The following is a 56587-nucleotide window of genomic DNA, read 5'->3' on the forward strand; positions in this document are numbered from 1 at the left end:
AAAGACCTTCCTCTCCGCCGTCGCCCTCGCCGCAACCGTCATCTTCTGGCTTTGACGATCAATGAGTCTGGACCCTAGCCCAGATATCCTTAGGGGGAAGGCTGCGAAACGCAGCCGTGGGGGCAGAAAGCCCCCCGTCCACACGACCCATCCCGATCCAGCTTTCACCAGATTGCGACATGGCCGCGCAGGCCATGGCAGCGCGGGCCGCTTTCGCCTAATATCCCCCCGAACAGGGGGAACCGCATGATCGTCGAGCTTGGTCACTTCGCGCTGGTGCTGGCACTTGCCGTGGCGCTGCTGCAATCCAGTCTGCCCATGATCGGGGCCTGGAAACGCTGGAACAGCTGGATGGCGGTGGCCGAACCGGCGGCGATCCTGCAATTGGCCTTGATTGCGCTGGCCTTTGGCGCGCTCACCTATGCCTTTGTAACATCTGACTTTTCGCTGCGCCTTGTCGTGCTGAACAGCCATACCGATAAGCCGATGCTGTACAAGGTTTCCGGCGTCTGGGGGAACCATGAAGGCTCGCTCCTGCTCTGGGTTCTGATCCTTGCGCTGTTTGGCGCCTGCGCGGCCTGGTTCGGCGGCAATCTGCCCGCCTCGCTGCGGGCGCGGGTTCTGGCGGTGCAGGGGATGATCGGGGTGGCTTTTCTGGCCTTCCTGCTCTTTACCTCAAACCCGTTTCTGCGGCTGGCCGAACCGCCCTTCAACGGCGATGACCTCAATCCGCTGCTGCAGGACCCCGGGCTCGCCTTCCATCCGCCCTTCCTCTACCTTGGCTATGTCGGGCTCAGCATGGCCTTCAGCTTTGCCGTGGCCGCGCTGATCGAAGGCCGGGTCGATGCCGCATGGGCCCGCTGGGTGCGGCCCTGGACGCTGGCCGCCTGGATCTTTCTGACCATAGGCATCGCGCTTGGATCCTGGTGGGCCTATTATGAACTGGGCTGGGGCGGTTTCTGGTTCTGGGACCCGGTGGAAAATGCCAGCTTCATGCCCTGGCTTCTGGCGGCGGCCTTGCTGCATTCGGCCATCGTGGTGGAAAAGCGCGAAAGCCTGAAGGCCTGGACCATCCTTCTTGCCGTCCTCGCCTTTGGGTTCAGCCTGATCGGCACCTTCATCGTGCGTTCGGGTGTCATCACCTCGGTCCATGCCTTCGCCAATGATCCCGAACGCGGGGTATTCATCCTGCTGATCCTGGCGGGGTTCATGGGCGGTGCGCTGACGCTGTTTGCGGCCCGTGCCAGCGCGATGGAGGCGAAGGGCGTCTTTTCCATGGTCAGCCGCGAAAGCGCGCTGGTGGCCAACAACCTGCTGTTGGCCGTGTCCTGCTTTGTGGTGTTCGTGGGCACGATCTGGCCTCTGGTGGCCGAAATGCTCTGGGATCGCAAGCTTAGCGTCGGGGCACCGTTCTTCGATGCGGCTTTCAGCCCCTTCATGGTGGCGCTGGCGGCGCTGCTGCCCATCGGCGCCATGATGCCGTGGAAGCGGGCGCAGATCGGGCGGACGATGCAACCGCTGTGGCCGGTTCTGGTTTTCGCCATGGCCTGTGGCGCCTTCACCTTTGCCGTGCAGACCGGCACCTCGGCGCTGGTGCCGGTGGGGGCGCTGCTGGGGGCCTGGGTCGTGGGCGGTGCGGCAGCCGATCTGTGGCAGCGGGCCGGGCGAGGGCCGCTTGGGGACAAGCTGGCCCGCCTGACCCGCCTGCCGCGCGCCGATTGGGGCAAGGCGACGGCCCATGCCGGAATGGGGGCCACGCTTTTTGCGGTGGCCGCGATGATGGGTTGGCAATCCGAGATCATCAAGGTGGTGCCTGTCGGCGGCAGCTTTGATCTGGCGGGCTATCAGGTCACGCTGAACCGTGTCGATCAGGTGCAGGGGCCGAACTACCTGTCCACCATGGCCGAAATGGCGGTGCGCCGCGACGGCGCCGAAGTCGCCGTGCTGTACCCCGAAAAGCGGGTCTATCCGGTGCAGGCCATGCCCACGACCGAAGCAGCGCTTGATTACGGGCTCTGGCGCGACATCTATCTGGTGATCGGTGATCCGCAGGAGGATGGCGGCTGGGCGGTGCGCGGCTATTGGAAGCCCTTTGCCAACTGGCTCTGGATCGGGTCTGCCCTTATGGCGCTTGGCGGGCTTTTGTCGCTGACCGACCGGCGCTATCGTGTGGCGGCGGGGGCACGTCGCGCCGCCGCCCAACCGGCGGAGTAACCTGATGCGCCACGCCTTCGCCCTGACGCTCTGCCTTGCGCTGCTGGCTGCCCCCGCCTGGGCAGTGAAGCCCGATGAAATCCTCGCCGACCCGGCGCTTGAGGCGCGGGCGCGCGATCTGTCGCGCGTTCTGCGCTGCCCGGTCTGCCAATCGGAAAACATCGACGATTCCAACGCCGATCTGGCGCGCGACCTGCGGCTTCTGGTGCGCGAACGGCTGGTGGCGGGCGACAGCGACGATGAGGTGATCGCGTTCGTCGTTGCCCGCTATGGCGAATATGTGCTGTTCGATCCGCCTGCCAGCGGCTCCACCCTGCTTCTGTGGCTGGCCGGACCTGCCATGCTGCTGGGCGGTGGGGCGATGGCGCTGCTTTGGCTGCGCAAACGCGCGCAGATTCAACCCGCGGCGCTTTCGGCGGAAGAAGAGGCCCGGCTGCAGGAAATCCTGCGCAAGTGACGTGGTGTTTCGCTTTCCCCGGTTCGGCGTCCCGTTAATCTGGCCGCCAAACCTGCGGAGGACCCCATGACCGAAGCCCCGATCCTGCTCAGCGAAGCGGATGGCATAGCCACGATCACCCTCAACCGCCCGGCGGTGATGAACGCCCTGACCAGCGCGCTGCGCCGCGATATGCTGGCCGCGATCCGCAAAGCCGAGACCAGCGCCCGCGTGATCGTCTTTACCGGCGCGGGGCGGGCCTTCTGTTCAGGGCAGGATCTGCAGGATGCCCAGGGTCTTGGCGCCGATGTGCCCTTTGAACAGATCCTGAACGAAGAATATGTGCCGCTGCTGAACGCGATCTATGACTGCAAGGTGCCCACCATTTCGGCGGTGAATGGTGCGGCGGCAGGGGCAGGGGCCAATCTGGCACTGGCCGCCGATGTGGTGATCGCCTGCGAAAGCGCCAGCTTCGTGCAGGCCTTCACCCGGATCGGCCTGATGCCCGATGCGGGCGGCACCTGGTGGCTGCCGCGTCAGGTGGGGGCCGCGCGTGCCATGGGGGCCTGCCTTTTTGCCGACAAGGTCACCGCACGTCAGGCCGCCGATTGGGGCATGATCTATGAATGTGTGGCGGATGCCGATTTCGCCACCCATGTCGCGGCCCGCGCGGCCCATCTGGCCCAAGGCCCGACCGCAGCCTACCGGGCGGTAAAGCAGTCCCTGCGCGCCTCAAGCGCCAATGATCTGCCCACGCAGCTGGCGCTGGAGGCGCGGCTGCAGGGCGATCTGGGCAAAAGCCATGATTTCCGCGAAGGCGTCATGGCCTTCTTGCAAAAACGCCCGGCCCGCTATACCGGCAACTGACGGCGAAACGGGGGCCACGCGGCCCCCTTTCTTTTGCGTCTCCGGTCAAACGCCCCGCGACAGCGCGGCAACACCGGTGCGTGCGATCTCTTTCAAACCCAGCGGGCGCATCAGTTCGGCAAAGGCGTCAATCTTTTCCGGCGTACCGGTCATTTCGAAGACAAAGCTTTCCAGCGTGCTGTCCACCACCTTGGCGCGGAAGATTTCGCACAGACGCAGCGCCTCGATCCGCTGATCGCCCTTGCCCGCCACCTTGATCAGCGCCAGTTCGCGCTGCACCGCCGGACCTTCCACCGTCAGATCATGCACTTCATGCACGGGCACGATCCGGCCCAGCTGTGCCTTGATCTGCTCGATCACCTGTGGTGTGCCGCGCGTCACGATGGTGATGCGCGACCGATGCCCGCTGTGATCGACCTCGGCAACCGTCAGGCTGTCGATATTGTAGCCCCGGCCGGAAAACAGCCCGATGACGCGCGCCAGCACGCCGCTTTCGTTATCGACCAGCACTGCCAGAGTATGGCTTTCGATCACCTCGGCATAGGGATCGCGCAGGTCATAGGCGGAATGGCTCGTCGAGCCTTTCTTGATGTTGAGCGCCGACATTGGGGCTCCTTTATCTTGGCAAAAATATCCTCGGGGGGTGCGGGGGGCAGACAGCCCCCCGCGCGACATCTCACACCAGCACTGCGCCGCCAGCCTTGATCACGCCCTGCGTCTCGGCTTCGCCCAAGAGCATCTCGTTATGCGGCTTGCCGCTCGGGATCATCGGGAAGCAGTTTTCGTGCTTTTCCACCAGGCAATCAAAGATCACCGGGCCGTCATAGCGGATCATCTCCATGATGGCGTCATCCAGATCCTTGGGGTCGCTGCATTTGATGCCCTTGCAGCCAAAGGCCTCGGCCAGCTTCACGAAATCGGGCAGGCTTTCGCTCCAGCTATGGCTGTAGCGTTCGCCATGCAGCAATTCCTGCCACTGCCGCACCATGCCAAGACGTTCATTGTTCAGGATGAACTGCTTGACCGGCGCGCGGAACTGCATCGCGGTGCCCATTTCCTGCATGTTCATCAGCCAGGACGCCTCGCCCGCCACGTTGATGACCAGCGCCTCCGGATGGGCGATCTGCACCCCGATGGATGCCGGCAGGCCATAGCCCATGGTGCCCAGGCCGCCCGAGGTCATCCAGCGGTTCGGGGACTCAAAGCCTAGGAACTGCGCCGCCCACATCTGATGCTGGCCCACTTCGGTGGTGATATAGCGATCCATGCCCTTGGTCAGGGCCTCCAGCCTTTGCAGGGCATATTGCGGCTTGATGGTCTTTTCGCTGTTCTTGTAGTCAAGGCAATTGACCGCCTGCCATTCCTTGATCTGGCTCCACCATTTGGCCAGACCTTCCTTGTTCACCTTGCGTCCGCGCGATTTCCAGATGCGCAGCAGGTCTTCCAGCACATGGCCCACATCGCCGATGATCGGCACCTCCACCCGGATCACCTTGTTGATCGAGGACGGGTCGATATCGATATGTGCCTTGACCGAATTCGGGCTGAAATCGGCCACGCGGCCGGTGATCCGGTCGTCGAACCGCGCGCCGATATTGATCATCAGATCGCAGCCATGCATGGCCAGATTGGCCTCATACAGGCCGTGCATCCCCAGCATCCCCAGCCAGGATTTGCCACTGGCCGGATAGGCGCCCAAGCCCATCAGGGTCGAGGTGATGGGGAAGCCCGTCGCATCCACCAGCTCGCGCAGCAGCTGGCTGGCACCGGGGCCGGAATTGATCACGCCGCCGCCCGTATAGAACACCGGGCGTTCGGCGGTTTCGATCATCTCCACCAGCCGGGTGATGGCGTCGATATCGCCCTTCACCTTGGGTTGGTAATGCGAAATCTGGGTCTTTTCCTTTGGCGTGTATTCGGCCTGGGCGAATTGCACATCCTTCGGAATGTCGATCAGCACCGGGCCGGGCCGCCCGCTGGTGGCCACATGAAAGGCCTGATGGATGGTTTCCGCCAGTTTCGCGGTATCCTTCACCAGCCAGTTATGCTTGGTGCAGGGGCGGGTGATGCCCACGGTATCGGCCTCTTGAAAGCCATCGGTGCCGATCATGAAGGTCGGCACCTGGCCCGAGAGCACCACGATCGGAATACTGTCCAGCAGCGCATCGGTCAGGCCGGTCACTGCATTGGTGGCACCGGGGCCAGAGGTCACCAGCGCCACGCCGGGCTTGCCGGTGGATCGCGCATAGCCTTCGGCCATGTGGATCGCGCCCTGTTCGTGGCGCACCAGAACATGACGGATGTCGTTTTGTTGAAAGATTTCGTCATAGATCGGAAGCACGGCACCGCCCGGATAGCCGAACACGACTTCCACCCCGTGATCCTTCAGCGCCTTCACGATCATCTTTGCGCCGGTCATCATGCCCGTATTCGCCCGTGTCATTTCTTCCGTCCTTACCCGCCGCGCAGGGCGGCCCTCTTTCGCAACAAAAAAGCCCCCGTCGGGTTTTCCGCGGGGGCGCATGGGGGAACCGTATGGTTTGCCGCTACCGGCCCATGCGCCTGATCCCTACGATGACAAGAAGCTGATCCATCCTCATCCCCGGGCTGTGCTTCACTGGGGCGGACATTATGGGGCCGGGCAGGGGGCGTCAATGCCAAAAAGCCGCCAAAAGTGTCGCATGGGTGAGAAAAGTTGAACTTTTATTGCGCGTCGGTGTTGTATTTGGAAACATCAAGAAAAATGATGCCCATTCCCGGTGAAGGGGCGACTCGGGTCGGGCCCTCTGTCACCGAACCTTCACAGCAGTTGCGTCGGATTGAAACATCTCTGTGGGACTAGGAATTTTGTGGGCCTGTTCTGCCCGCGCCAGCCAAAGGAGCCAGTGATGACCGACCGTTTCTCGTTCGATGAATTTGACGAAGCCCGCAATCCGCGCGCTGAAACCACCGATTTCGACCGCATCGTGGCGAAGGGCCTGTCGCGTCGCGGCTTTCTGACCGGGCTTGTGGCGCTTGGCTCCGCCGCTTCCGTCATGGGCACGCTGCGCGGCACCACGGCCCATGCCGCCACTGCGCGCTTTGCCTTTACCCCGATCCCGGTCGCTACCGATGGCACCGTGCATGTTCCGGAAGGCTATGAATGGAAGCCGGTGGCCCGTTGGGGCGATGCGCTCTTCTCCGATGCGCCCGCTTTCGATGCTGCCAAGGGCGTGCCGTCTGAGGGCGCCGACCGGGTGTTTGGCGAAAACACCGACGGGATGGAGCTGTTCAACATCGGTGGCCATCAGGTCATCGCAGTGAACCATGAATATGTGAACACCGATATCAACCTGCCGAAAGAACAGGAAGAAAAGGTGAAATCCGAGGCGGACGTGCGCTTGCTGCAGAACCTGCAGGGCGTGACGGTGATGGAAGTGGCCGAGGGCCCCGAGGGCTGGGCCATCGTGAAGGACAGCCCCTTCAACCGCCGCATCACCAACCTGACGCCGATGCGCCTCTCTGGCCCCGCTGCCGGGCACGAGCTTCTCCGCACCCCCGCCGATCCGACCGGCACCGAAGTGCTGGGCACCATGAACAATTGCGGCGCGGGCAAAACCCCTTGGGGCACCTATCTGACCTGCGAAGAAAACTTCAACGGCTACTTTGGCGCCACTGATCTGGAGGCCAAGCTGCCCGAGGCCTTCGCCCGTTACGGCATCGAGGCGGAATCGGTCTATGGCTACGAACAGTTCGACCCGCGTTTCGATCTGGTGAAGAACGTCAACGAACCCAACCGCTTCGGCTATGTGGTGGAAATCAACCCCGCCGATCCGGCGTCGAAGCCGGTGAAGCGTACCGCGCTTGGCCGCTTCAAGCATGAAAACGCCGCCTGCACGCTGACCCACGATGGCCGCGTGGTGGTGTATCTGGGCGATGACGAGCGTGGCGAATTCCTGTACAAGTTCGTCTCGGCTGGCACCTATGCCCCCGGCGCGCCCACCGATGCGCTGCTGGATGAAGGCCAGCTCTATGTCGCCAAATTCGCCGAGGATGGCACCGGCCAATGGCTGGCGCTCACCCCCGAAGCGACCGGCATGTCGGCGGCCGAAATCTGCATCCACACCCGTCAGGCCGGTTCCAAGGTCGGCGCCACCACCATGGACCGCCCGGAATGGGTTGCAGTGAACCCGCGCGCGGTGGAAGCCTATTGCGCGCTGACCAACAACAAGAACCGCGCGGTCAAGCCCAATGCGGGCGGCGATGAAACCCCGGCGGTCGGTCCGAACCCGCGCGCTGAAAACCACTATGGCCAGATCGTGCGCTGGTATCCGGCAGATGAAGACCATGGCGCAGACAGCTTCCGTTGGGATCTCTATGTCATGGCCGGCAATCCGGACGTGCACAAGGATGCCTATGCCGGTTCGTCCAACATCCATTCGGGCAACATGTTCAACTCGCCCGACGGCATGATGTTTGACTCGACCGGCATGCTCTGGATCCAGACCGATGGCGAAGACAGCAACGAGGGTGATTTCGCCGGGCAGGGCAACAACCAGATGCTGGTGGGCGATCCGGCCTCGGGTCAGATCGAGCGTTTCCTGACTGGCCCGCTGGGTTCGGAAGTGACCGGCATGACCTTCTCGGCCGATCGTCGCACGGTCTTTGTCGGCATTCAGCATCCGGGCGGCGATTTCCCCGACATGGCGGGCGGCCTGCCGCGCTCGACCCTGATCGCGATCCGCCGCAACGATGGGGCAACTCTTGCCTGATCTGGCGTGCATGTATCGAAAGGGCCGCCCTTTGGCGGCCCTTTTGCTATTCAGAAGCGCGGAGTTCCAGAAGAAGCGCGCGGGCGCGGGTCGGTTCTGCTTGCCAGCACGACGCGACTTCCCAGGCAAGATGGGCCCGTTTCTGATCGGCAGACATCGGGCTGGTCGCGACCAGATCAAAAAACGGCAGATCCTTGCGCGCCTCGTCCCAGTCAATCAGGGCAGGACCATCTGGCCCGAGGATGATGTTTGCTGCACAAAGATCGCCATGGATCGCGCAGTCCGTGCCCGCCAGCCCGCGCCAAGCCGACGCGCAGATTTCACCAACCTCGTTTGGCAATTGCGTCAGGTCGATATCTCCGCCGCGCAGCACCTGGGGCAATTCCCTGCATGAGGCGAAGCCCGGTCGCTGCGGCAGATCGCCAGTTGTGGCGTGAAAGGCTGAAATCCGTGGAGCCAGTGCCGCAAGTGCCGGGGCAGTGGCCGCGTGACCTTCGACCAGGGCTTCCAGCGTCCAGCCATTCGGGGCCGGTCCGGAGGGCGTTTCAATGAGATGCGGGACGATGAAACCCACTTGCCGCGCCGCGGCCTGAAGCGGAAACAACCAGCGCAGGGCGGCATCGCTGCGGCGGGTGGATTTGGCCACCATCGGCCTTCCGGCCAGATCGGCACGCCAGACTGCGTTGCGATGACCGCCCGATAGCGGGTGCAGCGGTGTCGCGCCGAAGGCCGAAAGGTCGGGGGCGGACGTCATTGCCGTTGCAGCAGATCCCAGCGATTGCCGAAAGGATCGCGCCAGACGGCGACGATGCCATAAGGCTCATGGCGCGGCGCTTCCTCGAATTCCACCCCGGCTGCCAGCATGGCGGCGTGGTCGCGTGCGAAATCATCGGTTTCCAGAAACAGCCAGACCCGGCCCGCCCCCTGGCCCCCGATGGCCGCGCGCTGCCGGTCATTTTCGGCGCGGGCCAGCACCAGCATCGGCCCGGTCGCTGTGGGGGCGACGGTGATCCAACGCTTGTGCCCTTGATCGACATCTTCGATCAGCTTGAACCCAAGTTTCCCGACATAGAAATCAAGACCGGCCTGATAATCCGGCACGATCAGTGACAGGGCGGCAATGCGCCTCACTCGCTGCTGCCGCGGGTTTCGGGCAGGGCGATCCGGGCCACCTGTTCGGCAATCGGGTCCACCGACAGAGGATGCAGTTCCGTGCGATGGTCCATCGGATCGCCAATGTCGATCCACTGGCCACCCTTGTAGATTTCCAGTGCTGTGAAACCGGACTTGTAGCCCATCTTGCGGCTGCCGGGCACCCAATATCCCAGATAGACATAGGGCAATCCCGCCTCGCGGGCGATTTCGACATGATCGAGGATCAGGAACGTGCCCAGGCTGTTGCCGATCAGATCCGGGTCATAAAAGCTGTAGACCATGCTCAGCCCGTCATCGAACACGTCGGTCAGGCAAACGGCCGACAGCGGCCGCCCCCGTTCGCCCGGCCCGGCGGGGCGGGTATATTCGATCACGCGGCTGCGGATCGGCGTTTCCTCGATCATCGCGGCGAATTCGAAAATATCCATATCGGCCATGCCGCCATCGGCATGGCGATGATCCAGATAGCGCCGGAACAGGGCATACTGGTCTTCGGTGGCCCAGGGGCTGGTGGCATTGCGGCGCAAATGGGCATTGCGGCGCAACACCCGGCGCTGCGTGCGCGATGGTGTGAAATCGGCCACCCTGATGCGCGCCGAAAGGCAGGCCGAACATTCCGCGCAAGACGGCCGATACAGCACATTCTGGCTGCGCCGGAACCCCTGCTTGGACAGCGTATCGTTCAGCTTTTGTGCATGTTCCCCTTGCAGCGCGGTGAACAGCTTACGCTCCATCCTGCCGTCCAGATAGGGGCAAGCCTGCGGAGCCGTCACATAGAATTGCGGCGCTATGGGAAGTGTGTGGCGCATGACGGGGGGCGCATGTCCGGCAGGTTGTTGCGTTTTCCAGTGTCACGCTAGCAAACAGGGCGCTTGTCGCCAAGCGCCCAGTTGCGAAAATTACATTCAGCCGTCGTGCTTTCGACATGCTTTCGCCGGGTTCAGCGTGGCCGGTTGATCGCCACCGTGCCCAGCACATGATCCGTCAGTCCCTGACCCCGGGCCGAGATCATCATCAGAAAGACCGAAGCCACCTGCACCAGCAGCGTTCCTACCGAAAGCGTATAGCCGAAGGTATGCAGCAGGGCATGGGCCAGATCGAAGGGCTCGCCGTTGCGGGTCAGAAAGGTGATGTTCATCAGCCGCATTCCCGGCGTGGCCGAACTGCCCCACAGCGTCAGCACCCGGTAGATGAAGCTGACGAACAAATACAGCACCGGCAGGAAGAACAGGGCGGTAAAGGCGGTGAAGGGCACGATCACGGCGGTGACCAGCGCGATCAGGATGAAATCCACCACCCAGGCAAGGGCCCGCTTCATCGGCACGCCTTCATAGAATTCGGCATGGCGCTCCGGGTCGGGCAAGCGGTGGTCGTCAAACGGGTGGTCGGGATGCATGGCGAAACTGTCCTTGCGCAGGAAGGAAGGGCCGCCTGCGTGGCGGCCCCGGTGTGATGATCAATAGCTGCCCGGGCGCGGTTCTTCCACCACGGGTTCGGCGGCGGCGCTGCGGGCGCGCTCATCCATGAAGCGGTCGAATTCCTGCTTGTCCTTGGCTTCGCGCAGGCGCTGCAGGAACCCCTCGAAGGCTTCCTGTTCTTCTTCCAGCCGCTTCAGCGTTTCGGTCTTGTAAGCGTCGAAGGCGCTGTTGCCGCTGCTGCGATAGGCAGTGCGGACATGCGAATGGGCGTGGCGACGGTTGCGGCAGAACATGGTGTTTTCCTCTCCATGGCGGCGGTGGCCGCTGAATTTGCGGTTGACGATCATGTAGGCCAGCAGGGCAAGACCCAGCGGCCAGACAAAGATGAAGCTCAGCACCATCGCGGCGATCCAGGCGGGGCGGCCCCGCTCGTCCATCCAGGCTTCGGCGCGGCGCAGGTAGTGGAAGGGGCCGCTCATCACGGCGGTGGGGGTGGCGGTATTCATGGCGGTCTCCCGGTTGCGGTTCATGTGAATGTCTTTCACATGAACGAAGATGCGCATGCGCCGCCCTGCAATCAAGGGGGTATGTGAAAGAATTTTACATGACGGGTCGGGAAGGGATTTTCAGTGCTGGACCGAGTTGGAGAGGGTGTTGATGATCACCACACCTGCCAAGATCAGCCCAAGTCCGGTAATTGCCCAGAAATCAAGGCTCTGGCGAAATGCAAACACCCCGATGGCGGCGATCAGCACGATGCCCATGCCCGACCAGACGGCATAGACGATGCCCACCGGCAGCACCCGCACAGTCAGCGACAGAAGGTAGAAGGCCCCGCCATAGCACAGCGCCATGCCCAGCGTGGGCAGCAACCGGGTGAACCCGTCCGTCCGTGCCAGAAGCGAGGTGCCTACAACTTCCAGCGCGACGGCAAGGCCCAGCAGGCTATAGGTCTGCAACATCGTGGCGCTCCGCATACAGGGGGGTGGCAGTCTGGCTGGGGGCCTGATGGGTCAGCGCGATCAGGCGGTCGCGCAGCTTTTCGGGCGGGGCGGCAAGCGGCGCCCCCTGGGCGCGGGCCAGCCAATGCCCATCGGCGGCCAGCCGCACCAGTTCCAGCATGAGACCCGCATCCGTATCCGCATGGCGGGCCAGGCGATCGGCCATCCAGCCAGTCCAGAGTTGTGCAAGCGCGCTATCCCCCAGGGCCGCCAGTGACAGGGTGGCCCAGGGCGACGCCGCACCTGCCGGGGCAAAGATGCAACTCACATAGGCCCGGGTGAAATGGCCATGCCCACCCGGATCGCATGACAGGGCCGTCTCGATTTCCTGATCGATCCTGTCGATCAGATCGCTGCTCAACGCCTCGATCAGGCCAGCGCGGGATCCGAAATGGTGGAAGATCGCACCCTTGGTCACGCCTGCGGCCGCGCAGATCGCAGGCAATGGCAAGGCGGCCAGCCCCTGTTGCAATACCAGCGCCGCCGCCGCATCCAGCAGGGCACGGCGGGTCTGATCCGGGGTCTTGGGGCGGCGATGGGCTTCGGTCACAGACAGACATTCCGACGGGTATGTTTCGGGACATACCGCAGGGAATGTTTGGCGTCAAGAAAGATACCCCTCGGTATCTTCGGGCGCTGTCAGGTGAAATCGGCCAGTTGTGCCCCGGTGATGCGTAGCAGATCGGCAGGCGCGATGGGGAAGATGTGGCGCGGTGTGCCAGCGGCTCCCCAGATCACGGGAAACGCCAGCAGATGCGGGTCAAAAAACTCGGGCGAGGGCGACAGATGCCCGACCGGGCTGACACCGCCAATGGCAAATCCCGTCACTGCCCGCACCTGTGCGGCATCCGCGCGGCCCAACGGCTCGCCCGCCAGCGCCGAGGCCTTGGCCGGATCAACCTGATTGCCACCCGCCGTCAGGAACAGGTAAAGCCGCCCGCTGCCTTCCCCGGCAAAAAGGATGGATTTCACGATCTGGTCCAGTGCGCAGCCTGCCGCATCGGCTGCCTGCTGCGCGGTGCGGGTTTCATTGGGCATTTCCACCGGCTGACAGTCGATCCCTGCGGCGCGTAGCGCCTGGATCACGCGGGCAAGGCTTTTCGACATCGGCAGGCTCCTTCACTCGGGCCGCATTAGCGCGGCAAGCGGCGCGGAAAATCAAGGGGCAACCGGTTGACGCCGGGGGGCGGCGCGGTCATGGTCAGCCCATGACCCAGATGCCCTTTGCCGCCCGCCTGACCCGATCACCCTTGCCCCATGATCAGGCCGCAGGGGCCGATGCCGTCGCCAGCTTCGCCGATCTGGCCCCCGAATTGCGCGGGCTGATCGAAGGCGCGGCAGGCTGTTCGCCCTATCTGAAAGACCTGATGCGCCGCGAGGGCGACTGGCTGCGCGCCGCATTGGCAGGCGCCCCGGAAACCGCGTTGGCCGGTGTGCTGGACCCGCTGGAGGAGGTGCCGCTCGATCATCTCGGCGTGGCCTTGCGGCAGGCCAAGCGCCGGGTGGCGCTGCTGACCGGGCTGGCCGATCTGGGCGGGGTCTGGCCGTTGGAGGCGGTGACCGGCGCGCTTTCGGCTTTGGCGGACCGGGCGGTGGATTTGTCGCTGAAGCGGCTGGTGGCCGAGGAAATCCGCAGGGGCAAGCTGCCGGGCCAGACCCCGGAAGATGCCGAGACGGCGGCGGGTCTGGTGGCACTGGCCATGGGCAAGGGCGGCGCGGGCGAGTTGAACTATTCGTCGGACATCGACCTTGTGGTGCTGTTCGATCAGGATCGCTATGGGGCCGACTGGCAAGAGGCGCGGGCGGCCTTCATCCGCGTCACCCGCAAGATGACGGCGCTGCTGTCTGACATCACATCCGAAGGTTATGTCTTTCGCACCGATCTGCGGCTGCGCCCCGATGCGGCGGTGACCCCGGTCTGCATCTCGATGTCGGCGGCCGAGGCCTATTACGAAGCGCAGGGCCGGACCTGGGAACGCGCGGCCTATATCAAGGCCCGCCCGGCCGGGGGTGACCTTGCGGCGGGGGATCGGTTTCTGCGGGCGCTGACGCCCTTCGTTTGGCGCAAGCATCTGGATTTCGCCGCCATTCAGGATGCCCATGACATGCGGTTGCGCATCCGTGATCACCGCCGCCTGCATGGCCCCATCGTGATCGAGGGGCACAACATGAAACTGGGCGTCGGCGGCATTCGCGAGATCGAATTCTTCACCCAGACCCGGCAATTGATTGCAGGCGGACGTGACCCCGATCTGCGCGACCGCACCACCGTGGGCGGGCTTGCCGCGCTGGCGGCCAAGGGCTGGGTGCCTCCCGATGTGGCCGAGGAACTGACCGCCCTCTATCGGGCGCACCGCGAAATCGAACATCGCCTGCAGATGGTCAGCGATGCCCAGACCCATGACATGCCCGCAACGCCCGAAGGCGTGGCCCGGATCGCCCATTTCTGCGGGGAAAGCGATGTTGCGGCCTTCCGTGCCGCGTTGAAAGACCGGCTGGAACGCACCGATGCCCGCTGCGAGGGGTTCTTTGCCCCCGGACAGGCCGAGGATGGCCCGGCGCTGACCGAGATGCAGCAGGGTGTGGTGGAAGGCTGGCGCAATTATCCGGCGCTGCGCTCGGAACGGGCGGTGCAGATCTTCCGCCGCCTGCGCCCCCAGCTGCTCAAATCCCTGCACAAGGCCGCGAACCCGGACGAGGCATTGCTGGCCTTTGACGGGTTCCTGAAGGGCCTGCCCGCCGGGGTGCAACTGTTTTCACTGTTCGAGGCCAATCCGGTGCTGATCGACCTGATCGTCGATATTGCCGGCACGACGCCCGCATTGGCCCGCCATCTGAGCCGTAATGCCGCCGTGCTGGATGCGGTGATCGGCGGCAGTTTCTGGGCCCCGTGGCCGGGAATGGCGGCCTTGCGCGACGGGCTGACAGCCGCCATGGCCGAACAAGGGGATTACGAGCGCAAGCTGGATGCCGCGCGGCGCTGGATGAAGGAATGGCATTTCCGCGTCGGCGTGCACCATCTGCGCGGGCTGGTCGATGCCTTCGAGGCCGGGAAAAGCTATGCTGATCTGGCCGAAGCTGTGGTGAGCGCCGTCTGGCCGGTGGTGCTGGCTGAATTTTCCCGCAAGCATGGCACGCCCCCTGGCAAGGGCGCGGTGGTGCTGGGCATGGGCAGCGTGGGGGCAGGGCGGCTGAATGCCGGGTCCGATCTGGATCTGATCGTGGTCTATGATCCCGATGGGACTGACAGTTCGGATGGCCCGCGCCCGCTGGCCACCAAGGCCTATTATGCCCGGCTGACCCAGGCCATGGTCACGGCGCTGACCGCGCAAATGGCCGAAGGGCGGCTCTATGAGGTGGACATGCGGCTGCGTCCTTCGGGGCGGCAGGGGGCAGTGGCCACATCGACCGAGAGCTTCCGCGCCTATCAGATGCATGAGGCCTGGACCTGGGAGCATCTGGCGCTGACCCGCGCGCGCGTTCTGGCCGGGGCCGCCGAGGTGGCCGAGACGGTGGAGGCCACGCGCCGCGCGGTTCTGGTCGCCAAGGCCAAAGGGCCAAGGGTCATTGCCGATGTGGCCGAGATGCGCGCGCGCCTGCAGGCGGCCAAACCCGCAACCGGCCATTGGGATGCCAAGAATGGCCCCGGGCGGCTGATGGATCTGGAACTGCTGGCCCAGACCGGCTGCCTATTGGCGGCGGGTGCGGTGCGGCGGGTGGAACAGCAACTCCAACTGTCTGAAAAATCGGGTTTCCTGTCGCAAACCGACGCGCAGGCGGCGACCCGCGCCTACAGGGTGATGTGGCGCCTGCATTGCGCGATCAAGCTTCTGTCCGACGGCGCCTTCGATCCGGACCGGCTGGGCGAGGGCGGTCGGGCCTTTCTGGTGCGCGAAACCGGCGCGGCTGATGCCGCTGATCTGGTGGCGCAACTGGCGGCGGCGGTGGCCGAAGCGGGGCAGATCGTGGAGCGGGTTCTTGCCCCGCTGGCAGATGCGCCGGACGATGATGTGAAGGCGGGGAGCGGTTGATGGAACTGGGTGAGGCAGACCCCAAGGGGCTGGTGCGCGAAAGCTACAATATCGACGGCATTTCCGATGCCGAATGCCGCAGCATCTTCATCGACTGGGCGCTCAGCCTGCGAATGGGGGTGGACAGCCGCCCCGCGCTGGCCGCGCTGATTGCTCATTACGGACCGGGATGCGACAGCCATCCCATGACGCTGGTGCTTCGGGCGGCACTGGACGCCCCGCCCGAACCCAAGCGCAGGGGTGGGCGGGCCGGGCGGATGACGGGCTGACCGCCGGGGTCAGCGGGGCAGGGCGGCGGCTTCAGCTGCAAGCTTTTCGATGCCAGCCCAATCGCCCGCCTGCATCAGCGCCTTGGGGGCAACCCAACTGCCGCCGACGCAAAGCACATTCTTCAGTTTCAGATACTCTGCCGCCTTGGTCAGGCTGATGCCGCCGGTCGGGCAAAAGCTGACCTGCGGCAGCGGCGCGCCGATGGCGGCAAGCGCGGGGGCACCGCCATTGGCCTCGGCTGGAAAGAATTTCTGTACCGTGTAGCCGCGCTCCAGCAGCGCCATGATCTCGGAACAGGTGGCCGCTCCCGCCAGCAGCGGCAGATCATGCTCTTCGCAGGCGTCGAGAAGCCGGTCGGTCGCGCCGGGTGATACACCGAATGTCGCGCCCGCCGCCTTGGCCGCCTTCACATCGGCGGGCGTCAGCAGCGTGCCCGCCCCCACCACACCGCCCGGCACCTCGGCCATGGCGCGGATCACATCCAACGCCACCGGCGTGCGCAGAGTGACCTCCAGCACCGGCAATCCGCCCTTTACCAGCGCCTGCGCCAGCGGTGCGGCATGGGCCAGATCGTCGATCACCAAGACGGGCACCACCGGGGCAAGGCGGCAGAGTTCGGCGGCTTTGGCTGAGGCTTCTTGCGGGGTCATGGTCAATCCTGTCTGCCCGGGGGCCGGGCGCGGGTGGAAAGGGCAGATGCCTCCGGCGGGGAAATTGGGGCCAGGATAAAGGCCCCATCGCCGGGAGGCACGAAGATCAGAACAGCACCGAAGCACCTTCGGTGGCATTGCCGACCGTGCGACGGAAGGTGTCGAACAATTCGCGGCCCGTGCCATGGGCATTGGCCGAAAGGTCAGCCGTGACCGGCGCGCGGCCGTCGAAATCCGGGGCCAGCACGGTCAGAGTTCCGGCAATCGCATCCAACCGGACCACATCGCCATCACGCAGCCGGGCCAGCGGGCCACCCATTGCGGCCTCGGGCGCGACATGGATCGCGGCGGGCACCTTGCCCGATGCCCCCGACATGCGGCCATCGGTGACCAGCGCCACCTTCAGCCCGCGATCCTGCAGCACCGACAGGGTTGGGGTCAGCGAATGGAGTTCCGGCATGCCATTGGCGCGCGGCCCCTGAAAGCGCACGACGACCACGGTATCGGCGGTGAATTCGCCTGTCTTGAAGGCGGCCTTCACAGATTCCTGATCGTGGAAGATGCGGGCCGGGGCTTCGATGATCTGGCGTTCGGGGGCCACGGCAGAGACCTTGATGACACCGCGCCCCAGATTGCCCGACAGTTGCTTCAACCCGCCCGAAGGGGCGAAAGGATCAGAGGCCGGGCGCAGGATGCGATCATTCAGCGTCTGGGCGCTGCCCGGTTCCCAGGTCAGCTTGCCGTCAATCAGCTTGGGTTCCTGCCGGTAAAGGTCCAGCCCGTCGCCCGCCACCGTCTTGGCATCGGGGTGCAGAAGACCCGCATCCAGCAGTTGGCCGATCATGTAGCCAAGTCCGCCGGCTGCGTGGAAATGGTTCACATCGGCCAGACCGTTCGGATAGACCTTGGCCATCAGCGGCACGACATCGGAGATCTCGGAGAAATCTTCCAGATCGAGCAGGATCCCCGCCGCCCGGGCCATGGCGGGGAGGTGCAGCACCAGATTGGTGGAACCACCCGTGGCCATCAGGCCCACAAGGCCGTTCACAAAGGCGCGTTCATCCAGAATTTCGCCCACGGGGCGGTAATCATTGCCCTGTGCCGTGATCTGGGCGGCGCGGGTCACGGCAGCGGTGGTCAGCGCCTCGCGCAGCGGGGTATCGGGATTCACGAAACTGGCACCCGGCAGGTGCAGGCCCATGAATTCCATCAGCATCTGGTTGGTATTGGCCGTGCCGTAGAACGTGCAGGTGCCGGGGCCGTGATAGCTGGCCATTTCAGCGGCCATCAACGCATCGCGCCCTACTTCGCCGGTGGCGAATTGCTGGCGCACCTTGGCCTTTTCGTCATTGGGCAGGCCCGAGGTCATCGGCCCTGCGGGCACAAAGACGCTGGGCAGATGCGCGAAAGTGGCGGCGGCGATGATGAGCCCGGGCACGATCTTGTCGCAAACGCCCAGGAACAATGCGGCGTCAAAGGTATTGTGCGACAGGCCCACCCCGGCGGCAAGCGCGATGACATCGCGGGAAAACAGCGAAAGCTCCATCCCGGCCTGGCCCTGGGTCACCCCGTCGCACATGGCAGGCACCCCGCCCGCGACCTGTGCCGTGGCCCCGGCGGCACGGGCAGCGGCGCGGATCAATTTGGGGTAATCCTCGTACGGCTGATGGGCCGAAAGCATGTCATTATAGGCAGTGATGATGCCAAGGTTCGGCACCCGACCTTCCGCCAGCGCCTGTTTGTCCGCCCCCATGGCCGCATAGGCATGGGCCTGATTGCCGCAGGCCAGGTGGCCCCGGGCCGGGGCCTTCTGCGCGGCTTCCGCCATGCGGGCCAGGTAATCGCCCCGCAGCCCGGCCGAACGGCTGCGGATACGGTCGGTCACGCGGGCGATCGTGGCGTTCAGGGTCATGGCTGGCTCCGGGCTGATACGTCTGGCAAGAATGTAGCAAAATCTGTTAGCGCTAACAACCCCGCAATCCGCCCTGTCTGATCTCTGTGGTCACAGCGTGCGATGGGGTGGAAGGGGGCAGGTTTGCCCCGACAATACCCCGGCTCTTCCCGATTGCCGACGCGGGTTCAACGCATTTCCGCCATGATCGGCGGCAATATGGTTGCCAGAAGGTTAATCACAATCTGACCGGGGCAACATCATGAAACGGGCGATTCGGGTACTTGTTCTTCTGGCGGTGGGTTTCGGCCTGACGGCCTGTGGCGGGGCGAATGTGGCGCGGCAGACCGCGCCCGAAGTGCTGTCGGTCGCGTCGAAGGGCGCGCCGGTGGCGCTGGTGCCGAAATACGATGTGGAACGGGTCGAGGTCAGCGTGCCGCGCGATCTGCGGGTATCCGAGGCCAATGTCTATTACCCGCTGGCCGATATCGTCTGGCGCGGTGAACCGATCGGCGACCGGCACCGCCAAGTGCAGACCATCCTGCAAGAAGGCATCGGGCGCGGCGTTCAGGGCATGACTTCGGGCCGTCCGGTTGCGCTGGAAATCCGGCTGGAGCGGTTCCATTCGCTGACGGAAAAGACCCGCTACACCTTTGGCGGCGTGCATTCGATCAAGTTTGTCCTGACGGTGCGGGATCTGGAAACCGGCATTGCGCTGGACGGGCCGCGCATGGTGGTGGCCGATGTGAAGGGGTCAGGCGGGTCCAAGGCGATTGCCGAGGAACAGATGGGCCGCACGATGCGCGTGGTCATCACCGAACGGCTGGAACAGGTGATCCGTCGCGAATTGTCGCAGCCGGTGGCCGTGCCGCAGGGCGCGCCGGTCTCGCAGGGGGCCGCTCCGGCAACGGGCACTTTCGCGCCGCTGTACTGATCCGCCTTTCGCGACAGTCACGAACCGGATAGAGGGGGGCATCACGCCCCCCATTTTCGTTGGATGCCATGACCGAACCTCGCAAGACCGTCCGCCTGAAACCCAAGGCCGAGGCCCGTGCCATCCGCCATGGCTTTCCTTGGGTCTATGCCGACGAGCTGGTGACGGATCGGCGCACGCAGGCGCTGGAACCCGGTGCGCTTTGCGTGCTGGAGGATGGCGAACGCCGCCCGCTGGGCCTTGTAACGGTGAACACCAAATCCAAGATCATCGCCCGTGTGCTGGATCGCGACCCCGAGGCGGTGATTGATCAGGCCTGGTTCGAGGCGCGCCTGGCGCGGGCCTTGGACATGCGGGCGCGGCTGTTCGATCAGCCCTTCTACCGGCTGGTCCATGCCGAGGCCGATGGCCTGCCCGGCGTGGTGATTGATCGCTTTGGCGATGCGGCGGTGATCCAGCCCAATGCGGCCTGGGCGGAAACCCATGTCGAGGCTCTGGCAGCGGCGTTGCGCGCGGTGACGGGGGTGAGCACGGTCATCAAGAACGGCACGGGCCGCTCGCGCGCGCTGGAGGGGCTGGCCGAGGAAACCGTGGTGATGGCGGGCGGAGTAGATGCGCCGATCCCGGTGCTGATGAACGGCGCCACCTATATGGCCGATCTGATGGGCGGGCAGAAAACCGGGCTGTTCTATGACCAGCGCCCCAACCACGCCTTTGCGGCGCGGCTGGCCCAAGGGGCCGCGGTGCTGGATGTGTTCACCCATGTCGGTGGCTTTGCGCTGGCGGCACTGGCGGGCGGTGCGGCCTCGGCCCTGGCGGTCGATGCCTCGGCCTCGGCCCTGGGCTTGGCGGCTGAGGGCGCCAAGGCGGGCGGCGTGGCGGAGCGATTCAGCACAAGGCAAGGCGATGCTTTCGAGGTGCTGGAGGCCCTGGGCACAGAAGGCGCGCGCTTTTATCTGGTGATTTGCGACCCGCCGGCCTTTGCGCCGTCGAAACCCGCGCTGGAGGCGGGGCTGCGCGCCTATGAGCGTATCGCCCGGCTGGCCGCGCCCTTGGTGGCGCCGGGGGGCTATCTGGTGCTGTGTTCCTGTAGCCATGCCGCCGATCTGTCGAGCTTCCGCAATGCCTGCGGGCGCGGCATCGGGCGCGGCGGCCGGCGCGGGCAGCTGATCCACACGGGCTTTGCCGGGCCGGACCATCCGCTGCTGCCGCAACTGGCGGAAAGCGGCTATCTGAAATCGCTGGTCTTCCGGCTGGATTGACGGCGGGGATGCGCGTCGTTCTGGATGCCTGTGTGCTGTTTCCCAGCGTCTTGCGGGACATCTTGCTGAAAATTGCGGCGCGTGGCCTGTATGAACCGGTCTGGTCAGACCGAATTCTGGGCGAATGGACGCGGGCGGTGGTGCGGCTGGGGCCGCAGGCGGTGATCGAGGCCGAAGGTGATGCCCTGCGGATGCGCGCGGCCTTTCCGCAGGCCTTGCACCGCGCCCGGCCTGAAATTGCATCGCGGCTGGTGCTGCCCGACCCGGATGATCTGCATGTGCTGGCGGTGGCCGTGGGCAGCGGGGCTGATGCGATCCTGACCTTCAATGCCAGCGATTTTCCCGGCCATGTACTGGCCGCCGAAGGCATTGCCCGGCGCGATCCGGATGGGTTTCTGTGGGAATTGTGGTCGCATCACCCCGACCTTGTGGCCGCTGCCGTGGCCGAGGTACAGGCCGAGGCCGAACGCCGCGCCGGGCAGCCGGTCAGCCTGAAAGCCATGCTGAAACGCATTCGGCTGGGGCGGTTGGCCCGCGCGCTTACGCCTGCGGGGTAAGCCAGCGCGCCTCGTTCGCCTCGATTGCCGCGATGCGGTCTTCGGTTTGCGGATGGCTGCGCATCCAGTCGGGCACGGCCTGACCGCGATTGCCGGTCAGCGCGCCCAGTTTGCGGAACAGCGATTTCTGCGGCCCGGTGCCGATCCCGGCCTTGATGAGCAGGGCCGAGGCATAGGCATCCGCCTCGAATTCATCACGGCGCGAGATGCGGGCCATCAGGGCCGTGGCGATGGCATTGGCGATAAAGATACCGAAGAAGGGGATGAACCGGCTGAGCAACGTGGTCAGCAGCACGAAAACCGCGTTCGCCCCGGTGAAATCGATCATCCGCCGCCGGGTATGGCCAAGTGCGACATGGCCCAGTTCATGCGCGATGACCGAGGCCAGTTCTTCGGCCGTCACATGGCCTGACCGATAGCGGTTCAGAAAGCCTTCGGTCAGGAAGATGCGCCCATCGGGGGCGGCCAGACCGTTCACCGGTTCCACCTCATAGACTTGCACCTTCAGCCCGGGCAGATCCAGCGCCTGTGCCAGCCGCGACGCCATTTCTGTCAGCGCCGGATCGGCAAGCGGGTGGGATTTCGCATCCAGTTCCCGCGCCGTGCGCCAGACCGAAAAGCGGTACATCGCGAAGGCATAGGCGATGGCAAGCAGGATGGGCAGAAACTTGATCATGCGGCAGATATGGCGTGGCGCCTGCCTCGGGGCAAGGTCATCGCAGCGCCTTGATGCCGCGGGCGATGCCTTCCAGCGTCATGGGCACCATGGCATCGCCGAAAATCTCGCGGATCAGGCGGATCGACTGAGTATATTGCCAATGTTCCTCGCGCACCGGATTGATCCACAGATGGTTCGGCCATTGCTGGCAGGCGCGTTGCAGCCAGATCTGGCCCGCTTCGGGGTTCCAATGTTCATTGGCCCCGCCGGGATGCAGGATTTCATAGGGGCTCATGGACGCATCGCCCACAAAGATCGCCTTGTAATCCGCGCCATAGCTGCGCAGCACGTCCCATGTCGGGGTTTGTTCGTTCCAGCGGCGGGCATTGTCAGTCCAGACACCTTCGTACAGGCAGTTGTGAAAGTAGAAATGCCGCAGATGCTTGAATTCCGATTTCGCGGCGCTGAACAGTTCTTCCAGCACCCGGATATAGGGGTCCATGCTGCCGCCCACATCCAGAAACAGCAGCACCTTCACCGCATTGCGGCGTTCGGGGCGGGTTTGCACATCCAGCCAGCCATGTTCGGCGGTGGCTCGGATCGTGCCGTCCAGATCCAGTTCCTCCGCCGCCCCATCGCGCGCCCAACGACGCAGGCGGCGCAGGGCTACCTTGATGTTGCGGGTGCCAAGTTCGACCTTGTCATCCAGATTGCGGAATTCGCGCTTGTCCCAGACCTTGACCGAGCGCTGATGGCGGCTGGTTTCCTGCCCGATGCGCACGCCTTCGGGGTTATAGCCATGGGCCCCGAAGGGGGATGTTCCCGCCGTGCCGATCCATTTGTTGCCACCCTGATGACGGCCCTTCTGCTCGGCCAGCCGCTGTTTCAGCGTCTCCATCAGCTTGTCAAAGCCGCCAAGCGCCTCGATCTGCGCCTTTTCTTCCGGGGTCAGATGTTTTTCGGCCAGTTTGGCCAGCCAGTCGCCTGGCAGATCGATCGCGTCCAGAACCTGATCCGGGGTGATCGACTCCAGCCCCTTGAAACTTTCGGCAAAGGCGCGATCGAACCGGTCCAGATGGCGTTCGTCCTTCACCATCGCCGTGCGCGCCAGATAGTAGAAGCCTTCCGCGTCATAGGTCACCAGCCCCGCCGCCATGCCCTCCAGAAAGGACAGATATTCCCGAAGGGATACCGGCACCCCGGTTTTTCTGAGCGTGTCGAAAAAGGGCAGGAACATCGCGCGGCAGGCCTAGAACTGGCGTTCGATCACGATGGTCGCGATCAGCCCGATCAGGGCAAAGGCAATGGCAAAGCTGCCACCCCACTGCAGCATGTCAAGCCGGTTGCCCCCGTGATGGCGGGCGCGCAAGGCGCCCAGAAGGGCGCCGAAGATGGCGGCGGTGATCACGATCATCTGTCTTCTCCTGCCTTGGCGGCAGGGGAGCCGCCCGACCGGGGCCGGGCCGCGCGCAGGCGCGGTGGGTCAGCCCCCCAATGCCAACCGCAGTTTCGAGGGCATCAGCGCCGCGATGTCGCGCAGCCGGGCCCGCGTCACCGCGTCCGAGCCGAAGCCATAGCGCGCCACGCCCTGCGTGTCGAGCCGCAGCGCAGCGGCAGCACGGGCATCGCCCTGCGCTTCAAGCACTTCGGCCTTGAGGAAGCTGAGCGTGGCCAGGAGAGAGGCATTCTGGGCCTGACGGGCCACGGGCAGGGCGCGTTCGGTAAAGGCCAATGCCTGGTCGGCACGACCCTGGCTCAGCGCCAGCGCGGCAAGTTGCATGTCCACATGGGCGGCATGGATGCGGGCCCCCGGCAGACGGCGATAGATACGGGCAGCTTCACCAAAGGCATTGGCGGCAGCAACCGGATCGGCCCCGATGTTCAGCCGACCCACGGCAAACCAAGAAAAGGCCAGCCGTGTATCGTTCCAGCCCTGGGCCGAGGCGATGGCCAGCGCCTGCTGCGCCGCAGCCTTGCGTGCCGATCCTGTGCCGCCGCCGCCAAGTGCGGTTTCCATGGCGCGAATCCAGGCCTGCGGGGTGCGGCCCCCATCATGGGTTGCGCCGCCCCCCGCGCCGCCCGGGTTCATGCGGGCCAGCAGGCCGGGCAGGGCGGCAGCCACCTCGTCGCGGGTCATGCCGTTGCGCAGGCCGGGCGAATAGTGCAGCCGCAGAACCAGCATGTCGAAGCCGGTCAAAACGGTGTGGAAATTGTCGTCATTGAACACGCTGTCCGACAGTTGGTACAGATCGTTCAGCGGACCGAGCGCCTGTGCCATTTCCTCATGCAGGCAATCGCGCACTTCCTGCGGGCTGGCATCGGCCGGGGCGAAGATCGCCACCCGGTCGCGACGGGTCAGGGTGGCCCAGTCAAGCTGCCCGGTGCCGCGTGCAGATTTGTATTCTTCCCACGAGGATACGCGCGGGGCCACGAAACAGGCCACGTTCGCATAGGTCTTGCGGATCGTGCTGCGCGGCACGAATTCCACGGTGATCTGCGCCGGCCCATCGGCCTGACGGATATCAATCCCCGCCTCGGAGCGGAAGCGGCTCAGCAGGCGGGTCAGGTCGCCCTGAGCCGTCGGGGGAACCTTGCCGGTCATCGCCACCCGGATCGGCCCTTCAAAGCGGGTCATCATCGGCAGCGGGCGGCCGCTTTCCATGCGGAATTCCAGATCAAGGAAATCCTGTGCGATTTCGGCATTGGACCGGCTGATCTGCAAGGGGGCGGTCGCGACGAGCCCCTGCGGCTGGCCCGAAGCCAGACCCCTCGGGACGCCCGGTTCGGTGGGCCTGTTCATGGCCACATCCGCAGTGGGTGCGGGCACATGCGCGCTGGGCGCGCAGGCCGTCAGCGCGCTGACGGCAAGAATCTTCGCAAGACGCATGGGTTGGCAGCCCCGAATAAGCGGTCTCTATGATGGGGAAAGGGCCCAGAGGGTCCGTTCCCGGGTGAGGTCGGAACCGGACCAGCCCCGCCGCCGCGCCCCCGCGCAGCCTGCCTGACCGGATGGTCCCGTCGGCGTCTCCCCCGTGCCCCACGATCCTGCCCATCCCCAGGCAATATCATCGGTCAGGCACGGGGGCCTTGCCGTGTTAGGTCATGCCCCGCGATCCGGTCCGGCCCCCACCGGTGCCGGATCGCGCGCCATGTCTGCCCGGAACATCCGGGCGGTTTACCTGCACCCCCCCGCAGACCCGCATCGGGTGGCAGGGGCACAAGGCCCGGGCTTTTCGGTCGCGCCTTCGGTGGTCCGGTCCCCATGCTGCCTTGCGGCGCATGAAGGTTGCTTCGTCCCCCGCAGTAGGGGCCGGATCAGCCGGACTTCCGTGTCAGTCGCTCGATCGCCTGGTCTTGTGATTCAATCGTTCCTCGACAGGCTCAAGGAACGTGACATCAGTGTCGTTTTGCAGGCCGGTCTGTGTCAACATTTGGAAATTGGTAACTTTCGGGCCCCACTACCCATGGAGGTGCCTTGCCACGATCACGCCAGATTTGGCCCAGGCTGATCGCGAAATATTTCATAAAATTTCAGTAAATTCGGCTTTCGTGATCGGATTGTGTTCGAAATGTGGCAAATGCCCAAGAGGCTGCCCCAATTGTGCCCGATTCTTGCAACGGCGATTCCCTGTGTCAGACCAGAGGCTTGTGGGGTGACGTTAAGACAACGGCCCGCCCCATTGGTGAAGGGCGGGCCGCGCAGATGTTCGATTCCGTCAGGGTCAGCCGCGCCGGGCCATGAAGGCCAGCCGTTCGAACAGATGCACATCCTGTTCGTTTTTCAGCAGCGCCCCATGCAGCCTGGGCAGCGCCGTTTTCCCGTCACGCTTCAGATCTTCGGGGCCCAGATCTTCGGCGAGCAGAAGCTTCAGCCAGTCCAGCACCTCGCTGGTTGACGGTTTCTTCTTCAGCCCCGGCGTTTCGCGGATTTCGAAGAACTGGGTCAGGGCCGCTGTCAGAAGCGCATCCTTGATGCCGGGGAAATGCACACCGACAATGGCGCGCAGCGTTTCCATGTCGGGGAAGCGGATGTAATGGAAAAAGCAGCGGCGCAGAAAGGCGTCGGGCAGCTCCTTTTCATTGTTCGACGTGATGATGACCACCGGGCGGGCCTTGGCGCGGATGGTTTCGCCGGTCTCATAGACGTGAAACTCCATCCGGTCGAGTTCCTGCAGCAGGTCATTGGGAAACTCGATATCGGCCTTGTCGATTTCGTCGATCAGCAGAACGGTGCGCGTCTCGGCCTCGAAGGCCTGCCAGAGCTTGCCCTTGCGGATGTAGTTGCGCACATCATGCACGCGCTCTTCGCCAAGCTGGCTGTCCCGCAGACGGCTGACCGCATCATATTCATACAGGCCCTGCTGTGCCTTGGTGGTGGACTTGATGTTCCATTCGATCATCGGCAGGCCAAGGCTGGCCGAAACCTGCCGCGCCAGTTCGGTCTTGCCGGTGCCGGGTTCCCCCTTCACCAGCAACGGGCGTTGCAGTGCCACGGCGGCATTCACCGCAACCGTCAGGTCTTGCGGTGCGATATAGCTTTCGGTTGAAGAAAATTTCATGTCGGTTCCGCAGGTTGCGCTTGTGACTTGGGCGGACCCTACAGGCGCTGCTAATTTGTCGCAACCGCTAGTGACATTCCCTTTGGCTTCCGTTACAGGGGCGCCAGCAGGACCGCACCACGATAGCCCTGCCGGTGCCGTCCGAGGATTTGGAGAGTGCAGCGATGAAGGCCGAGATTTTTCTGCCCGATGACTATCGCCCCGCGGAGGACGAGCCGTTCATGAATGAACGGCAGCTGGAATATTTCCGGCGCAAGCTTCTGGTCTGGAAACAGGAACTGCTGGAACAATCGGCCGAGACGATCGACAACCTGCAGGAAAGCGCCCGCAACGTGCCTGATCTGGCTGACCGTGCGAGCGAAGAGACGGACCGCGCGCTGGAACTGCGGACCCGCGACCGTCAGCGCAAGCTGGTATCCAAGATCGATGCCGCGCTGCGCCGGATCGACGAAGGCGAATATGGTTATTGCGAAATGACCGGCGAGCCGATCAGCCTGAAGCGGCTGGATGCCCGCCCGATTGCCACGATGACGCTGGAAGCGCAGGAAAAGCACGAGCGCCGCGAAAAGGTGCATCGCGACGACTGATCGCAGGCCGGGCGGCTTGCGCCCCCGCTGCGAATGACCAAAGGATGGGCCGGGCCTTTGCGCCCGGCTTTTTCGTGACCGGAGGGGAAGATGGGGCATCTGGCGGGGCGCGCGGTGACGGTGCTGGGGGCGGGGGTTGCTGGGCTTGCGGTTGCGCGGGCCTGTGCGCTGCGCGGGGCCGAGGTGACGGTGCTCGAACAGGCCGAGGCGATCCGCGAAGTGGGCGCCGGGCTGCAGGTCACCCCCAACGGCGCCGCCGTGCTGCGTGCCCTCGGTCTTGGCCCCGAACTGGCCGCCACAACCCTGCGGGCCGAGGCGGTGGAGTTGTGCGATGGTCTGGATGGCAGCCGTGTGCTGCGGATGGATCTGGCAAGATTGCGCCCGGATCTGGGCTGGCATCTGACCCACAGGTCGGATCTGATTGATCTTTTGGCCGAAGGGGCGCGCAGTGCCGGGGTTCAGGTCAGACTGCTGCAGAAGGTGGACCGGATCGATCTGTCGGGCGACCGGCCATTGCTGCGCAGCGCACAAGGGGCCGAGCGGGTGGCCGATCTGCTGATCGGCGCCGATGGCTTGCATTCGGTGCTGCGGGCCGAATTGAATGGCCGGGTTGCGCCGTTCTTCACCCGTCAGGTGGCCTGGCGCGCGGTGATCCCGGCAGAGCCTGGTGCCCAACCGGTGGCCGAGGTGCATATGGGCCCCGGCCGGCATCTGGTCAGCTATCCCTTGCGCGGGGGGCGCCTGCGCAACATCGTTGCGGTGGAGGAACGCAACAATTGGGTCGAAGAGGGCTGGAGCCTGCGTGACGATCCGATATCGGTGCAACTGGCCTTTGAAGGCTTCTCGCCCAGGGTGCGCGGCTGGCTGGATCAGATTGATACGCTCTGGCTCTGGGGTCTGTTCCGCCATCCCGTGGCTGAACACTGGGGCCGGGTCTTGCCCAAAGGGATGGCGGTCATCCTGGGCGACGCCGCCCATCCGACGCTGCCCTTTCTGGCGCAGGGCGCCAATATGGCGCTGGAAGATGCCTGGGTGCTGGCCGATACGCTGGATCGGCTGGGGCCGGGCGCGGCGGGGCTGGCGGCCTATCGCGCCGCACGTGCCGATCGGTGCAGCCGGATCGTTACTGCCGCCACCGCCAATGCGCGGGCCTATCATCTGTCAGGCCCATTGCGCGCCATTGCCCATCTGGGGCTGAAACTGGGCGGACGCATCGCGCCCGGAGCGGGGCTTGCGCGCTATGACTGGATTCACGGGCTGGATGTGACGGCGGCCTGATCGTCGCGGCTGGCAGAGTCAGGCCTGCAGGTCGATCCAGACCGGCACATGGTCTGACGGCTTTTCCTCACCCCGGACCGATTTGTCGATGCTGCATCCCGTCATCAGATCGGCCGCTTGCGGGCTGAGCAGCAGATGGTCGATGCGGATGCCGTTGTTCCGTTCCCACGCCCCGGCCTGATAATCCCAGAAGGAATAGTGCCCCGGCCCCTGCACCCGCGCCCGAAAGGCCTCGGTATAGCCCAGGTTCAGGATGCTGCGGAACGCGGCGCGGCTTTCGGGCAGGGCCAGCGCGTCCTGGCGCCAGACCTCGGGGCGGGCTGCATCTTCATCCTGCGGGATGATGTTGTAATCCCCCGCCATGACCACGGGTTCCTCACTGGCCAGCAATGCCGCGGCGCGGGCCTGCATCCGGGCCATCCAGCCCAGCTTGTAGCCATATTTGCCTGTGGCCATCGGGCGGCCATCGGCATCAAATTCGACCGGGTTGCCATTGGGCAGGTAAAGCCCGCAGAGCCGCACGGCACGGGCCGGGCCGATCACGGTCGCCTCGATCCAGCGGGCCTGTTCATCTTCCGGGTCACCCGGCAGGCCGCGCGTCACATCTTCCAGCGGCAGGCGCGACAGGATCGCCACGCCATTGAAGCTTTTCTGGCCATGGGTTTCGACATGCCATCCCAGATCTTCGAACAGCGCACGGGGAAAGGCCTCATCCACCGATTTGATTTCCTGCAAGGCGACCACATCGGGATTTGCAGCGGCAAGCCAGCGCGGCAAGGCCTCGATCCGGGCCTTGATGCCGTTGATGTTGAAGGTGGCGATCTTCATGGAACCCTCCGGCACAGTCGCTGACCCTCTATCGCCCGGGGGGACGGGGCTGGCAAGGCGGATTAGCCGGGTGCGCGACGGGCGCAGCCTGCCCGACATACTGGCCTTGTTGTGCGGTTTGCCAGCGCCCTCTGGCGCCCGGTGATCGGGTGAAGGCTGTCGCCGCCCAATGCGGGCAGGCTGCGTGTTGCATCGCCAGGCAGGGCTGGATACACCTGAGGTTGTTGAGATTCCCGCGTGTTCAGCTCGGCGCGTGTTTTGTGTGGGGGAATGATGGAACTATTGCTATTGATGTCTATGGGGCTGGCGGCGCTGCTGGTGCCCTTCGCCTCTGGCAGTTCAGATGACGATGATGGGCCGCAAGAGCCCGAAGGGCCGGAGTCCGCCGCAATCGGCGATGGCTTTCTTCGCGATGAGGATGGTCTGGTCACCGGAACCGATGGCGATGACAGCCTGACCTATCAGGATTTCATCGCCAGTCTGGAGCAGGGCAGTTCGGGAGATGTGACCAGCAGCGAAGACCTGATCGACGACATCAGAGCGGGGGCTGGCAATGATACGATCGATCTTCTGAGCAGTGAGGGGGAAGAAGAGCTCTATTGGGCAGAACCGGGAGATCGGGTTTTTGGCGGTGCGGGGGATGATGTCCTCCATCTTCCGAACCCTTACGGGTTAGAGGTGTATGGCGGGGCTGGGCGGGACGATATTCTGGTCGGCGCGAACCCATCTGTCCCTGTTTCCGTTTATGGTGGTCAGGGTGATGACACGCTTGACGGCACCCAGATGGAAAATGGCTCTCTTTATGGCGGCGAAGGGGATGATGAGCTTAGCCTTGATCTGCCTCCGAATGGGGGCACGGGATATGTCAAGATCGCCCATGGTGATGCCGGGGACGACACGCTGCATGTCGATTTGACGACGATTTTCAGCGAAGACGGGGCGGGCGTACCGTTCTCAAGCCACTTTGATTTCCATGGCGGAGCGGGCCGCGACACGCTGGAAGTGACCGTCCATGAAGGCTTGATTGACGAAGGTTCCTTTGAAGAGCTTCTGACCGGCGACAACAATGATATTGTCCGGGTCTCGACCATCGACTTCGAGGATTTCGTCAGGGGTGAGGACCGGGTGATCCTGAATGTCAGTTCGGTGAATGACAGTTTCGATCTGGCGGAAATCCGGATGGAAGAACAACTTCGCAACAGCGGTGAGGCGGTGACGGTCATCACCGCAAGTTACACCAGCGATACGCTCCTGACCCGCGAAGTGACTTTCAGCCTCAATGCGGTGGGCCTGACCTGGGACGATATCGAAATCGAAGGGGCCGATCCGTCGCTTCTGGCGCCTATTGTGCGTTTGTCCTGACATGAAGGCCTTGGGGCGCGTGCCGGGAAGGATGTACCCGGCACGCGCTGCATGATGACACAGACACAGGGGGGCGGTGATCTCTTCCGGGCGTGACGCGGCGCTGATGCTTGCACCATGGCGCGATCCGGTTATGCTGCGCTCATTCAGGAAGGTGCCGCAGTGCAGAAACACGATCTCCTTACGGATTTCACCCATATCACGCCGACGGCGCATATCGCCACCTCCCTGCATGGCTGGCGGGCGAAATGCCTGCAGCGTCTGGTCCGGCTGGACTTGCCGGTGCCGCAGACCGTGGCGCTTTCGGCGCCGACCGTACGGGCCATCGCCTCGGGGCAGATGGTGGATTGCCGTGCCATCCTGCAGGTCTTTGGTGCGGCAGCGCTGGTATCGGTGCGGCCCAGCCCCGAAAACCCGGATTGGGGCGGGCCTGCGACCATTCTCAATGTCGGATTCAATTCTGCGCGGCACCGGCTGATGGTGCATACCCATGGGCAGGCGGCGGCGGATATGCTGTTTCTGCGTTTCGTGCAATCCTATGCCATCCACGTTGCCCGGCTGGACCCCGACATGTTCGAAGGGCTGGACCCCGGCGCCGAAGGCCTGCGTGAGGCGTTGCGGGCCTATCAGCAGGAAATGGACGAACCTTTCCCCGAAGACCCGGCTCAGCAATTGGCCGATGTGCTGCGATCCATGTCGCGGGCCTGGGAAGGCACCACGGCGCGGCTGTTGCGGCAGGCCAAGGGGGCCCCGGCCGAAGCGGCGCTTGGCCTTGTGGTGCAGCAGATGGCGCAGGGGCTAGGGCAGGGCATTTCGGGGTCCGGTGTCATTCAGTTCATCAACCCGGTGACCGGGGATCGTCAGGTGAAGGGCCGCTATCTCGGCCAGAGCCAGGGCCGCGATGCGCTGACGCAGGGCGGGGCGATCTATCTGACGCGCGACAAGCGCGGCCCCTCGCTCGAGGATCTGGCCCCCGACCTGTTTGCCGAACTGGTGCGACAGGGAGAGGTGTGCCGTCAGCGCCTGCGCGAGGAAATGCAGATCGAATTCACCATCGAGGATGGCCAGCTTGCGGTGCTTGATGCGGTCAAGGTGCAGCGCTCCTCGCGCGCCGGGCTGAAGATCGCGGTGGCGCTTGCCCGTGACGGGATCATTTCCACCGCCGATGCCGTTCTGCGGGTGGAGCCGCGCGCGCTGTCCGAATTGCTGCATCCGCAGGTCGATCCGCAGGGGCCGCGCGATGTCTTCACCCGGGGCATTGCCGCCAGCCCGGGGGCGGCGACGGGACGGATCGTGTTTTCGTCTCAGGCCGCGCAGGCCAGCGCGGCACGGGGCGAGCCCTGCATCCTTGTGCGGCGGGAAACCGCGCCGGAAGATATTCGCGGCATGCATTCGGCCTCGGGCGTGCTGACCGAACGCGGCGGGATGACCAGCCATGCCGCCGTGATCGGGCGCGGTCTGGGTCTGCCCTGTATCGTGGGCGCATCGGACCTGCGGCTCGATTCCAAGGATCGCAAGCTGACCGCCCGTGATGGCCGCGTGTTCCGCGAAGGCGATATCATCACGATTGACGGCACGACGGGCGAGGCGCTGGTCGGTGCAGCCGAAATGCTGCCGCCCGCGCAGGACGAGGCGTTCCGCCAATTGCTGACATGGGCTGATGAACTGCGCGATATCGGTATCCGCGCGAATGCCGATACGCCCGCCGATGCCCAGACCGCGCGCGATTTCGGCGCGGCGGGGATCGGGCTGTGCCGTACGGAACACATGTTCTTTGAAGAGGACCGGCTGGTCGTGATGCGCGAAATGATTTTCGCCGACACACCAAAGGACCGGGCCGCCGCGTTGGAACGTCTGCTGCCGATCCAGCGCAAGGACTTTGGACAACTCTTTGAAATCATGCATGGCCTGCCGGTCTGTATCCGGCTGTTCGACCCGCCTTTGCATGAATTCCTGCCCCATACCCGCGAAGGTCTGCGCGATCTGGCCGAGGCGCTGGCCCGGCCTCTATCCGAGGTCACCCGCCGGGCCGAGGCTTTGGCCGAATTCAACCCGATGTTGGGCATGCGCGGGGTGCGGCTGGGGGTGGTCCTGCCGGAAATCTATGACATGCAGGCCCGCGCGATCTTTGAGGCGACGGTTGAAACCGTCCGCAAGGGTGCCCCGGTGGTGCCGGAAATCATGATCCCGCTGGTGTCTGCCCGACGCGAGGTGGAACTGGTCAAGACCCGGATCGATGCGGTCGCGGCAGCCGTGCGCACCAAGACCGGTGTGAGTTTCGATTACCGGCTTGGGGTAATGGTGGAAACCCCGCGCGCCGCGCTGCGTGCAGGGGAAATCGCGCAGCACGCGGCCTTTCTGTCCTTCGGGACCAATGACCTGACGCAGATGACCTATGGCCTGTCGCGCGACGATGCCGGGCGGTTCATGAACACCTATGTCCAGGAAGGTGTCTTCCCCGAAGATCCGTTCCATATCCTTGATGTGGAAGGGGTGGGGGAATTGCTGCTGATGGGGGCTGAACGTGGTCGGCGCACGCGGTCTGATCTGACAGTGTCGATCTGCGGCGAACATGGCGGAAATCCCGAATCAATCGCCTTCTGCCGCCGCGCCGGGTTCGACTATGTCAGCTGTTCGCCCTATCGCGTGCCGCAGGCGCGGCTGGCGGCAGCACATCTGGCACTGACCGAACCGCTTGTGCAAAAAGCTGTGGAAAACTGACCGGAATCTGCCGGTTAGCCGTTATTTCGCTTGCAAGTCGCAAAGGTGGGTCGGCAGGAATCCGCGCGGTTTTCGTTGATTCACTGTTGCAATTTTACCACTGCTCTGGACTCGGCCCCCGGATTTGCGCTATGAACCGCGACTGTTGCGTCACAAACCCGTGAATTTCGGGGCTGGCGCGGCGCGAAACAGGACCGGGAACACACGTTAATGCGCTTGCGACAATGCTGGACGATGGCCGCCCTGGCCTCGATCGTCCTCGGAGGAGCGGCCTTCGCCGATGTGACGGTGAGCCAGTCGAATGACCCGATGGCGGGTCTGGGGGGGCAGATGGCCACCCTTCTGGGTATGGAAAAATCGGCGCTGGGCCGGGTTCCTGCACCCCGTCTTGCAGCCCTCGCGCAGGGGGAACAGCCCAGCCGCAAGGTGCCTGCGCAGAAGGCCGCGGCGAAACAGGCGTCGGCAAGATCGAAAAGCCCAGCTCTTCCAGAGATTTCTGCGCCGAAGCTCATCCAGTATGATGCAGCCTTTCTGAACCGGCTGCCCCCGGCGCGTGGTGATGCGCAATGGCAATGCCTGGCCACGGCCCTTTACCACGAAGCCCGGGGCGAAACCGTGCGCGGGCAGTTTGCCGTGGCAGAGGTGATCCTGAACCGGGTGGACAGCTCCCGCTATCCGGGATCGGTCTGCAGTGTAGTGCAACAGGGCGGCGGCGGATCGTGCCAGTTCTCTTATACCTGTGATGGCAAATCCGATGCGACCTCTGAGCGCGAGGCCTGGCTGCGGGCGGGCAAGATCGCCCGGCTGATGCTGGATGGTGCTCCGCGCGCGTTGACGTCAGGCGCCACGCATTTCCATACGGTGAATGTGCGCCCTGACTGGTCGCGCAAATTCATGCGGACGGCGGCGATCGGGGCGCATCTGTTCTATCGGCCCTGAGCCGATAGGTGCTTTTTTCGGCTCTGGCAGCGCCCATGTCGGGGCCGGGCTCTTGCCTGACGTTTCAGGCCGGGTCATAGCTGCGCGCGCCGGGCTAGAACACGCAAAAGCCTGCGCGCGGCCTTGGAGGGCATGATGACCAGCGATATCCGACTTGCCTTCGCCCACCCGGAGGAACGCGCCGCCGCCTCGGCCAGCGCCGATCCGCGCGACCGTATCAGCCTGCGCGACCATGTGGTCGAGGCCGATATCGGCGCGTTTCAGCAGGAACGCGGCCACAAGCAGCGCCTGCGCTTCAATGTCGTGGTCGAGGTGCGTCCGCATCCCGCCCCGCTGGAAGATGACGTTGATCGTATCCTGAGCTATGACCGCATCACCGAGGCCATCGCCGCAGAACTGGCCGAGGAACGGTTGAACCTGCTGGAAACCCTGGCCGAGAAGGTGGCAGAGCGGGTTCTGGCCGAACCGCAGGCGATGCGCGCCTTTGTCCGGGTGGAAAAGCTGGATCGTGGCCCGGGCGCGCTTGGGGTGGAAATCGTGCGGTCGCGGGCGGCGGCACCCTTGAAGGCGGTCGATGCCAATGGGGCCTTGCAGGCGCTGCATCCTTTGGTCGCCTGGTTTGACAATGACACCATTGCCGCCCCCGATCTGGCCGCGCGGCTGGATGCGCTGCAGGCGCGCGGCTTGCCGGTGATCCTGACCGTAGGTCTGCCCGATCTGCCGCGCCCGGTGACGGGACACAAGCCGACACAGCGCCGGATTGACCTGCTGGCCATCGAACAGAACGCCTGGACACTGGCCGCACGGGATGACCGCTGCGTGGTGGTGGCGACGCGAACGGAAATCGACTGGGCGATGCGCCATGGCAAGATGATCGTCTGGGCCCCGTCGAAACTGGTATTGGATGCCGTGGATGGGCCGCATTCACGCGAACCGGTTGCCTTGGCGCTGTGGTTGGCCGAGTTGACAGCGGCGGAAATCATGGTCGTTCACGGGAATGTAACAGTTCCGGCGGGAAGCCGCGTGCCGGTGGAGCGCGCCTGATCCGGGGCTTGCCTGACTGCGCGCTTGGGGCTAGGCGAAGGGCATGATCTATTATCGCCCCATTCCGATGAGTGATGCGGCCCGCCCTGCCGATGCGCTGTCCCTTGCCGGGGGCTGGCTCTGGTTCGACAGGGTCGAAGTGCTGGAACGCGGCCGCGTGCCGCAGCTGGTGCCTGCTGCCGAACTGCCGCCTGAAATGCGCCGTCGGCTGACGGCACCGCGTGCCGATTTTGCCGGTCTGCGCCTGGACAGGCCGCGCCTGATGGGCATTCTGAACGTGACGCCCGACAGCTTTTCCGATGGCGGGTTGTTTCTTGCCCCCGAAGCGGCGCTGACACAGGGCCAGATGATGGCTGGCGCGGGGGCCGAGATCATCGATATCGGCGGTGAAAGCACCCGGCCCGGGGCCGCCGAAGTCCCGGTGGAAGAAGAAACCGCCCGCACCGCACCGGTGATTGCAGCGCTGCGCGCGGGCGGAATTGAAACGGCAATTTCCATCGACACCCGCAAATCGGCAGTGGCGCAGGCGGCGCTGCAGGCCGGGGCCAGTATCGTGAATGACGTTTCGGCCTTTTCCCATGATCCAGCACTGCAGGCGGTGGTGGCCGCCTCGGCTGCGCCGGTCTGCCTGATGCATGCGCAGGGTACGCCGCAAACCATGCAGCTGGACCCGCGCTATGATGATGTTCTGCTGGATGTCTATGATTTTCTGGCCGAGCGCGTGGCTGCAGCCGAGGCAGCAGGCATATCCCGTGACCGGATCATGGTCGATCCCGGCATCGGCTTTGGCAAGACGCTGGAGCATAACCTGACGCTGATCCGGGGGCTTGGCCTGTTTCACGGTCTGGGCTGCCCGATCCTGTTGGGGGTCAGCCGCAAGAAATTCATCGGAACCATTGGCGGCGAGCAGGACGCGGCGCGGCGCGCGCCCGGATCGGTGGCCGTCGCGCTGGCCGGGGTGGCGCAGGGCGCGCAGGTCTTGCGTGTGCATGATGTCTGGGAAACGCGTCAGGCGCTCAGCCTGTGGCGTTCGGTAACCATGGGGGATGTGGCATGAGCCGCAAGCTGTTTGGCACCGACGGGGTGCGGGGCCAGGCCAATACCTATCCGATGACCGCAGAAATGGCGCTGCGTCTGGGCGCTGCTGCCGGTCGGTTCTTTCGCCGCGATGGCAGTTCCGCGCATCGGGTGGTGATCGGCAAGGATACCCGGCTGTCAGGCTACATGATCGAAAACGCGCTGACGGCGGGCCTGACCTCGACCGGCATGAATGTGCTGCTGCTCGGTCCGGTGCCGACGCCTGCGGTGGGGTTCCTCACCCGCAGCATGCGCGCAGATCTGGGCGTGATGATCTCGGCCAGCCACAACCCGCATAGCGACAACGGGATCAAGTTCTTTGGCCCCGACGGGTTCAAACTGTCGGACGAGGCCGAGGCAGAAATCGAAAGCATCGTGCAGGGCGACATCCTTCCGGCGCAACCGCAGAACATCGGTCGGGCCAAGCGCATCGATGACGGGCGCGGACGCTATCAGGAATTCGTGAAAACCACCTTCCCGCAGGGGCTGCGGCTCGATGGATTGAAGGTGGTGATCGATTGCGCGAACGGGGCCGCCTACAAGGCCGCGCCGGAGGTGCTGTGGGAATTGGGGGCCGAGGTGATCCCGGTGGGCGTTTCCCCCAATGGCACCAACATCAACGATCGCTGCGGCTCCACCCATACCCAGACCGCGGCCGAGGCCGTGGTCGCGCATGGCGCCCATGTCGGCATCTCCCTCGATGGCGATGCGGATCGGGTGATGATCCTTGATCAGAATGGCCGCGTGGCCGATGGCGATCAGATCATGGCGCTGCTGGCAGCCCGCTGGGCGGAAGAGGGGCGGCTGCGCGGCAAGACGCTGGTCGCCACCGTGATGTCCAATCTGGGGCTGGAGAAATTCCTCACCGGGCGCGGGCTGCGGCTGGAGCGCACGGCTGTCGGTGACCGCTATGTGGTCGAGGCAATGCGGCGCGGCGGCTTCAATCTGGGGGGCGAACAATCGGGCCATATCGTGATGACCGATTATGCCACCACGGGGGATGGTCTGGTGGCGGGCCTGCAATTCCTGTCTGAAATGGCGCGCACGGAACGCCCGGCGTCAGAGCTGGTGAAAAGCTTTGAAACTGTGCCGCAGCTTCTGAAGAACGTGCGCTATGGCGCTGACAAACAACCGCTTTCCGATGTGGGCGTGCAGGCGCGTATCGCCGAGGCCGAGGCCCGTCTGAAGGGCCGGGGCCGGGTGCTGATCCGCAAATCGGGCACCGAACCGCTGATCCGGGTGATGGCGGAATGCGAGGATGAGGGGCTGTTGCGTTCGGAAGTGGAAGCCATGGTCGCCGCCATCGAGGCAGTCGTGTGATCCAATGGCAAGGCTGGCACGTTTCCCTGTGAAAGGGGGAACGGATCATGCGGGCATTGGTGATCGGGGCGTCGGGCGGGATCGGATCTGCGCTGGTGGCAGGATACGCCGCGCGCGGGGCAGAGGTCATCGGGCTGTCGCGTCACGCAGATGGGCTGGACCTGACGGATGAGCCCAGTATTGCCGCGCTGATCGGCGGGCTGGAACCGCCCTTTCACCGCATCATCGTGGCGACAGGGGCCCTTGAACTGGATGGCCGCCCCCCGGAAAAAACCCTGCGCGCGCTGGAAAGCCCGGGTTTGGCGGCGCAGTTTGCGTTGAATGCGGTTGGTCCGATCCTTGTGCTGAAACATGCGCTGCGCCTGATGCCGCGCGATGCAGGGGTCCGTTTCGCCGCGCTTTCGGCACGGGTTGGCTCGATCGGGGATAATGCGCTTGGCGGCTGGTATGGGTATCGTGCCGCCAAGGCGGCGCTGAATCAGTTGTTGCACACCGCCGCCATCGAAGTCGCGCGCAGCCATCCCCAAGCGGTGATTGCGGCACTGCATCCGGGCCATGTGGCGACACCACTGTCGTTGAAATACGGTGGTGCCTTGCCATCTTATCCGCCTGAAACGGCGGCGGCGCGGCTGATTGCGGTGCTGGACGGGCTGACGCCCGCGCAATCCGGCGGGTTCTTCGATTATGCCGGGCGGGCGATCCCGTGGTGAAACCGCGCCTGATCCTTGTGCTGGGCGATCAGTTGACGCCCGATCTGGCGGCCTTGCGGGCAGGTGATCCCGCGCGCGATGTGGTGGTGATGGCCGAGGTGATGGCCGAAGGCACTTATGTGCCGCATCATCCGCAAAAGATCGCCCTGATCCTGTCTGCCATGCGCCATTTCGCCGGATCGTTGCGCGAAGGTGGCTGGCAGGTCGCTTATTCCCGGCTGGATGACCCGGAAAATTGCCAGTCGATCCCGGGCGAGCTTTTGCGTCGCGCGGCCGAATTCGGTGCGGATCAGGTGATTGCCACCCGGCCCGGCGACTGGCGGTTGCGCGCGGCGCTTGAGGGCGTGCCGCTGCGCCTCGATTGGCTGGCCGATGACCGGTTCCTGTGCAGCGAGGCCGAGTTTGCCACCTGGGCGCAGGGGCGCAAGGAATTGCGGATGGAATGGTTCTATCGCGAGATGCGCCGCAAGACCGGCCTGTTGATGGCGGATGGCAAGCCCGTCGGCGGGCGCTGGAACTTCGATGCCGAAAACCGCCGCCCCGCCGCGCCCGATCTGTTCCGCCCCGCGCCACCGCGCTTTGCCCTCGATGCGGATACCCTTGCCGTGCTTGATCTGGTCGAGGCGCGGTTTGCGGATCATTTCGGGCGGCTGCGGCCCTTTGATTGGGCTGTCACCCGCGAGGGGGCGCTGCAGGCGCTGGACCATTTTCTGGCCCATGCCTTGCCGCGCTTCGGGGCCGAACAGGATGCGATGCTGGCGGGCGATCCCTTCCTGTCGCATGCGTTGATTTCGCCTTATCTCAATCTTGGGCTGCTGGCGCCTCTAGAGGTCTGCCAAAGGGCAGAAGCCGCCTTTCATGCCGGCACCGCGCCCATCGAGGCGGTCGAAGGGTTCATCCGGCAAATCATCGGTTGGCGTGAATATGTGCGCGGCTTCTGGGCGCTGATGGGGCACGATTATCTGCAGATGAACCATCTGGGCCACAAGGCCGCCTTGCCTGCCGCCTATTGGGGGGCCGATACGCGGATGGCCTGTCTGCGGTCGGTGGTGGCCCAGACCCGCGATCACGCCTATGCCCACCATATCCAGCGGCTGATGGTGGCGGGGAACTTTGCGGCGCTGGCCGGGGTGAACCCGGCCGCAGTGCATGACTGGTATCTGTCGGTCTATATCGACGCGCTGGAATGGGTGGAGGCCCCCAATACGCTGGGCATGAGCCAGTTTGCCGATGGCGGGCGGCTGGCTTCCAAACCCTATGTCGCAAGTGGCGCCTATATCGACCGGATGTCGGATTACTGCGGCGGCTGCGCCTATCGGGTGGCCGAACGGGCCGGGCCGATGGCCTGCCCGTTCAACGCGCTGTACTGGCACTACCTGACCCGCCACCGGGGCCGGTTCGCCGGCCATCCCAGGATGGCAGTGATTTACAAGGGCTGGGACAAGCGTCCCGAAGCGGACCGGCAGGCGATCCTGCAAACCGCCGGTGATCTGCTGGCCCGGCTGGCCGCCGGGCAGCCGGTCTGACTGTGCCTTCAGGCGCTGCGGGCAGTGGCACCGCCTTCGGGCCGCGCGGCAATATCGGCGGCAAGCGCGCGGAGGACTGCCTTGTCTTCCTCCAGCAGCGGCGCGGCCTCGGCCTGTGCCAGCGCGCGGGCTGACAGGCGACGGGCTTCGGCCAGAAAGATGGCCGGGTCCAGATCGGCCAGACCTGCCAAGGTCTTGTGCAGCCGGATCTGCACCTCGATCAGCCCGGCTCCGTCGCGCGCGATGGCGGCAAAGGCATCCGTCATCAGATCGGACAGGCGCAGCGGCGGCACCAGCAGCGCGGGGTAATCGACCGGGGCTTCGGCCCGGCCTTGCCACAGAGCCAGCAGCCGCATCTGCCGTGTCAGGATATCAATTGCCGTTCCGGGGTCGTTCACCGCGGGCGAAAGCGCGCGCGAGGCGATTTCCGTCAGGGCAAGAATGCCAAAACGCGGGTCTTGCGCGAAGTTGCGGGTGGGCGCGATCACGAAATGGCGGCGCAGCGCGGCCTCTGTCTCTGCATCGGCGCGCCCCGGGGGCAGGATCCGCAGCAAGGGGGCTGCGGGGTGCAGGAATGACCCAGGCAGGGCGGCGATTGCCAGTGTCACGCCAGCCGCCGAGGCCACCTGCTGCAGCCCGGCCACATCGATCATCTGCAGATAGCCGCAGCCGTCGGGCATCACCGGCTGGCCGCGCATCGCCTCGGCCTCGGCGGTGTCAGACAGGCGGCGACCGCCCAAAAAGGGCCGCGCCATCCGGTCGGACAGCGAACTGGCCGCTGCCCGCTCCACCCGGGCGATGGTATCGGCAAGCCGCCCGAAATCGGCCAGATGCCCGATCCAGCGGACCAGTTGCCAGATCACCGCCGCCAGCACCACAAGGGTGACAACGAACAGGACAAGCCGCCCGGCCTCTTCGTAAATGCCGGTCTGCAGTCCGATCAACCCGCTGAGCGAAAAGAGAAAGGCCCCTGTGAAGGTGGCCAGAACGCTTTGGGTCACACCGTCCTGTTTCAGCAATTCGGTGGCGCGCGGCGTGGCGCCGCTGGCCGCCGCCCCAAAGGCACCTGTCATGATCGACAGCGAAAAGGTGGTCACCGACAGCATGGATGAGGCCATGATCTGCAAAATGGTCGATACCGCATCGGCCCCGATCCGGGCGGGAAGGGTTGCGGGCAGAAAGGGCTTAACCGCAAGGGTGACCAGCGCTGTGGCCACCCCCAGCCCGGCATAGATGGCAATCGGAACCCAGATCCTCCGGGTAAACTGCCGCAGATTCCATTGCCAGACGGATACCATGGTCACCTCCTGTACCTTTTCCCGCAGGATAGGCCCCGCCACCATGGGTGCAAGCGCCACAGCACGGCCCTGCCGCGACGTTGACCCTTGTCCGACCGCCTTCTATCGTTGCGCGATAGGTTGGAGGTCGTGAATGAAACCCAAAGGGTTCTGGTCTTACGCGCGGGGAGATGACGATCATCTGGACAAGATGCTGAGCGATCTGCGCGGCGTGATCGCGGGCGAAGTGTCGATGCTGATGGGCGAGGAAGTCGGCATCTTTCAGGATATCCACGATCTGCGCACCGGCGACCGCTGGGCCGAGACGCTGCGGGCCGGGGTCAGCGCGGCCTCTTTCCTGATCCCCGTGCTGACGCCGCGCTTCTTCAACCGCGATTGGTGCCGCGAGGAAGTGCTGACCTATCTGCGCATCTGCGAAGAGACCGGGATTGAGCCGCGCATCTTTCCGATCCGGTTTGTGAAATGGCGAGAGGACGCGGATTGCGTGGTGCGGCAGGCTTTGCAGCCGTTTCAATACAAGGATTTCTCCAACTGGCGGTTTGAGAGCGATCCGACACAGAAATCTCGGCTGGTTTTCGAATTTGCGGAAGATGTGACAGAGCGGTTGCATTTGCCCCCGGCGGCGCGAAAGCCTGCAAAGCCCAGTGTTGGCGCAGCACATGAACCTCAGACACAAAAGACAGCGGAAGAGATCGACTTGTCGCGTAAGGAGGAAATGCCCCCACCGAAGCAGCCCGTGCATATTGTCGATCCCTGGCCGAAGCGCGGCGATTTCACCAGCATTCAGGCCGCCATCGACGCGGCAGAGCCCGGTGACCGGATCCTGGTGCGCGAGGGCACCTATCGGGAATCGCTGCGCCTTTCCAAGGTATTGGAGATTTTCGGGGAAGGTGATCGCGAACGGATTCTGGTGACAACCGACAAGGGCAACGCTTTGCAGTGCGATGCGCCGCTGGCCCGGATTGCCGGCCTAAGGTTTCGGCGCGACGCGGGGGGCAAAAACTACGGCATCTGGATTAGCGGCGGTGGGGCCGAGATTGAGGATTGCGTGGTCGAAAGCCTGTCCCTGGCCTGTATCGCGATAGAGGGCAGCGGCACGGCACCATCCCTGCGCCGCTGCTTGCTGCGTGACGGGGAACAAGCTGGGCTGTTTGTCTTGGAGGGCGCGCAACCTGTGGTCGAGGATTGCCAGTTCATCGGCAATGCCTTTTCGGCAGTCGAGGTGGAGGGGCAAGTCACGCGCCCCACCCTGCGCCGCTGCGTCGCCTCACATGGCAAAGCTGGTGGCTTCTTCTTCCACGAGGGCGCGGGTGGGGTGATGGAGGGGTGCGAGGGCATTGGCAACGCCTATACCGGTGTCGAGATCAAGACAGGTGCCGCCCCCTTGCTGCGCGACTGCACCCTGCGCGACAACATGAAATCGGGCCTGTTCGTGCATGAAAACGGGCGCGGGCGGGTCGAAGGCGGGCAGATCACCGGGAATGGGATTGTCGGGGTATCGGTCGGAGAAGGCAGCACTGTTACAGTGACGGGCTGCACCATAACCGACAATACCTATGAGGCGGTCTGGGTCAAGGATGACGATAGCACCGGCACCTTCCGCAACAATGATCTGCGTGGAAATCGGCTGGGCGCTTGGGACATTGCCGAAGGCGCCAAGGTCGAACGCCACGGCAATATGGAATAAGGCCGGAGGTTTCCCCCCGGCCCCGCTTTCTGTCGCACAGGCAATCCCTTGCGGGATCAGTTCCGCGAACGGTCCACCATCTTGCCCTTGGAAATCCAGGGCATCATGGCGCGCAGTTTCTCGCCGACCTGTTCGATCTGATGCTCGTCATTGGCGCGGCGCGAAGCCTTGATGGTGGGCTGGCCCACGGCGTTTTCCAGCATGAAGTCGCGCACGAACTTGCCCGACTGGATGTCGGCCAGAACCGCCTTCATGCGGGCTTTGGTTTCTTCGTAAGGCAGGATGCGCGGGCCGGTGACGTATTGGCCATATTCTGCGGTGTTGGAGATCGAGTAATCCATGTTGGCGATGCCGCCCTCATAGATCAGGTCCACGATCAGCTTCACCTCGTGCAGGCATTCGAAGTAGGCCATTTCCGGCTCGTAGCCCGCTTCGACCAGGGTTTCAAAGCCGCAGCGGATCAGCTCGACCAGACCGCCGCAAAGCACGGCTTGCTCGCCGAACAGGTCGGTTTCGCATTCCTGACGGAAGTTGGTCTCGATGATGCCCGAACGGCCGCCGCCGATGGCCGAGCAATAGGACAGCGCGATGTCCTGCGCCTTGCCGGTCGCGTCCTTGTGGACGGCAAACAGGCAGGGCACGCCGCCGCCCTTGGTATATTCGCCGCGCACGGTATGGCCCGGGCCTTTCGGGGCCATCATGATGACGTCGATGCCCGGCTTCGGCTCGATCAGGCCGAAATGCACGTTCAGACCATGGGCAAAGGCAATGGCAGAGCCTTCGCGCAGGTTGTCATGCACGTATTTCTTGTAGGTCTCGGCCTGCAGCTCGTCGGGCATGGTGAACATGATCACGTCGCACCATGCGGCGGCTTCGGCAATGCCCATGACCTTCAGGCCTTCGCCTTCGGCTTTCTTGGCAGAAGGCGAACCTTCGCGCAGCGCCACGACGAGGTTCTTCGCGCCCGAATCGCGCAGGTTCAGCGCATGGGCGTGGCCCTGGCTGCCATAGCCCAGGATCGCGACCTTCTTGTCCTTTATGAGGTTCACATCACAGTCGCGGTCGTAATAAACGCGCATCTCGCGTCTCCTTTTGATTAAACTGGCGGCAGAATACGGTGCTGCCCGGGGTGATCGCTGCATAATTTGACGAAATCTGGAAAACCAGCGAAAAGTCATGCGTCAAACTGCGGATTGATGAAATGTCCATTCAGATCGACGATACGGATCGCCGCCTGTTGCGGCACCTGCTGGCCGAACCGGCGCTGGCCACGGCCGATCTGGCGCAGCGGGCGGGCGTGACCCAGGCGACGTGCTGGCGGCGGCTGGAACGGTTGGCCGAACAGGGGGTGATCCGTGCGCGGCAGGCCGTGGTGGATTGGCGCGCACTGGGCTATGAGGTGGAGGTCTCGCTGCGCTTCACGCTGGACAAGACCAACCCCCGCGCCTTTGACGAGTTTCTGGCCGCCGCGCGCGATGTGCCCGAGGTGATCGGGATCGAAACCTTTCTGGGCCGCGTCGATGTGCGCCTGAATGTGATCGCCCGCGACATGGGCCATTATCAGCAGATCTATCGCGAGCGCATCCTCAGCCTGCCGCATATCTCCGATATCGAGGCACTGATGCTGGTGGCCACGATCAAGGACAGTGCGGAGCTGCCGTTGTGATCGACCTTGATGATATCGACCGTGCCTTCCTACGCGATCTGGCCCGTGACGGCACGCTGTCGGCGGGCGAATTGGGGCGGCGACATGGGATCAGCCAGCCCGCCGCCTGGCGCAGGGTGAAACGGCTGACCGAGGCGGGCATTCTGGCAGGCCAGCGCGTTCTGGTGGACCGCGCGGCGCTTGGCTTTGGCGTCACGGTGTTTCTGGGGGTCAAGCTGGCCACCAAGGGCCGGGTCAGCCTTGAGGATTTCGAACGCGCGGTGACCGCGATCCCCGAGGTGCAGGTGGTGCAGCATGTGCTGGGCCTGTTCGATTACCGTCTGCGCGTGGTGGCCCGCGACATTGCCGATTTTGAACGTGTCTTGCGCCGTCGGATCATGACGCTGCCGGGCGTGGGGCAGGTGGAGGCCAATGTGCTGTTGAGCGAGGAACCACGTCCGGGCCCCTTGCCGGGGTGATGCAGGCCGCTGCCGCGCAGGGGTGCGGCGTTTCAACCGCGCCCCTGTCGGTTTTCGGCTGTGGCAGGCCGCGCGGTCAGGCTAGGATCGGGCAAAAGGCAAAGGAGGATGCCATGCCAGGATTGCACCCCGAGGTGGACCCCGATGGTCTGCAGGAATTTTCGGTGGTTTTCACCGACCGTTCGCTCAACCACATGTCGGCCCGGTTTCAGGGGGTGATGCGCGATATCTCACGGCTGTTGCGGCAGGTTTATGCTGCGCAGGCCGTGGCCCTGGTGCCTGGTGGCGGCAGCTATGCGATGGAGGCCGTGGCGCGGCAGTTCACCAGCGGTGGCCATGCGCTGATCGTGCGCAATGGCTGGTTCAGCTATCGCTGGACGCAGATTTTCGAAGCGGGCGGCTTTGCTGCCGATACGACCGTGGTCATGGCGCGGCAGGCCGGGAATGGTGTGCGTGCCCCCTTTGCCCCGCCGCCGATCGACGAGGTCTGCGCCCGTATCCGCGAGGCCCGGCCCGATGTGGTCTTTGCGCCGCATGTGGAAACCAGCGCCGGGCTGATCCTGCCGGATGATTACATCACCGCCATGGCCGTCGCCGCGCATGAAGTGGGCGCATTGATGGTGCTGGATTGCATCGCCTCGGGTGCGATCTGGGTCGATATGGCGGCAACGGGCGTGGATGTGCTGATTTCGGCCCCGCAAAAGGGCTGGTCGGCTTCGCCGTCCGCCGGTCTGGTGATGATGTCCGACCTTGCGCTGGCGCGGCTGGAGACGACCAGTTCCAACAGTTTTGCACTGGACCTGAAGAAATGGCGGGCAATCATGGCGGCCTATGAAGGAGGCGGCCATGCCTATCACGCCACAATGCCGACCGATGCGCTGCTGGGATTCCGCGATGCGATGCTGGAAACCGAGACGATGGGGTTCGAAACCCTTCGCCGCGCGCAATGGCATTTGGGGCAGGGGGTGCGGGCCATGCTGGCAGCCAAAGGGGTGCAATCGGTGGCGGCAGAGGGCTTTGCTGCGCCGGGCGTGGTCGTCAGCTATACCGACGATCCCGAGATCCAGTCGGGGCGCAAGTTTCTGGCCGAAGGCATGCAGATTGCCGCCGGCGTGCCCTTGCAGGTGGGTGAAGGGGCCGAGTTCCGCACCTTCCGGCTGGGTCTGTTCGGGCTGGACAAACTGGCCGATGTCGATGGCACGCTGGCCCGGCTGGGGGCTGTGATCGACAGGGTGTTGTAACTGCGGCCCGATCTGCCTGCGCGCCCTGATTGACGTCAGGCCCCGGCCCGGGCAATCATGCCACATGAACCCAAGATCGGATATCCATGACCGTCTGGCCGCGAGCCTGCGCGAAGCCCGCAAGGCGCGCGGGCTCAGCCTTGATGCGGTGGCCAAACTGTCGGGCGTGTCGCGTTCCATGGTCAGCCAGATCGAACGCGCCGAAAGTTCGCCCACGGTGGCGACGTTGTGGAACCTGACCCAGGCGCTGCAGGTGGATTTCGCCGGTTTGCTCGAGGGGCGTCCGCAAGGCGGGATCGAGGTGGTGCGTGCGGCTGCCGCGCCGGTGATTGCCGGGCGCGGCGAAGGCGTGCGCATCCGCATCCTTTCCCCGCCCGAGGCTGTGGGGGAGCATGAGGTGTATGAACTGCAGTTCCGCGCCGGGGGCGCGCTGGTTTCCGACCCGCACAGCCCCGGTTGCCGCGAACATCTGACGGTGATCGAAGGCGATCTGACCGTGCAATGCGGCGAAGATGAACAAAGGCTGGGGCCGGGGGATACGGCGCGCTATGCCGCCGACCGCGATCACGCGATCCGCGCCACGGAGGCTGCGCGCGCCATCCTGATCGTGCAAGACAGTTGATCCGGCAGCGGGGGCATCCCCGCAGGGAATGGACCGAGCGCCTAGGAATCCGTTTTCACGGATTATATTCCGCTATCTTGACGTATCTTGGCGCATCTGGCATGTTTCCAGTATAACGGAAGGTGGTCTGTCATGGCGGAATTTGGGAAGGCAGAGTTTCTGGCGCATCTGGGCGAGGTGCTGGCGGGGATCGAGGCGGAGGGCTTGCTGAAGCGCGAGCGGCTGATCCATGGGCCGCAGGGCGCCCATGTGGAGGTGGCGGGGCGCAAGCTGTTGAACCTGTGCGCCAACAATTACCTTGGGCTGGCGGATGATCCGCGGCTGGTCGCGGCGGCGCGCACGGCGATGGACGGGCAGGGCTATGGCATGGCCTCTGTCCGGTTCATCTGCGGCACGCAAGACCTGCATCGGAAGCTGGAGGCGCGGCTGGCGCAGTTCTTGGGCATGGAGGACAGCATTCTGTTCGCCGCCTGTTTCGATGCCAATGGCGGGCTGTTCGAGCCGCTGCTGGGGCCGGAAGATGCGGTGATCTCGGACAGTCTGAACCATGCCAGCATCATTGATGGCATCCGGCTGTGCAAGGCCAAGCGCTATCGCTATGTCAATTCCGATATGGCGGATCTGGAGGCGCAACTGGTGCAGGCGCGGGCCGATGGCGCGCGGTTCATCCTGATTGCCACCGATGGCGTGTTCTCGATGGATGGCTATCTGGCGAAACTGGGTGAGATCAAGGCCTTGGCCGACCGTTACGGCGCCATGGTGATGGTGGATGATTGCCATGCCACGGGCTTCATGGGGCCGCAGGGGCGCGGCACACCCGCCCATGCCGGGGTCTCGGTCGATATTCTGACCGGCACTTTGGGCAAGGCGCTCGGCGGCGCTTTGGGCGGCTATATTGCCGGGCCGCAGGCGGTGATTGATCTGCTGCGGCAGCGGGCGCGGCCCTATCTGTTTTCCAACGCGCTGCCGCCTGCGGTGGTGGCGGCGGGTCTGGCGGCGCTGGACATCGTGGAGGCGGCCGATGATCTGCGCGCGCAACTGTTTGAAAATGCGCGCTATTGGCGGGCGGGGTTGGCGGATGCGGGGTTCCGGCTGCTGGACGGGGAACACCCGATCGTGCCGGTGATGCTGGGCGATGCCAAGCTCGCGCAGGCCATGGCCGCCGATCTCTATGAGCGGGGCGTTTATGTGGCCGGGTTCTTCTTCCCCGTGGTGCCCAAGGGGCAGGCGCGCATCCGCACGCAGATGAATGCGCGGCTGACGCGGGACGATCTGGATTTCGCGCTCGACGCCTTCCGCGCGGCGGGCAAGGCAGTGGGGGCATTGGCATGAGCAACCAGATGAAGGCTTTGGCGAAGGTGAAGCCCGAAGTGGGGCTTTGGGCGGTGGAGCGCCCGGTGCCGGAGATCGGCCCGGATGATGTGCTGATCCGGGTGAACAAGACCGGGATTTGCGGCACCGATATTCACATCTGGAACTGGGATGAATGGGCCGCGCGCACGGTGCCGGTGGGCCTTGTGACGGGCCATGAATTCGCGGGCGAGATCGTGGAGATCGGGCGCAATGTCACCGATCTGGCGGTGGGGCAGCGCTGTTCCGGCGAGGGGCATCTGATTGGTCGCCATTCGCGCCAATCCCGCGCGGGCAAGTTTCACCTCGACCCCGAGACGCGGGGCATTGGCGTGAATGAGCAGGGGGCGTTTGCGCAGTATCTGCGGCTGCCCGCCTTCAATGTGGTGCCGCTGCCCGATGCGATCGATGATGAGATCGGGGCGATCCTCGATCCGCTGGGCAATGCGGTGCATACGGCGCTGAGCTTCGATCTGGTGGGCGAGGATGTGCTGATCACCGGCGCGGGGCCCATCGGCATCATGGCGGCGGCGGTGGCGCGGCATGTGGGGGCGCGCCATGTGGTGATCACGGATGTGAACCCGGCGCGGCTGGAGCTGGCGGCGCAAGTGGCGGATGTGGTGCCGGTGAATGTGGCCACGGAAGATCTGCGCGAGGTGCAGGCGCGGCTGAAGATGACCCAGGGCTTTGACGTAGGGATGGAGATGAGCGGCAATCAGCGCGCGCTGGACCAGATGGTCGAGGCGCTGGTGATGGGCGGGCGCATCGCCATGCTGGGCATTCCCCCCGGCAAGAGCCCGGTGGATTGGAGCCGTATCGTCTTCAAGGCCATCACCATCAAGGGCGTCTATGGGCGCGAGATTTTCGAGACCTGGTACAAGATGATCGCCATGCTGGAAAACGGGCTGGATGTGCGGCGCGTCATCACCCATCGCTTCAAGGCGGGGGATTTCGAACAGGGGTTCGAGGTCATGCGCTCGGGCCTTTCGGGCAAGGTGGTGCTGGACTGGACTTGATCTGTCGAACCTGCGCCCGCGCCCCCTGTCTTGCGGGGCGTGGCCCGGCGTCGCGGGTGCCGATTGTTGCCTAACCCACTGCGCCCGTGTATCAACGCATGGATTTTGGGCCCCGGGGGCTTTGCTGGATGAAGGAAGATCGGATGCGTCGGGTTGTTGTCACGGGTCTGGGAATGGTCACGCCGCTGGCCTGCGGCGTCGAGGAAACCTGGAGCCGCCTGCTGGCCGGACAATCCGGCGCGGGGCCGATCACGCGGTTCGACGCGACCAATGTGGTGACCAAATATGCCTGCGAAATCCCGATGGGCGACGGCAGCAATGGCACTTTCAACCCCGATGACTGGATGGAGCCGAAAGAACGCCGCAAGGTGGATGATTTCATCCTCTATGGCATGGCGGCAGCGGTTCAGGCGGTCAAGGATGCCGGCTGGGAACCCGAGGATGAGGAAAGCCGCCTGCGCACCGGCGTGATGATCGGGTCAGGGATCGGCGGGCTGACGTCAATTGCCGAAACCGCCGTGCTTATCAAGGAACGCGGGCCAAAGCGTGTTTCGCCCTTCTTCATTCCCGGCGCGCTCATCAACCTGATTTCGGGGCAGGTCAGCATCCGTTTCGGCTTCAAGGGGCCGAACCATGCGGTGGTGACGGCCTGTTCCACCGGGGCCCATGCCATCGGCGATGCGGCGCGGCTGATCCAGTGGGGCGATGCCGATGTGATGCTGGCCGGTGGTGCCGAAAGCCCGATCAGCGAAATCGGCATTGCCGGGTTCAACGCCTGCAAGGCGCTGAGCACCAAACGCGCCGATGATCCGGCCAAGGCCAGCCGCCCCTATGACGCCGACCGCGATGGCTTTGTCATGGGCGAAGGCGCGGGCGTCGTGGTGCTGGAAGAATATGAACATGCCAAGGCGCGCGGCGCGAAGATTTATGCCGAAGTGCTGGGCTACGGCCTGTCGGGCGATGCCTATCACATCACCGCCCCCAGCGAGGATGGCGATGGCGGCTATCGCAGCATGCAGGCGGCGCTGAACCGCGCAGGCATCACGCCGGATCAGGTGGATTACATCAATGCCCATGGCACCAGCACCATGGCCGACACGATCGAACTGGGCGCGGTGGAACGGCTGATGGGCGATGCGGCGGCGCAGGCGACCATGTCTTCGACCAAATCGAGCATTGGCCACCTTCTGGGGGCTGCCGGAGCGGTGGAGGCCATCTTCTGCGTGCTGGCGATCCGCGATCAGGTCGCACCGCCCACGATCAACCTGGACAATCCCGCCGTGGCTCCGAAGCTGGATCTTGCCGCCAACACGGCGGTGCATCGCAAGATTGACGTGGCGCTGTCGAACAGCTTTGGCTTTGGCGGCACCAATGCAAGCCTTGTGCTGGGCAAGGTGCGCGGCTGATGTGGCGCTCCATCGCCTCCAACGCGCTGACGCTGTTCATCGTGCTGCTGATTGCAGTTGCCGGTCTGCTGGCCTGGGGGCGGGGGCAATTCACCGGTCCGGGGCCGTTGACGGAATCGATCTGCGTCAAGGTTGAACGGGGCGCGTCGCTGGCCGAAGTCAGCCGCCGGCTGGAAGAACAGGGGGCCGTCAGCGATGCCCGGATCTTCCGCATTGGCGCGGATTATTCGGGCAAGGCGCAGGGTTTGAAATTCGGGTCATACCTTGTGGCCCCCGGCTCCAGCATGGAACAGGTGCTGGACGTGCTGACGGCAGGCGGGGCCTCGACCTGCGGGCGCGAGGTGAATTACCGCATCGGTGTGGCCAAGGCCGAAATCGTGCTGCGCGAACTCGACCCGGCCAGCAACCGCTATGAAGAAGTGGCGAAATTCGATCCGGCGGCCGAAGCGGCCCCTCAGGTCTATGTTGATGCCGCATTGGAAGGCGATCTGCGCTGGCAGGTGACCTTGGCCGAGGGTGTCACCAGTTGGCAGGTGGTGGAAAGCCTGAAACGCGCCGATTTCATGGATGGCAGCATTGCCGAAGTGCCGCCCGAAGGCAGCCTTGCCCCGGATGCCTATGAGGTGGAAAAAGGCGCGGATCGCGCGGCGCTGCTGGCGAAGATGCAGGAAAAGCAGAAGGCCATTCTGGCTGACCTTTGGGCGTCACGCGTTGATGGCCTGCCCTATGACACGCCGGAAGCGGCGCTGGTCATGGCCTCCATCGTGGAAAAGGAGACCGGCGTGGCATCAGAACGCCCGCAGGTGGCCAGTGTCTTCGTGAACCGTCTGCGTCAGGGGATGCGGCTGCAGACCGACCCCACGGTGATCTATGGCATCACCAAAGGCGAAGGCGTGCTGGGCCGCGGGCTGCGCCAGAGTGAACTTCGTCGGGCAACCCCTTGGAATACCTATGTCATCGAAGGTTTGCCGCCGACGCCGATCGCCAATCCGGGGCGGCTGAGCATCGAGGCGGCGCTGAACCCGGCGGTGACGGATTACCTGTTCTTCGTGGCCGATGGCACCGGGGGCCATGCTTTTGCACAGACCCTGGAAGAACATAATGCCAATGTGGCCCGCTGGCGCGAGATCGAAGCGCAGCAGCAGCAGGGCACCAACCCGTAACGGGTGGGACATGCGGATTAAGTAAAGGGCGTCCCCGAGGGGCGCCCTTTGCATCTCTGCACTGTGTCCGTCGGGTGCGGTTTGGAGCAGCTTTCCGAGGCTGGCGATGTCACGCCGCACCCAGCCGGGCATGGCCAAGGGCGGCCAGCAGGAAAGCCACACCGGAGGTGAAGGTGCGGGTCTGGTTCCAGACCTGCCAGCGCCCGGAATACTCGGTCCAGATCGCCTGGGCGGCTGCAAGGTCATCGGGGATGGGGGTGACGGCAAGGGCCTGATTCATCGGCACATTCACCATCAGGGTCAGGCCCATCCCCAATAGACCATAGACCACGCCCGCCGCCGCGAACAACAGCGCAGCGGGGCGGTTTTCGCGGGCCAGCAGCGCCACCAGCAGCAGGGCGGGGGCGGTGCCGAAGAAGGCCGGTGCAAAGACCGCATTGCGGACTGAGGCATTCATGGCCTGCATCGCAGCAATGGCCACCCGGGGATCGGCGGCGTCCAACCCCCACATGGTGGAACAGGTCCAGGCATAGAAGAATCCGAAGATCAGCGCCGAAAGGGTCAGTGCAAGCAGGGCGAGTGAACGGGTCATGACGAGGTTCCGTAATGTGATGTACGGATTCATATTGCCGTAATCATTTGTACGGTCAAGCCCCGTTACAGGGTTGGCCCGGGCTGCGGCAGATCGGCGCTGCTCTTGCCAAGGTCATGGCTTGCCGCCATGGTTGCCGCAGCACTGCGACAGGGGGCGTCATGCGCATCGGATATGTGTTTCTGCCGGAACGCGGCGCCACGGATCTGGCCCTGGCTGCCCTGGCGGCAAGGCTCATCTCGGAAGGCGCGGCCATTGCCGGGGCCGTGCAGCACAATTCCGGCTGTGCCGATCATCACTGCGACATGGATTTGCGGGTGCTGCCGGATGGCCCGGTGCTGCGCATCAGCCAGAACCTTGGCGCGGAATCCTCGGGCTGCCGTCTGGATGCAGGGGCATTGGAGGGGGCGGTGATGGCGGTATCCACCCGGCTTGACGGTGCAAGGCTGCTGATCGTGAACAAGTTCGGCAAGCATGAGGCCGAGGGCCGGGGCTTTCGGCATCTGGTCGCAGACGTTGCCGCAGAGGGGGTGCCGGTCATCATCGGGATCAACAGCATGAACCGTCAGGCTTTCTTTGATTTCGCGGGCGATCTGGCCGAGGAAGTGCCCGTCGCGGCGCTGCATGATTGGGCCATGGCGGCCATGGCGGAGGCGGTCTGATGGGCGCGCGGATTGCTGTGATTACGGTATCGGACCGGGCGCATGCCGGGATCTACGAAGACAAGGGTGGCCCCGCGATCGAGGCCTGGTTGCGCCGGGCGATCACGTCCGAGGTGGAAATCCTGCGCCAGATTGTGCCCGACGGGCGCGACAGCGTGGCGGCGGCCTTTCGGCATTGGGCGGATGAAGGTGGCGCCGATCTGATCCTTGCCACGGGTGGCACCGGCCCATCGCCCCGCGATCTGACGCCCGAGGCGATGGAGGATGTGGTGGAGCGCCAGTTTCCAGGCTTTGGCGAGCTGATGCGGGCCGTTTCGCTGCGCGAAGTGCCGACTGCCATCCTGTCGCGGCAAGGCGCGGGCACACGCGGGCGCTGCCTGATCATCACGCTGCCGGGCAAGCCCTCGGCCATCGACACCTGTCTGAACGCGGTCTTTCCCGCCGTGCCCTATTGCCTTGATCTGATGGGCGCCGGCCGGATCGAAACCGATCCGGCCATCTGTGCTGCGTTTCGGCCAAAGGTGCAGGGCTAGGCCCTTTGTGCCGCATCTTCTGAAGGATCAAAGCCGCGGGGGACAGATCGCCCCCGCGTCGGCACCTGCCCACAGGTCAGGCAAAGCTGACGGATTTGGCAAAGGGCAGGTCGCGCAGGCGCTGCCCGTTCAGGGCGAAGATCGCATTGCCCAGGGCGGGGGCGATGGGCGGTGTGCCCGGCTCGCCGATCCCGCGGATATGCGACTGGTTTTCCAGAATACGCGTGGTGATCGGCGGGCATTGCGACAGGCGCAGGGGTTCGTAATCCCAGAAGTTCTGCTGTTCGACCGCGCCGTCCGCCAGCGTGATCTCGCCCCGGATTGCAGCAGACAGCCCATAGACAATGGCCCCTTGCACCTGTGCCTCGATATTGCCGGGGTCCAGCGCGATGCCCACATCGGCCGCAGCCCAGATATTGGTCAGACGCAGGCCCTCGGGGGTGTTCTCCACTTCGACCACTTCGGCCACGGGCACACCAAAGGACATGCAGAAGGCAAGCCCCTTGGCCCGGCCCGGCGCAGTTGTGCCCCAGCCTGACATTTCGGCGACGGCTTCCAGGACCTTGCGGGTCGGCAGATCGTCGATATGGGTCAGGCGGAACTCCAGCGGGTCGATCCCGGCCAGATGGGCCAGTTCATCGATTGCTGTTTCGTGGAAAAAGGCGTTCTGAGACGCGCCGACCGACCGCCATGATCCGACAGGAACCATATGCGGAGCGCGGTAGCCGGTCACGCGATGGTTGGCAAACCGGTAGGGTTGCTCCCATGCGCCCTGAACAATGGTGCCATCCGGCCCGGGCACGGAATAGCCCAATCGGCCCACCTGCGATTCCACAACGGCCGAAGAACAGGTGGCAAAGTCGAAGGCGACCAGCGACCCGCCATCCACCTTGGCGCGCACCCGGGCCATTGCGGCGGGGCGATAGCCGTCATGCGTCGTGTCCTCTTCGCGCGACCAGGTTACCAGCACCGGGGTGCCTTCCATCGCTTGAGCCACGATCAGGGTCTGGCGGATGATGTCCATTTCGGCGCGCCGTCCGAAGCCACCGCCCATCAGGGTGGTTTCCACCGTGACGGCCTCTGGCGGAAGGCCCAGCAGCGTCTGGGCTTCGGTGAGGATCTGGGTGGGTAGCTGGTTGCCCGACCAGATGGTCAGCTTGCCATCCTTCAGCAGGGCGGCGCTGGACATCGGCTCCATCGTCGCATGGGCCAGATAGGGGACCGAATATTCCGCCTGCCAGTCATCGCCCGTCAGCACCGCATCCACATCGCCATCATTGCGGTTGGTGCTGTCCTTGCGGGCCTCGGTAAAGGAGCCCCGCAGCACTTCGGAAATCTCGGCGCTTGTGGCGGGGTAGGGTGCCGGACCCCAGTCAAAGGCAATGGCTTCGGCGCCTTGCAGCGCGGCCCAGGTATGGGTGGCAACAACGGCAACCCCATTGGGCAGGGGCACGATGCGTTCAACGCCTGCGACGGATTTGGCCACGCTGTCATCAAAGCCATTCATCGCGCCACCCTGCCGGGGATTGGTGCGCACTGTGGCAAAGCGCATACCGGGCAGGCGCAGGTCGCTGGCGAACCGGGCCGTGCCGGTGACCTTGCCCAGCATATCGACGCGGGGCTGCGTCTTGCCCAGAAGCCGCCAGTCGGCACGCGGCTTCAGCGGCGGTTCTGCGGCAAGGTCGATCTGCGCCGCCGCGACCGCCAGGTCGGTATAGGGGATGCGGGTGCCATCCGGGGCGATGACATGGCCGGCCTCTGTGGTGAACTGGTCCGCAGACAGGTTCAACCGCTTGGCCGCGGCCTGAACCAGCGCAGCGCGGGCCGCCGCCCCGGCAAGGCGCATCTTTTCAAATCCGTCGGGGATGGAGGACGACCCGCCTGTGATCTGAAATCCCAGAAACTTTGCTGGGATGTCCATGGCCCCGCGCATGGTTTCGGCGATCCAGCTCTGGTCGGTCGGCGCGAAGGGCACACCTTCGCCCAGCACTGCGGAATTGTAATAGGCCGCCGAGGCCGGGCCATGGATCACCCGGATCTGCGTCAGATCCAGATCCATCTCTTCGGCGACCAGAGCGGCCAGCGTGGTGTGAACCCCTTGCCCCATCTCGGCCCGGGGCGCGATGACCGTCACCCCCTGCGCATCGATCAGAACATAGGGGGTCAGCGCCGCCTCACCTTCGCCCAGACCGGCAATCAGCGGGTTGCCATGTGGGGTGGCATAGCGCCACCAGCCAAAGGCCACACCGCCCAGCAGGGCGACCGAGCCAAACAGAAAGCCGCGCCGGGCAATCTTCATCACGCGTCCCATGGTCAAACCTCCTGCAGGCGGCGTGCCGCGTCATGAACTGCCGCGCGGATGCGGGGATAGGCGCCGCAGCGGCACAGATTGCCCGACATCGCCTCGTCAATTTCGGCATCCGTCGGGTTAGGCGTGGTGGAAAGCAGTGCCGCCGCCTGCATGATCTGGCCAGACTGGCAGTACCCGCATTGGGCAACCTGACCTTCCAGCCATGCCATCTGCACCGCATTCAGCGCCGCAGGGGTGCCCAGACCTTCGATCGTGGTGACAGAGGCCCCGGCCACATCGCCCAGTGCTGTCTGGCAAGACCGGACCGCCTGCCCATCCACATGAACAGTACAGGCCCCGCAGGCAGCGACACCACATCCATATTTCGTGCCGGTCAGGTTCAGCCCGTCGCGCAGCGCCCAGAGCAGAGGCATCTCGGGTGGCAGATCCAGCGTGGCAGGGTTGCCATTGACGGTGAATGTTATGGGCATCGGGACGCGCTCCTCAGGAACCTCTTGTCATGACAAAATGGTCTTGAAATGTCATTGTGTCAATTG

Annotated in this window: 53 protein-coding genes; 30 read left to right on the forward strand and 23 right to left on the reverse strand. The window is 64.5% G+C overall.

The features are described from left to right. Nucleotides 1–246 precede the first annotated feature (246 nt). The 3 genes from V6590_RS00005 to V6590_RS00015 all read left to right on the forward strand — a co-directional run bounded on the left by V6590_RS00005 (nt 247) and on the right by V6590_RS00015 (nt 3517). A complete protein-coding gene (locus V6590_RS00005; protein ID WP_335417634.1) occupies nt 247–2214 on the forward strand; it encodes a heme lyase CcmF/NrfE family subunit in 1968 nt (655 codons plus the stop codon). A gap of 4 nt (nt 2215–2218) precedes the next feature. Next, nucleotides 2219–2671 carry a cytochrome c-type biogenesis protein gene (locus tag V6590_RS00010; RefSeq protein WP_335417637.1) on the forward strand — a complete coding sequence of 151 codons (453 nt, stop codon included), beginning with the start codon at nt 2219–2221 and terminating at the stop codon, nt 2669–2671. A 66-nt stretch (nt 2672–2737) separates the two neighbouring features. Continuing rightward, nucleotides 2738–3517 carry an enoyl-CoA hydratase-related protein gene (locus V6590_RS00015; protein ID WP_335417641.1) on the forward strand — a complete coding sequence of 260 codons (780 nt, stop codon included), beginning with the start codon at nt 2738–2740 and terminating at the stop codon, nt 3515–3517. Nucleotides 3518–3562: 45 nt separating this feature from the next. Here the strand turns inward: V6590_RS00015 and ilvN are convergent, their stop codons facing one another. Together ilvN and V6590_RS00025 are read right to left on the reverse strand one after the other, a co-directional pair. After that, entirely contained in the window at nt 3563–4123 is a 561-nt protein-coding gene (gene ilvN / locus V6590_RS00020; protein WP_335417644.1) for an acetolactate synthase small subunit, read from the reverse strand. A 70-nt stretch (nt 4124–4193) separates the two neighbouring features. Next, complete coding sequence (locus V6590_RS00025; RefSeq protein WP_335417648.1) at nt 4194–5960, reverse strand: acetolactate synthase 3 large subunit; 1767 nt, start codon at nt 5958–5960, stop codon at nt 4194–4196. 445 nt (nt 5961–6405) lie between these two features. Here V6590_RS00025 and V6590_RS00030 point away from each other — a divergent pair, with 445 nt between their 5' ends. Then, complete coding sequence (locus V6590_RS00030) at nt 6406–8268, forward strand: PhoX family protein (RefSeq protein ID WP_335417651.1); 1863 nt, start codon at nt 6406–6408, stop codon at nt 8266–8268. Between the two features lie 46 nt (nt 8269–8314). Here the strand turns inward: V6590_RS00030 and V6590_RS00035 are convergent, their stop codons facing one another. The 8 genes from V6590_RS00035 to V6590_RS00070 form a co-directional block, all read right to left on the reverse strand. Further along, a complete protein-coding gene (locus tag V6590_RS00035) occupies nt 8315–9022 on the reverse strand; it encodes a phosphotransferase (RefSeq protein ID WP_335417655.1) in 708 nt (235 codons plus the stop codon). Beyond that, nucleotides 9019–9399: a VOC family protein gene (locus V6590_RS00040; protein ID WP_335417658.1), complete on the reverse strand. Its 381-nt coding sequence runs from the start codon at nt 9397–9399 to the stop codon at nt 9019–9021. The genes V6590_RS00035 and V6590_RS00040 overlap by 4 nt, the downstream gene beginning before the upstream one ends. After that, nucleotides 9396–10232 carry an arginyltransferase gene (locus tag V6590_RS00045; RefSeq protein ID WP_335417661.1) on the reverse strand — a complete coding sequence of 279 codons (837 nt, stop codon included), beginning with the start codon at nt 10230–10232 and terminating at the stop codon, nt 9396–9398. The genes V6590_RS00040 and V6590_RS00045 overlap by 4 nt, the downstream gene beginning before the upstream one ends. A gap of 131 nt (nt 10233–10363) precedes the next feature. Further along, the gene (locus V6590_RS00050; protein WP_335417663.1) at nt 10364–10819 is read right to left on the reverse strand and encodes an RDD family protein; all 456 of its coding nucleotides are present in this window, start codon (nt 10817–10819) and stop codon (nt 10364–10366) included. A 60-nt stretch (nt 10820–10879) separates the two neighbouring features. Next, nucleotides 10880–11347 (reverse strand): DUF2852 domain-containing protein, encoded by a 468-nt coding sequence (locus V6590_RS00055; protein WP_335419327.1) that lies wholly within the window; start codon nt 11345–11347, stop codon nt 10880–10882. A gap of 120 nt (nt 11348–11467) precedes the next feature. Further along, a complete protein-coding gene (locus V6590_RS00060; RefSeq protein ID WP_335417666.1) occupies nt 11468–11803 on the reverse strand; it encodes a DMT family transporter in 336 nt (111 codons plus the stop codon). Then, nucleotides 11787–12392: a TetR/AcrR family transcriptional regulator gene (locus tag V6590_RS00065; protein ID WP_335417669.1), complete on the reverse strand. Its 606-nt coding sequence runs from the start codon at nt 12390–12392 to the stop codon at nt 11787–11789. The genes V6590_RS00060 and V6590_RS00065 overlap by 17 nt, the downstream gene beginning before the upstream one ends. An 89-nt stretch (nt 12393–12481) precedes the next feature. Beyond that, nucleotides 12482–12949: a YbaK/EbsC family protein gene (locus V6590_RS00070; protein WP_335417671.1), complete on the reverse strand. Its 468-nt coding sequence runs from the start codon at nt 12947–12949 to the stop codon at nt 12482–12484. A gap of 110 nt (nt 12950–13059) precedes the next feature. Between V6590_RS00070 and glnE the strand changes: the two genes are divergently transcribed. Both glnE and V6590_RS00080 read left to right on the forward strand, forming a co-directional pair. Next, nucleotides 13060–15873, forward strand: coding sequence for a bifunctional [glutamate--ammonia ligase]-adenylyl-L-tyrosine phosphorylase/[glutamate--ammonia-ligase] adenylyltransferase (gene glnE / locus V6590_RS00075; RefSeq protein ID WP_335419330.1), 2814 nt, complete (start codon nt 13060–13062; stop codon nt 15871–15873). Continuing rightward, nucleotides 15873–16142 carry a hypothetical protein gene (locus V6590_RS00080; RefSeq protein WP_335417674.1) on the forward strand — a complete coding sequence of 90 codons (270 nt, stop codon included), beginning with the start codon at nt 15873–15875 and terminating at the stop codon, nt 16140–16142. Before glnE ends, V6590_RS00080 begins: the two co-directional genes overlap by 1 nt. A 9-nt stretch (nt 16143–16151) precedes the next feature. On the opposite strand, the gene eda is transcribed toward V6590_RS00080, so the two are convergent. Further along, entirely contained in the window at nt 16152–16793 is a 642-nt protein-coding gene (gene eda, locus V6590_RS00085; protein WP_335417677.1) for a bifunctional 4-hydroxy-2-oxoglutarate aldolase/2-dehydro-3-deoxy-phosphogluconate aldolase, read from the reverse strand. A gap of 106 nt (nt 16794–16899) precedes the next feature. After that, a complete protein-coding gene (gene edd / locus V6590_RS00090) occupies nt 16900–18705 on the reverse strand; it encodes a phosphogluconate dehydratase (RefSeq protein WP_335417679.1) in 1806 nt (601 codons plus the stop codon). A gap of 241 nt (nt 18706–18946) precedes the next feature. On the opposite strand from edd, the gene V6590_RS00095 reads away from it, so the two are divergent. From V6590_RS00095 to V6590_RS00105, 3 genes are all read left to right on the forward strand, one after another. Then, entirely contained in the window at nt 18947–19618 is a 672-nt protein-coding gene (locus V6590_RS00095) for a DUF6778 family protein (RefSeq protein ID WP_335417682.1), read from the forward strand. Between the two features lie 68 nt (nt 19619–19686). Further along, entirely contained in the window at nt 19687–20880 is a 1194-nt protein-coding gene (locus V6590_RS00100; protein ID WP_335417685.1) for an RSP_2647 family RNA methyltransferase, read from the forward strand. A gap of 8 nt (nt 20881–20888) precedes the next feature. Further along, nucleotides 20889–21437, forward strand: a complete 549-nt coding sequence (locus V6590_RS00105) for an RSP_2648 family PIN domain-containing protein (RefSeq protein WP_335417688.1) — start codon at nt 20889–20891, stop codon at nt 21435–21437. Here V6590_RS00105 and V6590_RS00110 read toward each other — a convergent pair. The 5 genes from V6590_RS00110 to V6590_RS00130 form a co-directional block, all read right to left on the reverse strand. After that, complete coding sequence (locus tag V6590_RS00110; RefSeq protein ID WP_335417691.1) at nt 21421–22113, reverse strand: M48 family metallopeptidase; 693 nt, start codon at nt 22111–22113, stop codon at nt 21421–21423. The two genes, V6590_RS00105 and V6590_RS00110, sit on opposite strands and share 17 nt — an antisense overlap. Nucleotides 22114–22150: 37 nt before the next feature. Continuing rightward, complete coding sequence (locus V6590_RS00115) at nt 22151–23332, reverse strand: vWA domain-containing protein (protein ID WP_335417694.1); 1182 nt, start codon at nt 23330–23332, stop codon at nt 22151–22153. Nucleotides 23333–23344: 12 nt separating this feature from the next. Next, nucleotides 23345–23509 carry a hypothetical protein gene (locus V6590_RS00120; RefSeq protein WP_335417697.1) on the reverse strand — a complete coding sequence of 55 codons (165 nt, stop codon included), beginning with the start codon at nt 23507–23509 and terminating at the stop codon, nt 23345–23347. Nucleotides 23510–23578: 69 nt separating this feature from the next. After that, nucleotides 23579–24982, reverse strand: a complete 1404-nt coding sequence (locus tag V6590_RS00125) for a DUF2927 domain-containing protein (RefSeq protein WP_335417700.1) — start codon at nt 24980–24982, stop codon at nt 23579–23581. An 835-nt stretch (nt 24983–25817) separates the two neighbouring features. Then, nucleotides 25818–26654, reverse strand: a complete 837-nt coding sequence (locus V6590_RS00130; RefSeq protein WP_335417702.1) for an AAA family ATPase — start codon at nt 26652–26654, stop codon at nt 25818–25820. Between the two features lie 164 nt (nt 26655–26818). Here V6590_RS00130 and dksA point away from each other — a divergent pair, with 164 nt between their 5' ends. Both dksA and V6590_RS00140 read left to right on the forward strand, forming a co-directional pair. Beyond that, a complete protein-coding gene (dksA, locus tag V6590_RS00135; RefSeq protein ID WP_335417704.1) occupies nt 26819–27241 on the forward strand; it encodes an RNA polymerase-binding protein DksA in 423 nt (140 codons plus the stop codon). A 90-nt stretch (nt 27242–27331) separates the two neighbouring features. Next, complete coding sequence (locus tag V6590_RS00140; RefSeq protein WP_335417708.1) at nt 27332–28519, forward strand: FAD-dependent monooxygenase; 1188 nt, start codon at nt 27332–27334, stop codon at nt 28517–28519. An 18-nt stretch (nt 28520–28537) separates the two neighbouring features. On the opposite strand, the gene xth is transcribed toward V6590_RS00140, so the two are convergent. Beyond that, nucleotides 28538–29347, reverse strand: coding sequence for an exodeoxyribonuclease III (gene xth / locus V6590_RS00145; protein ID WP_335417711.1), 810 nt, complete (start codon nt 29345–29347; stop codon nt 28538–28540). A gap of 273 nt (nt 29348–29620) precedes the next feature. Between xth and V6590_RS00150 the strand changes: the two genes are divergently transcribed. From V6590_RS00150 to V6590_RS00185, 8 genes are all read left to right on the forward strand, one after another. Further along, on the forward strand, nt 29621–30709 hold the full coding sequence (locus V6590_RS00150) for a hypothetical protein (RefSeq protein WP_335417713.1): 1089 nt from the start codon (nt 29621–29623) through the stop codon (nt 30707–30709). A gap of 117 nt (nt 30710–30826) precedes the next feature. Beyond that, nucleotides 30827–33430: a putative PEP-binding protein gene (locus tag V6590_RS00155; RefSeq protein ID WP_335417715.1), complete on the forward strand. Its 2604-nt coding sequence runs from the start codon at nt 30827–30829 to the stop codon at nt 33428–33430. 210 nt (nt 33431–33640) lie between these two features. After that, a complete protein-coding gene (locus V6590_RS00160; protein ID WP_335417718.1) occupies nt 33641–34369 on the forward strand; it encodes a cell wall hydrolase in 729 nt (242 codons plus the stop codon). Between the two features lie 135 nt (nt 34370–34504). After that, entirely contained in the window at nt 34505–35413 is a 909-nt protein-coding gene (locus V6590_RS00165) for a dihydroneopterin aldolase (RefSeq protein WP_335417721.1), read from the forward strand. A gap of 43 nt (nt 35414–35456) precedes the next feature. Then, nucleotides 35457–36470 (forward strand): dihydropteroate synthase, encoded by a 1014-nt coding sequence (gene folP / locus V6590_RS00170; RefSeq protein WP_335417724.1) that lies wholly within the window; start codon nt 35457–35459, stop codon nt 36468–36470. Then, complete coding sequence (gene glmM, locus V6590_RS00175; protein ID WP_335417726.1) at nt 36467–37810, forward strand: phosphoglucosamine mutase; 1344 nt, start codon at nt 36467–36469, stop codon at nt 37808–37810. The genes folP and glmM overlap by 4 nt, the downstream gene beginning before the upstream one ends. A 47-nt stretch (nt 37811–37857) precedes the next feature. After that, complete coding sequence (locus tag V6590_RS00180; protein ID WP_335417729.1) at nt 37858–38520, forward strand: SDR family NAD(P)-dependent oxidoreductase; 663 nt, start codon at nt 37858–37860, stop codon at nt 38518–38520. After that, complete coding sequence (locus tag V6590_RS00185; RefSeq protein ID WP_335419333.1) at nt 38517–40046, forward strand: cryptochrome/photolyase family protein; 1530 nt, start codon at nt 38517–38519, stop codon at nt 40044–40046. The genes V6590_RS00180 and V6590_RS00185 overlap by 4 nt, the downstream gene beginning before the upstream one ends. 8 nt (nt 40047–40054) lie before the next feature. Here V6590_RS00185 and V6590_RS00190 read toward each other — a convergent pair whose 3' ends face one another. Beyond that, on the reverse strand, nt 40055–41404 hold the full coding sequence (locus V6590_RS00190) for a DUF2254 domain-containing protein (protein ID WP_335417734.1): 1350 nt from the start codon (nt 41402–41404) through the stop codon (nt 40055–40057). Between the two features lie 73 nt (nt 41405–41477). Here V6590_RS00190 and V6590_RS00195 point away from each other — a divergent pair, with 73 nt between their 5' ends. After that, nucleotides 41478–43031, forward strand: a complete 1554-nt coding sequence (locus V6590_RS00195) for a right-handed parallel beta-helix repeat-containing protein (protein ID WP_335417737.1) — start codon at nt 41478–41480, stop codon at nt 43029–43031. 56 nt (nt 43032–43087) lie between these two features. On the opposite strand, the gene ilvC is transcribed toward V6590_RS00195, so the two are convergent. Continuing rightward, nucleotides 43088–44110, reverse strand: a complete 1023-nt coding sequence (gene ilvC / locus V6590_RS00200; protein ID WP_335417740.1) for a ketol-acid reductoisomerase — start codon at nt 44108–44110, stop codon at nt 43088–43090. A gap of 122 nt (nt 44111–44232) precedes the next feature. On the opposite strand from ilvC, the gene V6590_RS00205 reads away from it, so the two are divergent. The 8 genes from V6590_RS00205 to mltG all read left to right on the forward strand — a co-directional run bounded on the left by V6590_RS00205 (nt 44233) and on the right by mltG (nt 51953). Next, the gene (locus tag V6590_RS00205) at nt 44233–44697 is read left to right on the forward strand and encodes an Lrp/AsnC family transcriptional regulator (protein WP_335417742.1); all 465 of its coding nucleotides are present in this window, start codon (nt 44233–44235) and stop codon (nt 44695–44697) included. Further along, nucleotides 44694–45155, forward strand: coding sequence for an Lrp/AsnC family transcriptional regulator (locus V6590_RS00210; RefSeq protein WP_335417745.1), 462 nt, complete (start codon nt 44694–44696; stop codon nt 45153–45155). Before V6590_RS00205 ends, V6590_RS00210 begins: the two co-directional genes overlap by 4 nt. 113 nt (nt 45156–45268) lie before the next feature. Then, a complete protein-coding gene (locus tag V6590_RS00215; RefSeq protein WP_335417747.1) occupies nt 45269–46396 on the forward strand; it encodes a pyridoxal-phosphate-dependent aminotransferase family protein in 1128 nt (375 codons plus the stop codon). A gap of 64 nt (nt 46397–46460) precedes the next feature. Next, nucleotides 46461–47018: a helix-turn-helix domain-containing protein gene (locus tag V6590_RS00220; RefSeq protein ID WP_335417749.1), complete on the forward strand. Its 558-nt coding sequence runs from the start codon at nt 46461–46463 to the stop codon at nt 47016–47018. Between the two features lie 132 nt (nt 47019–47150). Continuing rightward, entirely contained in the window at nt 47151–48350 is a 1200-nt protein-coding gene (locus V6590_RS00225) for a glycine C-acetyltransferase (RefSeq protein ID WP_335417752.1), read from the forward strand. Next, the gene (gene tdh, locus V6590_RS00230; RefSeq protein WP_335417755.1) at nt 48347–49384 is read left to right on the forward strand and encodes an L-threonine 3-dehydrogenase; all 1038 of its coding nucleotides are present in this window, start codon (nt 48347–48349) and stop codon (nt 49382–49384) included. Before V6590_RS00225 ends, tdh begins: the two co-directional genes overlap by 4 nt. Nucleotides 49385–49527: 143 nt before the next feature. Continuing rightward, nucleotides 49528–50790, forward strand: coding sequence for a beta-ketoacyl-ACP synthase II (fabF, locus tag V6590_RS00235; protein WP_335417758.1), 1263 nt, complete (start codon nt 49528–49530; stop codon nt 50788–50790). Beyond that, a complete protein-coding gene (gene mltG / locus V6590_RS00240) occupies nt 50790–51953 on the forward strand; it encodes an endolytic transglycosylase MltG (protein ID WP_335417761.1) in 1164 nt (387 codons plus the stop codon). Before fabF ends, mltG begins: the two co-directional genes overlap by 1 nt. A gap of 109 nt (nt 51954–52062) precedes the next feature. Here mltG and V6590_RS00245 read toward each other — a convergent pair whose 3' ends face one another. Then, on the reverse strand, nt 52063–52545 hold the full coding sequence (locus V6590_RS00245; protein ID WP_335417764.1) for an anthrone oxygenase family protein: 483 nt from the start codon (nt 52543–52545) through the stop codon (nt 52063–52065). Between the two features lie 161 nt (nt 52546–52706). On the opposite strand from V6590_RS00245, the gene V6590_RS00250 reads away from it, so the two are divergent. Together V6590_RS00250 and mog are read left to right on the forward strand one after the other, a co-directional pair. Continuing rightward, nucleotides 52707–53207 carry a DUF2478 domain-containing protein gene (locus V6590_RS00250; protein ID WP_335417767.1) on the forward strand — a complete coding sequence of 167 codons (501 nt, stop codon included), beginning with the start codon at nt 52707–52709 and terminating at the stop codon, nt 53205–53207. Continuing rightward, on the forward strand, nt 53207–53740 hold the full coding sequence (gene mog / locus V6590_RS00255; protein ID WP_335417769.1) for a molybdopterin adenylyltransferase: 534 nt from the start codon (nt 53207–53209) through the stop codon (nt 53738–53740). Before V6590_RS00250 ends, mog begins: the two co-directional genes overlap by 1 nt. A 76-nt stretch (nt 53741–53816) precedes the next feature. Here mog and V6590_RS00260 read toward each other — a convergent pair whose 3' ends face one another. Continuing rightward, nucleotides 53817–56051, reverse strand: a complete 2235-nt coding sequence (locus tag V6590_RS00260; RefSeq protein ID WP_335417772.1) for a xanthine dehydrogenase family protein molybdopterin-binding subunit — start codon at nt 56049–56051, stop codon at nt 53817–53819. 2 nt (nt 56052–56053) lie between these two features. After that, nucleotides 56054–56521: a (2Fe-2S)-binding protein gene (locus tag V6590_RS00265; protein ID WP_335417775.1), complete on the reverse strand. Its 468-nt coding sequence runs from the start codon at nt 56519–56521 to the stop codon at nt 56054–56056. Nucleotides 56522–56587: the final 66 nt, after the last annotated feature.

This window comes from Gemmobacter denitrificans (assembly GCF_036964905.1).
Classification (GTDB): Bacteria; Pseudomonadota; Alphaproteobacteria; order Rhodobacterales; family Rhodobacteraceae; genus Gemmobacter; species Gemmobacter denitrificans.

Coding starts and splice junctions, on each gene's coding strand:
- V6590_RS00005 (WP_335417634.1), top strand. CDS start 247: ATGATCGTCGAGCTTGGTCACTTCGCGCTGGTGCTGGCACTTGCCGTG.
- V6590_RS00010 (WP_335417637.1), top strand. CDS start 2,219: ATGCGCCACGCCTTCGCCCTGACGCTCTGCCTTGCGCTGCTGGCTGCC.
- V6590_RS00015 (WP_335417641.1), top strand. CDS start 2,738: ATGACCGAAGCCCCGATCCTGCTCAGCGAAGCGGATGGCATAGCCACG.
- ilvN (WP_335417644.1), bottom strand. CDS start 4,123: ATGTCGGCGCTCAACATCAAGAAAGGCTCGACGAGCCATTCCGCCTAT.
- V6590_RS00025 (WP_335417648.1), bottom strand. CDS start 5,960: ATGACACGGGCGAATACGGGCATGATGACCGGCGCAAAGATGATCGTG.
- V6590_RS00030 (WP_335417651.1), top strand. CDS start 6,406: ATGACCGACCGTTTCTCGTTCGATGAATTTGACGAAGCCCGCAATCCG.
- V6590_RS00035 (WP_335417655.1), bottom strand. CDS start 9,022: ATGACGTCCGCCCCCGACCTTTCGGCCTTCGGCGCGACACCGCTGCAC.
- V6590_RS00045 (WP_335417661.1), bottom strand. CDS start 10,232: ATGCGCCACACACTTCCCATAGCGCCGCAATTCTATGTGACGGCTCCG.
- V6590_RS00050 (WP_335417663.1), bottom strand. CDS start 10,819: ATGCATCCCGACCACCCGTTTGACGACCACCGCTTGCCCGACCCGGAG.
- V6590_RS00055 (WP_335419327.1), bottom strand. CDS start 11,347: ATGAATACCGCCACCCCCACCGCCGTGATGAGCGGCCCCTTCCACTAC.
- V6590_RS00060 (WP_335417666.1), bottom strand. CDS start 11,803: ATGTTGCAGACCTATAGCCTGCTGGGCCTTGCCGTCGCGCTGGAAGTT.
- V6590_RS00070 (WP_335417671.1), bottom strand. CDS start 12,949: ATGTCGAAAAGCCTTGCCCGCGTGATCCAGGCGCTACGCGCCGCAGGG.
- glnE (WP_335419330.1), top strand. CDS start 13,060: ATGCCCTTTGCCGCCCGCCTGACCCGATCACCCTTGCCCCATGATCAG.
- V6590_RS00080 (WP_335417674.1), top strand. CDS start 15,873: ATGGAACTGGGTGAGGCAGACCCCAAGGGGCTGGTGCGCGAAAGCTAC.
- eda (WP_335417677.1), bottom strand. CDS start 16,793: ATGACCCCGCAAGAAGCCTCAGCCAAAGCCGCCGAACTCTGCCGCCTT.
- edd (WP_335417679.1), bottom strand. CDS start 18,705: ATGACCCTGAACGCCACGATCGCCCGCGTGACCGACCGTATCCGCAGC.
- V6590_RS00095 (WP_335417682.1), top strand. CDS start 18,947: ATGAAACGGGCGATTCGGGTACTTGTTCTTCTGGCGGTGGGTTTCGGC.
- V6590_RS00100 (WP_335417685.1), top strand. CDS start 19,687: ATGACCGAACCTCGCAAGACCGTCCGCCTGAAACCCAAGGCCGAGGCC.
- V6590_RS00105 (WP_335417688.1), top strand. CDS start 20,889: ATGCGCGTCGTTCTGGATGCCTGTGTGCTGTTTCCCAGCGTCTTGCGG.
- V6590_RS00110 (WP_335417691.1), bottom strand. CDS start 22,113: ATGATCAAGTTTCTGCCCATCCTGCTTGCCATCGCCTATGCCTTCGCG.
- V6590_RS00115 (WP_335417694.1), bottom strand. CDS start 23,332: ATGTTCCTGCCCTTTTTCGACACGCTCAGAAAAACCGGGGTGCCGGTA.
- V6590_RS00120 (WP_335417697.1), bottom strand. CDS start 23,509: ATGATCGTGATCACCGCCGCCATCTTCGGCGCCCTTCTGGGCGCCTTG.
- V6590_RS00125 (WP_335417700.1), bottom strand. CDS start 24,982: ATGCGTCTTGCGAAGATTCTTGCCGTCAGCGCGCTGACGGCCTGCGCG.
- V6590_RS00130 (WP_335417702.1), bottom strand. CDS start 26,654: ATGAAATTTTCTTCAACCGAAAGCTATATCGCACCGCAAGACCTGACG.
- dksA (WP_335417704.1), top strand. CDS start 26,819: ATGAAGGCCGAGATTTTTCTGCCCGATGACTATCGCCCCGCGGAGGAC.
- V6590_RS00140 (WP_335417708.1), top strand. CDS start 27,332: ATGGGGCATCTGGCGGGGCGCGCGGTGACGGTGCTGGGGGCGGGGGTT.
- xth (WP_335417711.1), bottom strand. CDS start 29,347: ATGAAGATCGCCACCTTCAACATCAACGGCATCAAGGCCCGGATCGAG.
- V6590_RS00150 (WP_335417713.1), top strand. CDS start 29,621: ATGGAACTATTGCTATTGATGTCTATGGGGCTGGCGGCGCTGCTGGTG.
- V6590_RS00155 (WP_335417715.1), top strand. CDS start 30,827: ATGGCGCGATCCGGTTATGCTGCGCTCATTCAGGAAGGTGCCGCAGTG.
- V6590_RS00160 (WP_335417718.1), top strand. CDS start 33,641: ATGCGCTTGCGACAATGCTGGACGATGGCCGCCCTGGCCTCGATCGTC.
- V6590_RS00165 (WP_335417721.1), top strand. CDS start 34,505: ATGACCAGCGATATCCGACTTGCCTTCGCCCACCCGGAGGAACGCGCC.
- folP (WP_335417724.1), top strand. CDS start 35,457: ATGATCTATTATCGCCCCATTCCGATGAGTGATGCGGCCCGCCCTGCC.
- glmM (WP_335417726.1), top strand. CDS start 36,467: ATGAGCCGCAAGCTGTTTGGCACCGACGGGGTGCGGGGCCAGGCCAAT.
- V6590_RS00180 (WP_335417729.1), top strand. CDS start 37,858: ATGCGGGCATTGGTGATCGGGGCGTCGGGCGGGATCGGATCTGCGCTG.
- V6590_RS00195 (WP_335417737.1), top strand. CDS start 41,478: ATGAAACCCAAAGGGTTCTGGTCTTACGCGCGGGGAGATGACGATCAT.
- ilvC (WP_335417740.1), bottom strand. CDS start 44,110: ATGCGCGTTTATTACGACCGCGACTGTGATGTGAACCTCATAAAGGAC.
- V6590_RS00205 (WP_335417742.1), top strand. CDS start 44,233: ATGTCCATTCAGATCGACGATACGGATCGCCGCCTGTTGCGGCACCTG.
- V6590_RS00215 (WP_335417747.1), top strand. CDS start 45,269: ATGCCAGGATTGCACCCCGAGGTGGACCCCGATGGTCTGCAGGAATTT.
- V6590_RS00220 (WP_335417749.1), top strand. CDS start 46,461: ATGAACCCAAGATCGGATATCCATGACCGTCTGGCCGCGAGCCTGCGC.
- V6590_RS00225 (WP_335417752.1), top strand. CDS start 47,151: ATGGCGGAATTTGGGAAGGCAGAGTTTCTGGCGCATCTGGGCGAGGTG.
- tdh (WP_335417755.1), top strand. CDS start 48,347: ATGAGCAACCAGATGAAGGCTTTGGCGAAGGTGAAGCCCGAAGTGGGG.
- fabF (WP_335417758.1), top strand. CDS start 49,528: ATGCGTCGGGTTGTTGTCACGGGTCTGGGAATGGTCACGCCGCTGGCC.
- mltG (WP_335417761.1), top strand. CDS start 50,790: ATGTGGCGCTCCATCGCCTCCAACGCGCTGACGCTGTTCATCGTGCTG.
- V6590_RS00245 (WP_335417764.1), bottom strand. CDS start 52,545: ATGACCCGTTCACTCGCCCTGCTTGCACTGACCCTTTCGGCGCTGATC.
- V6590_RS00250 (WP_335417767.1), top strand. CDS start 52,707: ATGCGCATCGGATATGTGTTTCTGCCGGAACGCGGCGCCACGGATCTG.
- mog (WP_335417769.1), top strand. CDS start 53,207: ATGGGCGCGCGGATTGCTGTGATTACGGTATCGGACCGGGCGCATGCC.
- V6590_RS00260 (WP_335417772.1), bottom strand. CDS start 56,051: ATGGGACGCGTGATGAAGATTGCCCGGCGCGGCTTTCTGTTTGGCTCG.
- V6590_RS00265 (WP_335417775.1), bottom strand. CDS start 56,521: ATGCCCATAACATTCACCGTCAATGGCAACCCTGCCACGCTGGATCTG.